At 38.3% G+C, this 57,110-nt stretch carries 58 protein-coding genes, 2 tRNA genes, 3 rRNA genes and 1 other RNA gene (2 of these 64 cut by a window edge); 39 read left to right on the top strand and 25 right to left on the bottom strand.

From position 1 onward, the window contains the following. The 7 genes from G5B98_RS05265 to G5B98_RS09640 all read left to right on the top strand — a co-directional run. Positions 1-763: the 3' portion of a DUF945 family protein gene (locus tag G5B98_RS05265; protein WP_196086250.1), read on the top strand. Its footprint begins 578 nt before the window's first position; 763 of the gene's 1,341 nt are visible here — the last part of the coding sequence; its start codon lies off the left edge, out of view; the stop codon is at positions 761-763. A gap of 264 nt (positions 764-1,027) precedes the next feature. Further along, positions 1,028-2,538 (top strand): 16S ribosomal RNA (locus G5B98_RS05260). A 94-nt stretch (positions 2,539-2,632) separates the two neighbouring features. Then, a tRNA-Ile gene (locus tag G5B98_RS05255) sits at positions 2,633-2,709 on the top strand. 12 nt (positions 2,710-2,721) lie between these two features. Then, a tRNA-Ala gene (locus G5B98_RS05250) sits at positions 2,722-2,797 on the top strand. 326 nt (positions 2,798-3,123) lie between these two features. Further along, positions 3,124-6,027: ribosomal RNA gene (locus tag G5B98_RS05245) — 23S ribosomal RNA — on the top strand. A gap of 133 nt (positions 6,028-6,160) precedes the next feature. Continuing rightward, positions 6,161-6,279 (top strand): 5S ribosomal RNA (gene rrf / locus G5B98_RS05240). Together the 16S, 23S and 5S rRNA genes with 2 tRNA genes alongside form the textbook arrangement of a ribosomal RNA operon. A 220-nt stretch (positions 6,280-6,499) precedes the next feature. After that, a complete protein-coding gene (locus G5B98_RS09640) occupies positions 6,500-6,943 on the top strand; it encodes a ComEA family DNA-binding protein (RefSeq protein WP_084110099.1) in 444 nt (147 codons plus the stop codon). A 146-nt stretch (positions 6,944-7,089) separates the two neighbouring features. On the opposite strand, the gene G5B98_RS05230 is transcribed toward G5B98_RS09640, so the two are convergent. From G5B98_RS05230 to G5B98_RS05220, 3 genes are all read right to left on the bottom strand, one after another. After that, complete coding sequence (locus G5B98_RS05230) at positions 7,090-7,506, bottom strand: Rrf2 family transcriptional regulator (RefSeq protein ID WP_196086249.1); 417 nt, start codon at positions 7,504-7,506, stop codon at positions 7,090-7,092. A 115-nt stretch (positions 7,507-7,621) separates the two neighbouring features. Beyond that, complete coding sequence (locus tag G5B98_RS05225; RefSeq protein ID WP_346265384.1) at positions 7,622-8,128, bottom strand: NAD(P)-dependent oxidoreductase; 507 nt, start codon at positions 8,126-8,128, stop codon at positions 7,622-7,624. 36 nt (positions 8,129-8,164) lie between these two features. Further along, positions 8,165-8,539 (bottom strand): cupin domain-containing protein, encoded by a 375-nt coding sequence (locus G5B98_RS05220; RefSeq protein WP_103572310.1) that lies wholly within the window; start codon positions 8,537-8,539, stop codon positions 8,165-8,167. Between the two features lie 161 nt (positions 8,540-8,700). Between G5B98_RS05220 and G5B98_RS05215 the strand changes: the two genes are divergently transcribed. The 7 genes from G5B98_RS05215 (at position 8,701) to G5B98_RS05185 (ending at position 14,679) form a co-directional block, all read left to right on the top strand. After that, a complete protein-coding gene (locus G5B98_RS05215; RefSeq protein ID WP_196086248.1) occupies positions 8,701-9,585 on the top strand; it encodes an ABC transporter six-transmembrane domain-containing protein in 885 nt (294 codons plus the stop codon). Continuing rightward, entirely contained in the window at positions 9,563-10,483 is a 921-nt protein-coding gene (locus G5B98_RS05210; protein ID WP_196086247.1) for a cation diffusion facilitator family transporter, read from the top strand. The genes G5B98_RS05215 and G5B98_RS05210 overlap by 23 nt, the downstream gene beginning before the upstream one ends. 118 nt (positions 10,484-10,601) lie before the next feature. Next, positions 10,602-12,392, top strand: coding sequence for a translation elongation factor 4 (lepA, locus tag G5B98_RS05205; protein WP_084041104.1), 1,791 nt, complete (start codon positions 10,602-10,604; stop codon positions 12,390-12,392). 202 nt (positions 12,393-12,594) lie between these two features. Continuing rightward, on the top strand, positions 12,595-12,825 hold the full coding sequence (locus G5B98_RS05200; protein WP_151227830.1) for a 2-hydroxymuconate tautomerase family protein: 231 nt from the start codon (positions 12,595-12,597) through the stop codon (positions 12,823-12,825). Further along, the gene (locus tag G5B98_RS05195) at positions 12,819-13,541 is read left to right on the top strand and encodes a hypothetical protein (protein WP_107697641.1); all 723 of its coding nucleotides are present in this window, start codon (positions 12,819-12,821) and stop codon (positions 13,539-13,541) included. Before G5B98_RS05200 ends, G5B98_RS05195 begins: the two co-directional genes overlap by 7 nt. Before the next feature lie 11 nt (positions 13,542-13,552). Further along, the gene (locus G5B98_RS05190) at positions 13,553-14,110 is read left to right on the top strand and encodes a YajG family lipoprotein (RefSeq protein WP_085657242.1); all 558 of its coding nucleotides are present in this window, start codon (positions 13,553-13,555) and stop codon (positions 14,108-14,110) included. Then, the gene (locus tag G5B98_RS05185; RefSeq protein ID WP_196086246.1) at positions 14,110-14,679 is read left to right on the top strand and encodes a ComF family protein; all 570 of its coding nucleotides are present in this window, start codon (positions 14,110-14,112) and stop codon (positions 14,677-14,679) included. Before G5B98_RS05190 ends, G5B98_RS05185 begins: the two co-directional genes overlap by 1 nt. 96 nt (positions 14,680-14,775) lie before the next feature. On the opposite strand, the gene G5B98_RS05180 is transcribed toward G5B98_RS05185, so the two are convergent. The 11 genes from G5B98_RS05180 to murJ all read right to left on the bottom strand — a co-directional run bounded on the left by G5B98_RS05180 (position 14,776) and on the right by murJ (position 26,630). After that, positions 14,776-15,414, bottom strand: coding sequence for a YggS family pyridoxal phosphate-dependent enzyme (locus G5B98_RS05180; protein WP_196086245.1), 639 nt, complete (start codon positions 15,412-15,414; stop codon positions 14,776-14,778). Then, positions 15,411-16,520: an RIP metalloprotease RseP gene (gene rseP / locus G5B98_RS05175; RefSeq protein ID WP_196086244.1), complete on the bottom strand. Its 1,110-nt coding sequence runs from the start codon at positions 16,518-16,520 to the stop codon at positions 15,411-15,413. The genes G5B98_RS05180 and rseP overlap by 4 nt, the downstream gene beginning before the upstream one ends. A 69-nt stretch (positions 16,521-16,589) precedes the next feature. Further along, the gene (locus G5B98_RS05170; RefSeq protein ID WP_196086243.1) at positions 16,590-17,486 is read right to left on the bottom strand and encodes a hypothetical protein; all 897 of its coding nucleotides are present in this window, start codon (positions 17,484-17,486) and stop codon (positions 16,590-16,592) included. 2 nt (positions 17,487-17,488) lie between these two features. Further along, positions 17,489-18,034: a CDP-diacylglycerol--glycerol-3-phosphate 3-phosphatidyltransferase gene (gene pgsA / locus G5B98_RS05165; protein ID WP_196086242.1), complete on the bottom strand. Its 546-nt coding sequence runs from the start codon at positions 18,032-18,034 to the stop codon at positions 17,489-17,491. Between the two features lie 33 nt (positions 18,035-18,067). Continuing rightward, entirely contained in the window at positions 18,068-18,856 is a 789-nt protein-coding gene (locus G5B98_RS05160; protein ID WP_196086241.1) for an enoyl-ACP reductase, read from the bottom strand. Then, positions 18,856-19,725, bottom strand: a complete 870-nt coding sequence (gene dapA, locus G5B98_RS05155) for a 4-hydroxy-tetrahydrodipicolinate synthase (RefSeq protein WP_035167707.1) — start codon at positions 19,723-19,725, stop codon at positions 18,856-18,858. Before dapA ends, G5B98_RS05160 begins: the two co-directional genes overlap by 1 nt. 26 nt (positions 19,726-19,751) lie before the next feature. Continuing rightward, positions 19,752-20,993: a M16 family metallopeptidase gene (locus G5B98_RS05150; RefSeq protein ID WP_196086240.1), complete on the bottom strand. Its 1,242-nt coding sequence runs from the start codon at positions 20,991-20,993 to the stop codon at positions 19,752-19,754. An 11-nt stretch (positions 20,994-21,004) separates the two neighbouring features. Beyond that, the gene (locus G5B98_RS05145) at positions 21,005-22,078 is read right to left on the bottom strand and encodes a quinone-dependent dihydroorotate dehydrogenase (protein ID WP_196087352.1); all 1,074 of its coding nucleotides are present in this window, start codon (positions 22,076-22,078) and stop codon (positions 21,005-21,007) included. Positions 22,079-22,131: 53 nt separating this feature from the next. Further along, positions 22,132-23,856, bottom strand: coding sequence for an ABC transporter ATP-binding protein (locus G5B98_RS05140; protein WP_196086239.1), 1,725 nt, complete (start codon positions 23,854-23,856; stop codon positions 22,132-22,134). After that, positions 23,849-25,243 (bottom strand): cysteine--tRNA ligase, encoded by a 1,395-nt coding sequence (gene cysS / locus G5B98_RS05135; RefSeq protein WP_196086238.1) that lies wholly within the window; start codon positions 25,241-25,243, stop codon positions 23,849-23,851. Before cysS ends, G5B98_RS05140 begins: the two co-directional genes overlap by 8 nt. Next, positions 25,230-26,630, bottom strand: a complete 1,401-nt coding sequence (gene murJ, locus G5B98_RS05130) for a murein biosynthesis integral membrane protein MurJ (RefSeq protein ID WP_196086237.1) — start codon at positions 26,628-26,630, stop codon at positions 25,230-25,232. The genes cysS and murJ overlap by 14 nt, the downstream gene beginning before the upstream one ends. Before the next feature lie 123 nt (positions 26,631-26,753). On the opposite strand from murJ, the gene G5B98_RS05125 reads away from it, so the two are divergent. From G5B98_RS05125 to G5B98_RS05095, 7 genes are all read left to right on the top strand, one after another. Further along, positions 26,754-28,667, top strand: a complete 1,914-nt coding sequence (locus tag G5B98_RS05125) for a flagellar assembly protein A (RefSeq protein ID WP_196086236.1) — start codon at positions 26,754-26,756, stop codon at positions 28,665-28,667. A 17-nt stretch (positions 28,668-28,684) separates the two neighbouring features. Then, positions 28,685-29,239 (top strand): Holliday junction branch migration protein RuvA, encoded by a 555-nt coding sequence (gene ruvA / locus G5B98_RS05120; protein WP_196086235.1) that lies wholly within the window; start codon positions 28,685-28,687, stop codon positions 29,237-29,239. An 11-nt stretch (positions 29,240-29,250) separates the two neighbouring features. Then, positions 29,251-30,291, top strand: coding sequence for a D-alanine--D-alanine ligase (locus G5B98_RS05115; RefSeq protein WP_196086234.1), 1,041 nt, complete (start codon positions 29,251-29,253; stop codon positions 30,289-30,291). A gap of 64 nt (positions 30,292-30,355) precedes the next feature. Then, entirely contained in the window at positions 30,356-30,586 is a 231-nt protein-coding gene (locus G5B98_RS05110) for a type II toxin-antitoxin system Phd/YefM family antitoxin (protein WP_021091404.1), read from the top strand. Then, positions 30,576-31,361 (top strand): alpha/beta fold hydrolase, encoded by a 786-nt coding sequence (locus tag G5B98_RS05105; protein ID WP_196086233.1) that lies wholly within the window; start codon positions 30,576-30,578, stop codon positions 31,359-31,361. Before G5B98_RS05110 ends, G5B98_RS05105 begins: the two co-directional genes overlap by 11 nt. Next, positions 31,358-32,782 carry a Mur ligase family protein gene (locus tag G5B98_RS05100; RefSeq protein WP_196086232.1) on the top strand — a complete coding sequence of 475 codons (1,425 nt, stop codon included), beginning with the start codon at positions 31,358-31,360 and terminating at the stop codon, positions 32,780-32,782. Before G5B98_RS05105 ends, G5B98_RS05100 begins: the two co-directional genes overlap by 4 nt. Next, positions 32,779-33,219 carry a hypothetical protein gene (locus G5B98_RS05095; protein WP_087577125.1) on the top strand — a complete coding sequence of 147 codons (441 nt, stop codon included), beginning with the start codon at positions 32,779-32,781 and terminating at the stop codon, positions 33,217-33,219. Before G5B98_RS05100 ends, G5B98_RS05095 begins: the two co-directional genes overlap by 4 nt. Before the next feature lie 11 nt (positions 33,220-33,230). On the opposite strand, the gene G5B98_RS05090 is transcribed toward G5B98_RS05095, so the two are convergent. Next, on the bottom strand, positions 33,231-34,244 hold the full coding sequence (locus G5B98_RS05090; protein WP_196086231.1) for a hypothetical protein: 1,014 nt from the start codon (positions 34,242-34,244) through the stop codon (positions 33,231-33,233). A gap of 61 nt (positions 34,245-34,305) precedes the next feature. Between G5B98_RS05090 and G5B98_RS05085 the strand changes: the two genes are divergently transcribed. The 4 genes from G5B98_RS05085 to rnpB all read left to right on the top strand — a co-directional run bounded on the left by G5B98_RS05085 (position 34,306) and on the right by rnpB (position 37,784). Beyond that, the gene (locus G5B98_RS05085) at positions 34,306-35,127 is read left to right on the top strand and encodes a thiamine-phosphate kinase (RefSeq protein WP_103640510.1); all 822 of its coding nucleotides are present in this window, start codon (positions 34,306-34,308) and stop codon (positions 35,125-35,127) included. Next, on the top strand, positions 35,105-36,229 hold the full coding sequence (gene truD / locus G5B98_RS05080) for a tRNA pseudouridine(13) synthase TruD (protein WP_196086230.1): 1,125 nt from the start codon (positions 35,105-35,107) through the stop codon (positions 36,227-36,229). The genes G5B98_RS05085 and truD overlap by 23 nt, the downstream gene beginning before the upstream one ends. 457 nt (positions 36,230-36,686) lie before the next feature. Continuing rightward, positions 36,687-37,304: a Type 1 glutamine amidotransferase-like domain-containing protein gene (locus G5B98_RS05075; protein ID WP_196086229.1), complete on the top strand. Its 618-nt coding sequence runs from the start codon at positions 36,687-36,689 to the stop codon at positions 37,302-37,304. A gap of 154 nt (positions 37,305-37,458) precedes the next feature. Next, positions 37,459-37,784: RNase P RNA component class A (gene rnpB / locus G5B98_RS05070), an RNA gene on the top strand. Between the two features lie 14 nt (positions 37,785-37,798). Here rnpB and G5B98_RS05065 read toward each other — a convergent pair. From G5B98_RS05065 to G5B98_RS05050, 4 genes are read right to left on the bottom strand one after another with little or no spacing between them, the layout of a single operon-like run. Continuing rightward, positions 37,799-38,026 (bottom strand): hypothetical protein, encoded by a 228-nt coding sequence (locus G5B98_RS05065; RefSeq protein WP_107687264.1) that lies wholly within the window; start codon positions 38,024-38,026, stop codon positions 37,799-37,801. Next, a complete protein-coding gene (fliS, locus tag G5B98_RS05060; protein ID WP_196086228.1) occupies positions 38,019-38,390 on the bottom strand; it encodes a flagellar export chaperone FliS in 372 nt (123 codons plus the stop codon). Before fliS ends, G5B98_RS05065 begins: the two co-directional genes overlap by 8 nt. A 9-nt stretch (positions 38,391-38,399) precedes the next feature. Further along, entirely contained in the window at positions 38,400-40,160 is a 1,761-nt protein-coding gene (gene fliD, locus G5B98_RS05055) for a flagellar filament capping protein FliD (RefSeq protein ID WP_196086227.1), read from the bottom strand. 2 nt (positions 40,161-40,162) lie between these two features. Further along, the gene (locus G5B98_RS05050; RefSeq protein ID WP_196086226.1) at positions 40,163-40,558 is read right to left on the bottom strand and encodes a FlaG family protein; all 396 of its coding nucleotides are present in this window, start codon (positions 40,556-40,558) and stop codon (positions 40,163-40,165) included. A 120-nt stretch (positions 40,559-40,678) separates the two neighbouring features. Here G5B98_RS05050 and G5B98_RS05045 point away from each other — a divergent pair, with 120 nt between their 5' ends. The 14 genes from G5B98_RS05045 (at position 40,679) to G5B98_RS04980 (ending at position 52,156) form a co-directional block, all read left to right on the top strand. Further along, complete coding sequence (locus tag G5B98_RS05045) at positions 40,679-41,023, top strand: hypothetical protein (RefSeq protein ID WP_054196708.1); 345 nt, start codon at positions 40,679-40,681, stop codon at positions 41,021-41,023. After that, positions 41,020-41,586 carry a 16S rRNA (guanine(966)-N(2))-methyltransferase RsmD gene (gene rsmD / locus G5B98_RS05040; protein ID WP_054196707.1) on the top strand — a complete coding sequence of 189 codons (567 nt, stop codon included), beginning with the start codon at positions 41,020-41,022 and terminating at the stop codon, positions 41,584-41,586. Before G5B98_RS05045 ends, rsmD begins: the two co-directional genes overlap by 4 nt. A gap of 65 nt (positions 41,587-41,651) precedes the next feature. Next, positions 41,652-42,704, top strand: a complete 1,053-nt coding sequence (locus G5B98_RS05035; RefSeq protein ID WP_103600857.1) for a flagellar basal body P-ring protein FlgI — start codon at positions 41,652-41,654, stop codon at positions 42,702-42,704. After that, complete coding sequence (locus tag G5B98_RS05030) at positions 42,704-43,003, top strand: rod-binding protein (RefSeq protein WP_021091392.1); 300 nt, start codon at positions 42,704-42,706, stop codon at positions 43,001-43,003. The genes G5B98_RS05035 and G5B98_RS05030 overlap by 1 nt, the downstream gene beginning before the upstream one ends. A 58-nt stretch (positions 43,004-43,061) precedes the next feature. Continuing rightward, positions 43,062-43,265 (top strand): flagellar biosynthesis anti-sigma factor FlgM, encoded by a 204-nt coding sequence (locus G5B98_RS05025; protein WP_188116655.1) that lies wholly within the window; start codon positions 43,062-43,064, stop codon positions 43,263-43,265. Positions 43,266-43,278: 13 nt separating this feature from the next. Then, positions 43,279-43,710 carry a flagellar export chaperone FlgN gene (gene flgN, locus G5B98_RS05020; protein ID WP_072594306.1) on the top strand — a complete coding sequence of 144 codons (432 nt, stop codon included), beginning with the start codon at positions 43,279-43,281 and terminating at the stop codon, positions 43,708-43,710. Positions 43,711-43,713: 3 nt separating this feature from the next. Next, complete coding sequence (flgK, locus tag G5B98_RS05015) at positions 43,714-45,585, top strand: flagellar hook-associated protein FlgK (RefSeq protein WP_087580149.1); 1,872 nt, start codon at positions 43,714-43,716, stop codon at positions 45,583-45,585. Further along, positions 45,582-46,349: a TIGR02757 family protein gene (locus G5B98_RS05010; protein ID WP_196086225.1), complete on the top strand. Its 768-nt coding sequence runs from the start codon at positions 45,582-45,584 to the stop codon at positions 46,347-46,349. Before flgK ends, G5B98_RS05010 begins: the two co-directional genes overlap by 4 nt. A 66-nt stretch (positions 46,350-46,415) precedes the next feature. Next, a complete protein-coding gene (locus G5B98_RS05005) occupies positions 46,416-46,952 on the top strand; it encodes a superoxide dismutase family protein (protein ID WP_196086224.1) in 537 nt (178 codons plus the stop codon). A gap of 154 nt (positions 46,953-47,106) precedes the next feature. Next, on the top strand, positions 47,107-47,868 hold the full coding sequence (locus G5B98_RS05000; RefSeq protein WP_084041069.1) for a TSUP family transporter: 762 nt from the start codon (positions 47,107-47,109) through the stop codon (positions 47,866-47,868). A 65-nt stretch (positions 47,869-47,933) separates the two neighbouring features. Continuing rightward, a complete protein-coding gene (locus G5B98_RS04995; RefSeq protein ID WP_054196701.1) occupies positions 47,934-48,617 on the top strand; it encodes a F0F1 ATP synthase subunit A in 684 nt (227 codons plus the stop codon). A 163-nt stretch (positions 48,618-48,780) separates the two neighbouring features. Further along, positions 48,781-50,202: an Asp-tRNA(Asn)/Glu-tRNA(Gln) amidotransferase subunit GatB gene (gene gatB / locus G5B98_RS04990; protein WP_196086223.1), complete on the top strand. Its 1,422-nt coding sequence runs from the start codon at positions 48,781-48,783 to the stop codon at positions 50,200-50,202. Positions 50,203-50,213: 11 nt separating this feature from the next. After that, entirely contained in the window at positions 50,214-51,104 is an 891-nt protein-coding gene (locus G5B98_RS04985; RefSeq protein WP_103559697.1) for an NAD(P)H-dependent glycerol-3-phosphate dehydrogenase, read from the top strand. Continuing rightward, the gene (locus tag G5B98_RS04980; protein ID WP_196086222.1) at positions 51,101-52,156 is read left to right on the top strand and encodes a glycoside hydrolase family 3 protein; all 1,056 of its coding nucleotides are present in this window, start codon (positions 51,101-51,103) and stop codon (positions 52,154-52,156) included. The genes G5B98_RS04985 and G5B98_RS04980 overlap by 4 nt, the downstream gene beginning before the upstream one ends. Before the next feature lie 80 nt (positions 52,157-52,236). Here the strand turns inward: G5B98_RS04980 and G5B98_RS04975 are convergent, their stop codons facing one another. The 6 genes in view from G5B98_RS04975 to rarD (G5B98_RS04950) are tightly spaced (at most 46 nt apart) and all read right to left on the bottom strand, a layout consistent with a single transcriptional unit that may run on beyond the window. Continuing rightward, a complete protein-coding gene (locus tag G5B98_RS04975; RefSeq protein WP_196086221.1) occupies positions 52,237-53,430 on the bottom strand; it encodes an McrC family protein in 1,194 nt (397 codons plus the stop codon). A gap of 16 nt (positions 53,431-53,446) precedes the next feature. After that, complete coding sequence (locus G5B98_RS04970; RefSeq protein ID WP_430746674.1) at positions 53,447-54,181, bottom strand: McrB family protein; 735 nt, start codon at positions 54,179-54,181, stop codon at positions 53,447-53,449. Next, positions 54,178-55,143: a hypothetical protein gene (locus G5B98_RS09635; protein ID WP_196086220.1), complete on the bottom strand. Its 966-nt coding sequence runs from the start codon at positions 55,141-55,143 to the stop codon at positions 54,178-54,180. The genes G5B98_RS04970 and G5B98_RS09635 overlap by 4 nt, the downstream gene beginning before the upstream one ends. 46 nt (positions 55,144-55,189) lie before the next feature. Continuing rightward, on the bottom strand, positions 55,190-55,642 hold the full coding sequence (locus G5B98_RS04960) for a hypothetical protein (protein ID WP_196086219.1): 453 nt from the start codon (positions 55,640-55,642) through the stop codon (positions 55,190-55,192). Next, the gene (rarD, locus tag G5B98_RS04955; RefSeq protein ID WP_196086218.1) at positions 55,635-56,522 is read right to left on the bottom strand and encodes an EamA family transporter RarD; all 888 of its coding nucleotides are present in this window, start codon (positions 56,520-56,522) and stop codon (positions 55,635-55,637) included. The genes G5B98_RS04960 and rarD (G5B98_RS04955) overlap by 8 nt, the downstream gene beginning before the upstream one ends. Beyond that, a protein-coding gene (gene rarD / locus G5B98_RS04950) for an EamA family transporter RarD (RefSeq protein ID WP_196086217.1) crosses the window boundary here: on the bottom strand, positions 56,510-57,110 show its 3' portion. It continues 284 nt past the right edge of the window; 601 of the gene's 885 nt are visible here — the last part of the coding sequence; the start codon falls outside the window, past its right edge — the gene reads right to left on this strand; the stop codon is at positions 56,510-56,512. The genes rarD (G5B98_RS04955) and rarD (G5B98_RS04950) overlap by 13 nt, the downstream gene beginning before the upstream one ends.

Genomic DNA, 57,110 nt, shown 5'->3' with positions numbered 1-57,110 from the left:
ATACAACAAAGTTGATCTAAATATCGAAGGATTTTATATTGACTCAAGTTATAAAGAGTCAGTTAAGATTTCAAAAATTTTAGAAAGCCAGCTTGTACCTTATTTGGCAAAAGTTAAATTTAAAAGGGTGTCTTTCGCTTCTAATGATATAAGTAATATTTTGATAGATGATTTTAAGTATGACTCAAAATTTGAAATCTCAAATGATCTTGGAAGATCAGACGATGTTATAAAAATAGGTATAGTAGCAGTTGATAAAGTAAAATATACAGATTTTGTCTTTGATAGCAAAATCGCAAATATTAATGTACCTGCATTAAATAATGTATTAGAAAAGCTTAATAATTTAAATAATGAAGAAAATTATAATGTTTTAGCTGGATTAAATTTTGATGAGACAATAGATCAAATCTTAGAAAAGAATCCAAGTATAAAAATAGATACATTAAGCTTTAAAAAAGGAGATAAGACTTTAAAGCTAAATTTGGATGCAGCAGTAAATGGCTTTAAAAAGGGAACAAATCAGTCAGAAATTTTTGATAAATTATCCCTTAGCGGAAAAATAAGTGTCGATGAAAGTCTGGCGAATTTTTTTGATACATTAGTGCCAGAAGTAGCTTTTGTTGAGCCTACTTTGATATCTGCTGGATATTTTAAAGAAGAGGACAAAAAAGTAATAAGCGAATTTAAATATGATCCAAACAAAAAAGATATTATATTTAATGGAAAAGTTGGACTTCAAAATTTCTTTATGGGTTTTTAAAAAAAATAGCCTGATTTTTATCTGTATTTAAGCATCACTCCTATATACTTCACTTTCTGTTTTGCAAAACGCAGAGCAGAAAGTTCTTTTAACTTACAATTGTTAAACTATTAGTCAATCTTTGAAATCTAAACAAGTGATCGATTGAGCCAGTCTATTATTTTATAATTATAATAGATTAGACAAACTAATAAATAAAACTAAAAGTTTTTTTGATTAAAAACTTCATAATAAAATCCTATCAAATAAATTTTGCTAGGTAATAATATGGAGAGTTTGATCCTGGCTCAGAGTGAACGCTGGCGGCGTGCCTAATACATGCAAGTCGAACGGACAAGTAAGAGCTTGCTCTTATGAGTTAGTGGCGCACGGGTGAGTAATGTATAGCTAATCTGCCCTACACTAGAGGACAACAGTTGGAAACGGCTGCTAATACTCTATACTCCTGTCTTACATAAGTTAGATAGGGAAAGTTTTTCGGTGTAGGATGAGGCTATATTGTATCAGCTAGTTGGTGAGGTAATGGCTCACCAAGGCTATGACGCATAACTGGTCTGAGAGGATGATCAGTCACACTGGAACTGAGACACGGTCCAGACTCCTACGGGAGGCAGCAGTAGGGAATATTGCTCAATGGGGGAAACCCTGAAGCAGCAACGCCGCGTGGAGGATGACACTTTTCGGAGCGTAAACTCCTTTTGTTAGGGAAGAACAATGACGGTACCTAACGAATAAGCACCGGCTAACTCCGTGCCAGCAGCCGCGGTAATACGGAGGGTGCAAGCGTTACTCGGAATCACTGGGCGTAAAGGACGCGTAGGCGGATTATCAAGTCTCTTGTGAAATCCTATGGCTTAACCATAGAACTGCTTGGGAAACTGGTAATCTAGAGTGAGGGAGAGGCAGATGGAATTGGTGGTGTAGGGGTAAAATCCGTAGAGATCACCAGGAATACCCATTGCGAAGGCGATCTGCTGGAACTCAACTGACGCTAATGCGTGAAAGCGTGGGGAGCAAACAGGATTAGATACCCTGGTAGTCCACGCCCTAAACGATGTATACTAGTTGTTGCTAAGCTAGTCTTGGCAGTAATGCACCTAACGGATTAAGTATACCGCCTGGGGAGTACGGTCGCAAGATTAAAACTCAAAGGAATAGACGGGGACCCGCACAAGCGGTGGAGCATGTGGTTTAATTCGAAGATACGCGAAGAACCTTACCCGGACTTGATATCTAACAAATCATCTAGAGATAGAAGAGTGTCTGCTTGCAGAAATGTTAAGACAGGTGCTGCACGGCTGTCGTCAGCTCGTGTCGTGAGATGTTGGGTTAAGTCCCGCAACGAGCGCAACCCACGTCATTAGTTGCTAACAGTTCGGCTGAGCACTCTAATGAGACTGCCTTCGTAAGGAGGAGGAAGGTGTGGACGACGTCAAGTCATCATGGCCCTTATGTCCGGGGCGACACACGTGCTACAATGGCATATACAATGAGAAGCAATATCGCGAGATGGAGCAAATCTATAAAATATGTCCCAGTTCGGATTGGAGTCTGCAACTCGACTCCATGAAGCCGGAATCGCTAGTAATCGTAGATCAGCCATGCTACGGTGAATACGTTCCCGGGTCTTGTACTCACCGCCCGTCACACCATGGGAGTTGATTTCACTCGAAGCCGGAATACTAAATTAGTTACCGTCCACAGTGGAATCAGCGACTGGGGTGAAGTCGTAACAAGGTAACCGTAGGAGAACCTGCGGTTGGATCACCTCCTTTCTAGAGTACATATAGATATTCTCTCACAAGATATCTATAAGAAAGATATTCTCAATCATCCTTGTTTAGTTTTGAAAGATTGATAGACCTATAGGGGCCTATAGCTCAGCTGGTTAGAGTGCACCCCTGATAAGGGTGAGGTCACAAGTTCAAGTCTTGTTAGGCCCACCAGAGAATTTAATTGGGGAATTAGCTCAGCTGGGAGAGCGCCTGCTTTGCACGCAGGAGGTCAGCGGTTCGATCCCGCTATTCTCCACCATAAAATAGTTTAACTATATTAAGTCTAATTAGAGAGCTTAAAAATTAAACTTTCTAATTAGACTTTTGTCTAAATGTTCTTTTAATTAATATTGTTAATAGTCACAAGCAAGTTTTAAAAACAATTTTACAGGACTTGTTAAAGATTTAAATTTCTATTCTCTTTGCATTTAATGCAAAAGTTTGACATCACAATCTATTTAGGATTTAAAACTTATCTAAATAGTAGTCAATGCTTTCCGTCTTGAGAGCTAGAATTTAAATACAGTAACATAAAGTTATCTTTAACAAGGAAGTGATGCGAATTAGAATAATCTAATATAGAAAAGGTAAGCTACAAAGAGCAAGTGGTGGATGCCTTGGCTAGTAGAGGCGATGAAAGACGTGCCAGGCTGCGATAAGTCTCGGGGAGCCGTCAAGGGGCTTTGATCCGGGAATTTCTGAATGGGGCAACCCAGTTAAGCGCGAGCTTAACTACCTAATATGGAGCGAACGAGGGGAATTGAAACATCTTAGTACCCTCAGGAAAAGAAATCAAAAGAGATTACGCTAGTAGCGGCGAGCGAACGCGTAAGAGGGCAAACCGTTAGTTTACTAACGGGGTTGTAGGACTGCAATATAGACTAAACTTAGCTAATAGAATAACCTGGAAAGGTTGAGCGTAGAGGGTGATACTCCCGTATATGAAAGCTTTGTTTTACTTAGCAGTATCCTGAGTAGGGCGGAACACGTGATATTCTGTCTGAAGCTGGGTAGACCACTATCCAACCCTAAATACTACTACTAGACCGATAGTGCACAAGTACCGTGAGGGAAAGGTGAAAAGAACTGAGGTGATCAGAGTGAAATAGAACCTGAAACCATTTGCTTACAATCATTCAGAGCCCTATGATTTATCAGGGTGATGGACTGCCTTTTGCATAATGAGCCTGCGAGTTGTGATGTCTGGCGAGGTTAAGGAAACCCGGAGCCGTAGCGAAAGCGAGTCTTAATAGGGCGTTTAGTCAGACGTTGCAGACCCGAAACGATGTGATCTATCCATGAGCAGGTTGAAACCGGTGTAAGAGCCGGTGGAGGACCGAACCCGCTAGCGTTGAAAAGCTATGGGATGACTTGTGGATAGGGGTGAAAGGCCAATCAAACATCGTGATAGCTGGTTCTCTCCGAAATATATTTAGGTATAGCGTCATGTAGTAACACTAGGGGGTAGAGCACTGAATGGGCTAGGGCATACACCAATGTACCAAACCCTATCAAACTCCGAATACCTAGTGTGTAATCATGGCAGTCAGGCGGCGAGTGATAAAATCCGTCGTCGAGAGGGGAACAACCCAGACTAACAGCTAAGGTCCCTAAATCTCATTTAAGTGGAAAACGATGTGGAGTTACTTAAACAACCAGGAGGTTGGCTTAGAAGCAGCCATCCTTTAAAGAAAGCGTAATAGCTCACTGGTCTAGTGATTCTGCGCGGAAAATATAACGGGGCTAAAATGAGTACCGAAGCTTTAGACTTAGTTTTACTAAGTGGTAGGAGAGCGTTGTATTTGCGTTGAAGGTATACCGGTAAGGAGTGCTGGAGTGAATACAAGTGAGCATGCAGGCATGAGTAGCGATAATTGGGGTGAGAATCCCCAACGCCGTAAACCCAAGGTTTCCTACGCGATGCTCGTCATCGTAGGGTTAGCCGGGTCCTAAGCAAAGTCCGAAAGGGGTATGCGATGGAAAATTGGTTAATATTCCAATGCCAACTATAATGTGCGATGGAAGGACGCTTAGAGTTAAGCAAGCTAGCGGATGGTAGTGCTAGTCGAAAGGTGTAGGTTAAGATCCAGGCAAATCCGGATCTTTTTAAGCCGAGACCCCACAGGCGTTTGAAGTTCTTCGGAATGGATAGCGAATTGCTGATACTGTCGAGCCAAGAAAAGTTTCTAAGTTTAGTTATAGTTGCCCGTACCGTAAACCGACACAGGTGGGTGGGATGAGTATTCTAAGGCGCGTGGAAGAACTCTCTTCAAGGAACTCTGCAAAATAGCACCGTATCTTCGGTATAAGGTGTGCCTAACTTTGTGAAGGATTTACTCCGTAAGCATTGAAGGTTACAACAAAGAGTCCCTCCCGACTGTTTACCAAAAACACAGCACTCTGCTAACTCGTAAGAGGATGTATAGGGTGTGACGCCTGCCCGGTGCTCGAAGGTTAATTGATGACGTTAGCTCTGCGAAGCGTTTGATCGAAGCCCGAGTAAACGGCGGCCGTAACTATAACGGTCCTAAGGTAGCGAAATTCCTTGTCGATTAAATATCGACCTGCATGAATGGCGTAACGAGATGGGAGCTGTCTCGAAGAGGGATCCAGTGAAATTGTAGTGGAGGTGAAAATTCCTCCTACCCGCGGCAAGACGGAAAGACCCCGTGGACCTTTACTACAGCTTGACACTGCTATTGGGATAAAAATGTGCAGGATAGGTGGGAGGCTTTGATCCATAGACGCCAGTTTATGGTGAGCCATTGTTGAGATACCACTCTTTTTTATTCTGATAGCTAACTAGCTTGAGTTATCCTCAAGTAGGACAATGTCTGGTGGGTAGTTTGACTGGGGCGGTCGCCTCCCAAAATGTAACGGAGGCTTACAAAGGTTGGCTCAGAACGGTTGGAAATCGTTCGTAGAGTATAAAGGCATAAGCCAGCTTAACTGCGAGACATACACGTCAAGCAGAGACGAAAGTCGGTCTTAGTGATCCGGTGGTTCTGTGTGGAAGGGCCATCGCTCAAAGGATAAAAGGTACCCCGGGGATAACAGGCTGATCTCCCCCAAGAGCTCACATCGACGGGGAGGTTTGGCACCTCGATGTCGGCTCATCGCATCCTGGGGCTGGAGCAGGTCCCAAGGGTATGGCTGTTCGCCATTTAAAGCGGTACGCGAGCTGGGTTCAGAACGTCGTGAGACAGTTCGGTCCCTATCTGCCGTGGGCGCAAGAAGATTGAGGAGAGTTGACCCTAGTACGAGAGGACCGGGTCGAACCAACCACTGGTGTACGAGTTGTTCTGCCAAGGGCACCGCTCGGTAGCTATGTTGGGATGTGATAACTGCTGAAAGCATCTAAGCAGGAAGCCAACTCCAAGATGAATCTTCTTTTAAGAGCTCATATAGACTATGTGTTTGATAGGCTGGGTGTGTAATGGATGAAAGTCCTTTAGCTGACCAGTACTAATAGCTCGTCTGCTTATCTTTTAATAAGCATCACTTCCTTGTTAAGGATAAAAACTTAATAAGATATGTTTTTATAAGACTTTGTTTATGACTTTTAACTTTATCAAGTAGTGTTAAATAAGAGATTTATCTGATATATTTTTTATTTAACACTGCCCGTGACTATACAGACGAGGAAACGCCTTGCTCCATCTCGAACCAAGAAGCTAAGCTCGTCCTGGCTGATGATACTCTCCCTTACTGGGATGTTGGAAAAGTAGGTCGTTGCGGGCTTTGTTAATTTTTAATCTTCTTTATCTAAACAATCTTCTTTTAATATTTTTTTAATTTATAACAAAATATCAAATCTAAAATTTATTTATATTTTTAAATAATTAGACTTTTTATCTCTATGTTTATAAATATCTTTTAGTTTATGCTTTTATACAAGTGTTGACTAAAAACACCAAATATGATAGACTCCAAACCCAAATTTACCCAAAAAGGACAAAAAATGAAAAAGATTATATTCTCACTATTAGCAGCAGCTTCTACATTACTAGCAGCCATAAATTTAAACACCGCCACAAAAGAAGAGTTAATGAGTTTAGATGGTATAGGTTCTTCAAAGGCAGATGCAATAATAGAGTATAGAAAAGCGAATAAATTTAACTCAATAGAAGATATAAAAAATGTAAATGGTATAGGCGATAAGACATTTGAAAATTTAAAATCAGATATATCAGTATCAGGCACTACAAAGATAGATGACACAAAATCTAAAATAAAATCTAAAAAAGATGAGATAAAAGAAAAAGCAAGTAAAAAGAGTGATGAAGTAAAAGAGAAAAAAGATAGTGCTAAAGATAGTGCAAAAGAAGTCAAAGATAAGAAAGAAAAGCTAAAAGATAAAGCAGAGAAAAAGAGTAAAGCTAAAAAAGAGAAGAGCAAAGAGTAATAAATCTAGAAATTTATAAAAATTCTTACATAAAGTATATAAAAATAGTTAGGAGCGCATAGCGTTCCTAATAAAAAATAGATTGGTTTTTATATATTTGCCTACTTTTTAAATTCTATAACTTAGTTTGTCAACTTTTTAAATTTTTATAGATTAATAAGTTCATCCAATAGATCTTGTAAAGTAATGTTTCTTAAACTATCCTCTAAAGCTTCTTGTGCTTTTAGGAAGTGACCAGTTAAGAGTCCCTCGATCTTGCTACCAAGTGGGCAGGCTTTAGGTGAGTCAGAGTGGATCTTGAAAAGTTTTTCTTTATCATTTACTGCGTTAAAAATTTGAAGGAGGGTTAGATCTTTTGGCTCTTTCGCAAGACTCACACCACCAACTCCGGCTGCGACATTTACGAGCCCTGCAGCCTTTAGAGTGCAAAGCAGGCGCCTAACTATGACTGGATTTGTATTTATACTACCTGCTATAAATTCGCTCGTAACTTTCTCGTCTTTGAAAAAACAAGCTGCTAAAACTACATGGATCGCGGTTGAAAACTTAATCCCTATTTGCATGATCGTCCTTGAAATTTTTTCTGATTATACTTTAAATTTTTACTAAAAGAAGTTTATTTTTTAGTTTAGATTTGACAAGCTAGCTTTTTGTACCAGCTATGTCAAATCTATAATTTCATGCTCGCTCGCCAACTGCTGTGAAGCGTTTTTGTATAAAATTTTTGTTTTTTAGCTCGTCTATGATCGCAAGCACAAGGTCTGCATAACTTATATAGCTCTCATTTTTTGAGTTTAAGATGAGGTTATCTCCACCAAGCACGTATTTACCAGTACGAGCACCATTTGCGTCGTAGTCGCCTGCTGGGCTTACGTATGTCCAAAGCAAATCGCTCCTACCTTTTAGCTCAAAATAAGACTCCGTAGTCGCTTTTGCCACGCCCATATATGCAGCCGGAAAGTCTGGCGTATCCATCACCATTGTGCCCTTGTCATCAACAAATAACGTACCAGCGCCGCCAACTACGATAAGCCTTGTGCTAGCGCCTTCTAGTAAATTTATAAGGTGAGCGGCCACTTTTTTGTGAAGTGGGAAGGTTTCTTCACTCCATGCTGCAAATGCACTGATAACAGCATCAAAGCCTGCTAGATCAGCCTTTGTAAGCTCGAAAATATCTTTGTAAATAACCTTTACACTCGTATTTTTATACTCTTTATTTCTTTAGAGCCAGCTTGGTTTTACGTCATCAACTATCACGCCGTCGCTCATTGTGTATTGCTCTAGGCTACCGCGTTTTGTCTGGATGCAGATCATTTTGATGCCGTTTTTGCCAGCTTTAAAGCACCTTTTGCCATCTGGATCTATGCGCACCGCGTCGCCTTTGCTTACTTTTATTACTTCGCCATCGATGAAGAGCTCGCCATCGCCATCAGTGATGATGTAAAGCTCCTCGTTTTGCTTGTGCGCATGGACAAATGGCACGCTCACATTTGCTGGAAGCTCGTTTATAGATACTTCACAGCCAGTTAAATTTAAAGCCTCTTTTAGCTCGACTCTTGGCGCATTTGCGATCTTTGCAACCTGATAATTTTTCATTTTGTTCTCCTTATTTTTTGTTGTAATCTTTTTTATTATAACTGATGAGCGAAGTATAATACTTTTTTGTTGTAATGTCAAGAGTTACAACAAAAATTTATCAAAATTTGCAAATTTAGGCTAAAATTTACGAAAGATTTATGATAACTTGGAGTTAAAATTTGCAAAATAACGTCTTTAAGACGCTAAAGAGCATAGCGACCGAGCACAACAAAAAGCTCATTTTGACCTTTGCTTTGGTGCTAGCAGAGAACGGACTTTTTCTGGCATACCCAATATTTGCGGGCTTTGCGATCAACGCAATCATGCAAGGAAACACGTCAAATGCCATCGTTTATGCATTTTTTGTGCTCATAGCGTGGCTTGTAGGAGCCGTTAGACGCCGCGTGGATACGCAAGTTTTTGCAAATATCTACGCAAAGCTTGCTGTAAACGTCATCATGAATGAAAAACAAAATGCCAAAGATGATTCCGCTATCATCGCCAGAGTAGCGCTCTCGCGAGAGTTTGTAAATTTCTTTGAGACGCATTTTCCTATGTTTTTTACATCGGTTATTTCGATCATTGGCTCAGCGTTTATGCTCATCTTTGTCGAGCCAAAGGTCGCTGTGGCGTGCTTTGCCGTGATGATCTTTTTTCTTATATTTTTGCCAAGATATATCAAGAAAAATGACGACCTTTATCTTCGCTTAAATGACCGCCTAGAAAAAGAGGCAAAGGTGATAGGTGTTTTTAACAAAAGCACGCTAAATAGGCACTACGATGTCGTTTCTAAATTTCGTATAGCGATCTCAAATAGGGAGGCAATGAGCTATTTTATCATCGGTATTAGCGCTTCGCTGCTCTTTTTGGTGGCGATAATAGTGCTAAGCTCGCAGCAGACAAATGCCGGCCACATCTACTCTGTGATGACCTATATATGGAATTTCGTCATCAGTCTTGACGACTCGCCAAAGCTCATCGAGGAATTTTCAAATTTAAAAGATATAGGTAAGAGGATCGACGCCCAAAAGAAGGACAAAGATGCACAACAAGAGCGTTCTTAGAAATTCATTTTTTCTAATTTTCACGTTTATGATAGTTGAGGCCGTTTTTGGCTTCGTTTCAAACTCGCTTGCACTCATTAGCGACGCATTTCACATGCTCTCAGATGCTGCGGCTCTCTTTTTGTCGCTGGTTGCTTTTAAGATCGCAGAAAAAAGGGCAAATTTGCAAAAGACCTTTGGCTACAAAAGGGTCGAGATCATTGCCGCTTTCATAAATGCGCTGGCCCTTATTGCACTCGCCGTCTTTGTCGTAGTCGAAGCTATCATCAGACTTTTTAGCGAGCCGGAGATCAAAGCTGAGACGATGCTTGTTGTTAGTATTTTGGGGCTTATGGTAAATTTAGTCGTGGCTGTTTATATGCATAAAAGCGCTGATACAAAAGAAAATTTAAATATGAAAGGTGCTTATTTGCACGTGCTTGGCGACACGCTTGGCTCAGTTGGCGCCATCGTCGCGGCGCTTCTTGTGATGAAATTTAACTTCACGCAGGCCGATAGCATCGCAAGCATCTTTGTTTCGCTACTCATCATAAAAAGTGGCGCTAGCTTGCTAAAAGATAGCTTTAATATCCTGATCGAAGCCGTGCCGCTTAAGCTTGATACGGATGAAATTTTAGGCGTTATAAAGGGCGTAGATGGCGTTAAAATCGTGCATGACCTGCATATATGGGCGATAAATGCTGGCACAAACGCGCTCATAGCCCACGTGGTGGTGGATGATGCTTTAAGCGTGGCTGAAATTTCAAAGATGATAAAGCGCATCGAACACGAGCTTTCTCACGCAGGCATCGGCCATGTCACGCTTCAGTTTGAGAGCGAGAGCCTTGGGCACAAAGCTGGTCTCATCTGTGAGCTAAATGACGATGAAGGACATGAGCACTTTGGACATTGTCATTAAGATTTTTGAGAATAGAGCCAAGTTCTATTGGCGGGCTTATGATAAAAATATATTTATTGGCATTTAAATCAACTTTAGGCAAAATAAAGCCCAAAATTTAGTAAAAAGTAAAGCTTATATGAAAAACATCAGAAATTTTAGCATCATCGCTCATATCGACCACGGCAAAAGCACGCTTGCTGACCGCCTCATACAGGAGTGTGGCGCCGTCAGTGACCGTGAGATGAGCAGTCAGATCATGGATACAATGGATATCGAAAAAGAGCGTGGCATCACGATAAAAGCCCAGTCTGTGCGCCTAAACTACGCACTAAATGGCGAAAATTTTGTTCTAAATTTGATAGACACTCCGGGTCACGTCGACTTTAGCTACGAGGTGAGCCGCTCTTTGGCTAGTTGTGAGGGCGCACTGCTAGTCGTGGATGCTAGCCAGGGAGTGGAGGCACAAACCATTGCAAACGTCTATATCGCACTTGAAAATAACCTAGAGATCATCCCAGTCATCAATAAGATCGACCTACCTGCGGCTGATCCTGCTAGAGTAAAGGACGAGATCGAGCATATCATCGGTCTTGACTGCTCTGGAGCGATTGAGGTGAGCGCAAAAAGCGGCATCGGCATAAAAGAGCTGCTTGAAGCGATTATCACGAGGATCCCTGCGCCAAATGGTGATGCAAACAAGCCCACAAAGGCACTTATTTATGATAGCTGGTTTGACAACTATCTTGGCGCACTTGCTCTTGTACGTGTATACGACGGTACTATCTCAAAAAATGATGAAATTTTAGTCATGGGAACAGGCAAAAAGCACATCGTGCTCGATCTCATGTATCCAAATCCTATCGCTCCTATAAAGACAAAGAGTCTTTCTGCTGGCGAAGTAGGCATCGTTGTACTCGGACTTAAAAATGTTAGTGACGTCCAGGTGGGCGATACGATTACGCAGGCTAGAAATCCATTAAAAGAGCCAGTAGGTGGCTTTGAGAGGGCTAAGCCGTTTGTTTTTGCTGGACTTTATCCGATCGAAACTGATAAATTTGAAGATTTGCGTGACGCACTTGATAAGCTAAAGCTAAATGACAGCTCGATAAGTTACGAGCCAGAGACCTCGGTCGCGCTTGGGTTTGGCTTTAGGGTTGGCTTTTTAGGTCTTCTTCACATGGAGGTCGTCAAAGAGAGGCTGGAGCGTGAGTTTGACCTTGATCTCATCGCCACAGCGCCAACTGTGACTTATGAAGTCATCCAAACTGATGGACTAAATTTAAAAATCCAAAACCCAAGCCAGCTGCCACCAGTCAATAAAATAGACTCGATCCTTGAGCCATACGTGAAGGCTACCATCATCACACCAAGTGAGTTTTTGGGCAATATCATCACGCTTTTAAACAACCGCCGTGGCATACAAACAAAGATGGACTACATCACGACTGATCGTGTTTTGCTTGAGTATGACATACCGATGAACGAGATCGTGATGGACTTTTACGACAAGCTAAAATCAAGCACCAAAGGCTACGCGAGCTTTGATTATGAGCCTAGTGACTACCGCGTGGGCGATCTAGTAAAGCTTGATGTCAAAGTGGCTGGTGAAACGGTCGATGCACTCTCTATCATCGTGCCTGAGAGCAAGGCGCAGACAAAGGGCAGGGACTTTGTAAAAGCAATGAAAGAGATCGTGCCTCGTCAGCTCTTTGAAGTAGCGATACAAGCTAGCATCGGCAATAAAATAATCGCTCGCGAAACCGTGAAATCAATGGGTAAAAACGTCACAGCCAAGTGCTATGGTGGCGATATTACACGTAAGAGAAAGTTGCTTGAAAAGCAAAAAGAGGGTAAGAAACGCATGAAGGCGATAGGAAAGGTGAATTTGCCGCAAGAGGCGTTCTTGTCCGTCTTAAAAATAGACTAGAGGCTTATCTTTTGTGCCCTTTTGAAAGAGTTAGTGAAATTTTGGCTTGATGAACCGCATGTTCTATCTGCATCAAAATTTCACGTAACAGCTTTCAAAATCATCACAAAATATCTCGCCTTATTGCTAGGCGGTGATACGTCCGCTTTTGGTTTTTGTTTTTGATTAAATTTTAAATACTAAATTTACAAAAAGGAGCACTATGCCATTTGTGAAAATTTGCGTGACAAAAGAGGGTGATAGCCCAAGCGTGGAGCAAAAAGAGAAGATGATAAGCGGAGTTACAAAGCTAATAAGCGAAATTTTAGGTAGAAGCGCTCAAAATACCGTTGTCATTATCGATGAGATCGATATGAATAACTACGGCATCGCAGGCGAGAGTGTGAAAAATCTCCGCAAAAAACAAAAAGAGCAAAAGGAAGTAAAATGCTAAGAACGACATTACTAGCAGTTTTTGTAGCTATCTTTCTAACTGGTTGCGTGGCTAAAGCTAGCCTTTGTCTATCGTGTGAAGGAATAGATGGTGTACAAAGTGCGAGCATAAACAGCGAAGATAAGATGTATTTTGAAGAGGTTATGAGGATCCCAGCTGACTGCAGTGCTTGCAAAGGCAGGGGCGATGGTCTTTTTATAAATGGTGTTAAATACAAAAGTGATGTAGCAATAAATTGCTGCTTGGAAAAAAATATGATCGATACTAATGTTGGATTAAAAAAGGTTTATTTCCACAGGATCGTCGATGCTAGAAGTAGTGCTAGATCTATATATTACACAGGTGTTGAAGGAAATACTGCAGTTTTTAACTCAAACCCACGCCTTGAAGTACTTTTTTACATGTTTTTGCAGCGTGAGTTAAATTCTCGTGGAATCGTTGTTGTCGATACTCAAACATCACCTTATACGTACAGGCTTGATTTTAGATTTGACGAACTTAGAGGAAGCTATTCGGGAAGTTCAGAAATTTTAAATGGACATCTAAATGGGCTTCTTATTCTTTCAAATATAAATTTCAAAAAAACGTTACCTATCTCGACTAGGCACCATGTGGAGAAGTTAGAAGCGTCAGAGTCTGGTCAGTTTGACTTTTTTATCGCACTTTTAGTTAAACAAGCCGCGATAAAAGTAGCCGATGAGATCACTAAACTTTAAAAGGAAAAACGATGAATAAATTTAAATTTTTAGCTATTTTTGGACTTTTTGTTTTATTTTTAACTGGTTGTGCGCCAAGTCAAAGTGTTGTCGCATTTGATCCATATAAGGCTGCTTCAAGCCAACAAAATAGCGGCTTTGAGGCCTATATAAGCGCAGTGCATGATAACCGTAAAAACAAAAGTACTATTGCTACGATCACTGATAGCAAAGGCACAGTAAAAGAATATGTCGTGCTTCAAAACGATCTTGCTACTTATTTTAGTGATTCGCTCAAAAAAGAGCTTATGGCGCGCGGTGCAAATGTAAATGGCATGGGTGGCGTTGTAGTTGAAATTTTTATCAACGAATTTGAAGCAAATATGAGCGGATACGGCACTGATAATACAAAAGGTAATATTAAGATCACGCTTAAGATCCAAAAAGGCGATCAAAGTATCGTTAAAAATATTTCAAATAATCAAACCAAATTTGAGTTGATTCGCACAGGTGGAGCATTTAAATCATTTTTAACTGAGATCATAAATGATGCCATCAAACGCACAGCAATTGCTATTTTAAATAGCTAATGTTTTGTGCGTTTTGCAAGAGTTTTACGCTAAATACATTTTGTAAAATTTGCTCACAAATTTTAAGCGAGCAAAGCCCGATAGTAAGAGAACTAGAGGGCTTTAAAATTTATAGCTTTTACGGCTACTCTGAAATAAAAGAACTCATCCACTCCAAGCACCAAATGCACGGATATTTTATATATAAAAACTTAGCTAAATTTGCATTTAATAAATTTGCTAAAAGCTTTAGCTTACCGGAGAAAGTCTATGCTCTGCCGATAGATGATAGAGTGCATCACGGCTATTCGCACACGGCTATTTTGGCAAATGCGCTAAGGGCTAAAAATCTAAAGCCCATATTTCACGCACTGCATGCAACCAGCAAGATCAGCTATAGTGGTAAGGATTTGCAATTTAGACAAAATAACCCAAGAAATTTTAAAATCCTAAAAAAGATCACTGCGCCAGTTATTTTAGTAGATGACATCGTAACCACTGGCACAACGATACTTGAGGCTAAAAACACTCTAGAAAAAGCTGGCGTAAAAGTACTTTTTGCTCTAGTTTTGGCTGACGCTAAACATTAAATTTTAATTTTTTCTCAAGTTTCTTTGGGCAGAAATTTACATAGTTCCAGCAGTGATCTATTTCGTTAGCAGTAAGAGCATGCAAAAGCAATAAATTTATAGATAAAGCATAGTGCCAAGGCGAATCATATTTGAGCCACATTTTATAGCTAGCTCGTAATCACTACTCATGCCCATCGAGCAGATAGTTGCACCTTTTGGCTTTAGGCTATCAAAAATTTCATAAGTTAGCTCAAAGCTCTTTTGGATCTCTTTTGGCTCATCCACATGCGCTCCGATACTCATCACGCCTTTTAGATTGATATTTTTGCACTCGCTTTGGATACGCTCATAAATTTCTGCCGCATTTGCTACGCTTACGCCTTGCTTTGTATCTTCATCAGCCGAGTTTATTTGAAGCAATGTATCGAGCTTGTAGCTGAGTCTTTTATCGACCTCTACGGCTCTTTCAAAGCTATCGCAGCTTTGCCAAAGTGTGGGCTTTAGACTTATCATTTGATTTATTTTGTTATTTTGCAATCGGCCGATCATATGCCATTTTATATCAGCAAAATTTTGCAGTTCTAGCTCTTTTTTGGCTAGCTCTTGGACTCTATTTTCGCCAAAATTTCTTTGCCCTTGCGCATAAAGCTCTCTTACTTCAGTGCATGTCACATTTTTGCTAACAGCGATGAGCGTCACGTCTTTGCTTAAATTTTCGATCTTTTCAAGTAGTTCTTTTAAAACTATCATCATAAACCTCCACTTAATCTCATAATGTCATTAAATGTCGCGAGCACCATGATGCCAAGCAGTAGCGCCCAGCCACAGTAGGTAAGAGCAACAAGCACTCGCTCATTTATTTCGCGTCTAAAAGTTAGTTCATAAATGTTAAATAAGATGTGCCCGCCATCAAGCGCTGGGATAGGAAATAAATTTAAAACACCTAAATTTACAGAGATTAACGCTACGATGGTTAAAAGCACACTAAGGCTGATCTTAGCGGCCTTTGATGTGACATCGGCGATCTGCACGATGCCCCCGACCTCTTTTAGCGGCACAGCTCCGCTTACTAGTTTGGTAAAGCTTTTAAAGATTAGTTTTGATGCTTCGATCGTCTCACTAAAGGCAAAATTTATGCCTGCAAGACCAGTGTGGTAAATTTTTATCACTTCGCCATTTGGAGAGATCCCGATCAATGGGCGCTGTACCTTTTCATTAAATATATTTATCGTCTCGCCTATCTTTGGCGTTAAATTTATAGTCATTTGTGAGCCGTTACGATCTATCAAAATGGTGCTTGGCTCAAGCTTTACATTTTTACTGATCTCATCCCACTCGTTTATCTTTACGCCATTTATTGCTAAAATTTTATCATTTTTAGCTAGCCCAGCACTTGCAGCTGCCGAGCCTTCAGCTATGTGGCCTATACTTGGCGCAAGTCTTTCAACTCCGATAGATCCAAGCAAAATGTATATGAAAAACGCCAAGATAAAGTTGAAAAATGGCCCAGCAAAGAGGATGTAAATTCGCTTTATCGGACTTAGCACGTTGTAGCTGTCAGCGTCGTAGTTTTTTGCCTTTGGGTCGGTGTCGTCTTGCCCTTTTAGCTGCACGTATCCGCCAAGTGGGATCGCGCTTAGGCAGTAGTCGGTGCCGCCAACGTTTTTGGTGTAAATTTTCTCGCCAAAGCCAATACTAAAGGTATTTACCTTTACGCCAAGCGTTCTTGCTGCCAAAAAGTGGCCAAGCTCGTGAAAAAATATGAGAAAACTAATGGCTAAAATGGTCACTAAAAAATAAAACGAATACGCATAAAGCCCAAGGCCAAGCAGGACTAGTGTGAAGAAAATGCCTTTCAAAGCTTACCTTTTTTTGAAAAAATTGATGAGATTTTAGCCAAAATTTATAAATTTACTCTCAAACGGCATTTAGCTAAAAATTTCTTTTAGCCAAGATGTGACTTTACCTTTATTTAGACCTTTGCTTGCGCTTATATTGGTCATGTCTTTGTTGTCTACGTCAAAATTTATATGAAAATAGGACTTCATTTGGGCGATAAATGGCTTTAGATTTAAAATATCAGGGCGGAGCAAAGCATTACTTGGTAACTCTTGCAAAAAGCTCATGCCGTCATCGTTAAAATTTATTCTAGCCCTTGGCACAGCGTCGTTTCTAAGCTCTATCTCAAATGTATGGTCATTTATAAAAGGGGCAAAAAAGCGAATTTCTAAGTGAAATTTACCGGCTAGCTCATCATCACTTAGTCCTTGGTTGCTAAACCAGTAGCCAAAATTTACAGCATTTAGCGAGATGTCAAAATCATAAGGATCAGCAGGGCTCACGCCTATACGGCGCAAAAGCTCATATATGGGTAGTTTTGCTTGCAAGCCATTATAATAGTCATAAAGCTTGGCAAGTAGCGGATGTGTGCGGCCAGCTTTCTCTTGCAAGCGTAAAATTTCAAAGATATATCTATGAGCAAACGAGCGGTGTGATACCGAGCGAGCAGCTTGTATGTTTAGATAGTCTAAAATTTCTGGGCTTTTTGAAAAGCTCATCGCACTCCAAACGCCACGCAAAGTCTCTACGTCGTTATCAAACGTATCAAATTTATCTGCATGAGTTTTGTCGTATTCTAAAGCGCAGCTTAATAAAAATTCATTTAGCTCAGGACTGATCACAGCGCCAATCTTTTCTAAATTTTTAGCATCGTGATAAAAATTTGTGTTGATGATTTTTTGATTTAGCTTTTTAGCTTGTTTTTGCAGAGCTGGCTCTAAATTTGCAGTGCGTTCTAAAATAATCTCTTTTAATTCGTAGCTCAAATTTAACTCTTTTTCATCGCCTTTACATAGGCAAAAATATACTCAAATCCAGAATAAAGTGTAAGCGCAACAGCTATCCATAGCAAAAGCTCGCCACCAGGCCAGCTCATTAGTAAAAATCCAACCGCAAACATCTGCGAGACGGTTTTTACTTTGCCAGCCATCGAAGCTGCGACCTCTACGCCGTCACTTGCCATAACGACACGAAAGCCAGTTATAAAAAATTCCCTCACCAAGATGAGATAAACAGCCCAAGTACTCGCTCTGCCAAGCATCATGAGACCTAAAAATGCAGCAAGAATTAGCATCTTATCAGCTAGCGGGTCAAGGATAGCGCCAAGCTTGGTCTTTTGATCCCAGCTTCTTGCGATGTAGCCGTCAAAAAAGTCAGTCACCGAGGCGATCACAAAAATAAGAGCTGCAAAGTAATTTATCCAGCTTATGTGAATTTGCGTAAAAATTCCTGGCGCATTTACGAGCATAAAAAACATAAGCGGAGCCAGTAGTATCCTAAAAAATGCCAATGCGTTTGGTAAATTTAAACTCACAAATATGCCTTTATGCTTAAAATTTCAATTTTCTTATTTAAAAGTTGTGCCGCCATCTATTATAAATGTATGTCCTGTCACCCAGCTAGCCTTAGATGAACACAAAAATAGACATGCTCCGGCTAGGTCAGTCGGCTGTCCCATGCGGTTTAGCGGGCTAAGCTTTGCTGTCATATCGCGTACTTCTTCGTAGTTGGTAAAGGCTCTTAGCGCGTCTGTCTCGATAGGACCACCACTTACGACGTTTACGCGGATGTTTTTCTCACCAAGCTCTGTAGCAGCGTATCTTGCCATGGCTTCAACGGCTGCTTTTGCTGTGCCGTGACCTGCGTAGTTTTCGATATAGACTAAATTTCCAGTTGATGATAGGCTAATGATACTACCACCACCCACTTTTTCCATGCGTTTTGCAGCTTCTTGAGTGCCTACAACAAAGGCATTTACGGTTGCTGTAAAGATATTGTTTATGCCTCTTGGTTTTAGCTTCATAAATTTAGTGTATCCACCAGCTACTGCGCGACCTGAGATGATAGCATTTGAGATGAAAAAATCAATCCTATCAAAGTCCTCGTCTATCTTTGAAAATAGCTCTTTATAAGTCTCTGGCTCGAGGATATTTAGTGCATATGCTCCTGCTTTTATCTTATAAGTAGCCTCAAGCTCTTTTGCTTGCTCTTTTGCAAGCTCTTCGTTTGAGTTGTAGGTAAATGCTATGTTTACGCCAGCTTTTGCAAATTCTTCAACTATGGCTCTACCAATGCCTCTAGTGCCACCGCTGATAACTAGTGTTTTACCTTTAAATTCGTTTAGTGTGTCATTCATTAAAAACCCTTTATTTCGTAATTTTTTATTACTTCTTCTATCTTTTTAAAATTTTCTTTACTTGGTTTGCAAAGTGGTAAGCGATACTCTAAAGAGTCGATGAGTCCAGCTAGATACATCGCTGCTTTGATCGGTATCGGATTGCTTTCGCAAAAGAGCGTTTTATTGATCGTGTATAGATTATCGTTTATTAGTTTCGCTTTTTTGTACTCTTCGTTCATCGCAAGGTGTGTAAGCTGTGAAATTTGATCTGGCAAGAGGTTTGCAGTAACCGAGATAACGCCTTTGCCGCCATTTGATATGATAGGGTAGTTGATCGCATCTTCTCCGCTAATGACTACTAAATTCGGCTCGTGAGCTAGCAGATCTACGCATCTATCTATACTACCTGTAGCCTCCTTGATGCCGTAGATATTTTTACACTCTTTAAAAAGCCTAAAAACAGTCGCTGGCAAGATATCCACGCCAACTCTTCCTGGGACATTATAAAGAAGCACAGGGATTTCAATGCTATTTGCTATGGCTTTGTAATGCTCATAAAGTCCTTCCTGCGTTGGTTTGTTGTAATAAGGCGCAACTGAAAGGATACCATCAGCGCCATGGGCTTGAGCAAATTTAGCGATACCAATAGCCTCGTGAGTTGCGTTACTACCAGCACCAGCTAGTACTTTTACATTTGTGCCTTTACATGCATCTACGGCTATTTCGATACAAATTCTATGCTCATCATGCGTCAGTGTTGCACTCTCGCCAGTGGTTCCAACTGGTACAACGACATCTATGCCGTGTTTTATCTGTCTTTTTATTAGTTTTTCAAAACTAACTTCATCTACTTTTTGATTTTTAAATGGCGTAATGAGTGCGGTCATCGCACCTTGAAGCGAATTTTCCACGTTTATTCCTTTTTTAATATTATTGTTGTGCTGGTTTTTTCATTAAAATATCTATTTGCTATCTCTTTTAAAAGCTTGGCATCTATCTTATCGATATTTTTTTCAAGCTCGTAAAGTGGCTTTATGTCACCTCTAGCAAGGTACGAGCCATATAAATTTGCAACCTTGCTTGCACTCTCAAATGAGTAAATAAAATCAGTTTTTATCAAATTTTTAACTCTTAAAACATCATCTTTGTCGATTGGTTTATTTTTTAAATCATCTATGATCTTTAAAATTTCAGCCTCAACCACGTTTACTTCGACATCTAGGTTGCAAACTGCTAAAAATATAAATAAATTTTCATCAACGCAGCTCATATTATAAGCATAAATTTGATTTACGAGCATTAGCTCATCGATTAGACGTTGCTGTAAAATAGAGCTTTTGCCAGTGGCTAGATATTCACTGATCGCATTTAGACCTACTTGATCGGAGTGTTTAAAATTTGGGATTTTGTAAGCGATCGCTAGCATTTGTGTTTGGCTATCTTTGTAGATAATGGCTCTTCTAGCCCCATCTTGCTCAGGTTCCTTACAGTGAGTTTTTGGGATGGCTCTTTTATTTTTTATGCCACTAAAATTTTTCTTAGCTAGCTTAAATGCCTCATCCTTGCCGATGTCGCCACTTATCATCAAAATGGCATTTTTGGGCTGATAATACGTAGCGTGAAATTCTTTTATGTCGGAGATATTCCAGTTTTCGATATCTTTTATAAAGCCTATCGGTGTCCAGTGATATGGATGATAGATAAATGCGTGGTTATAGAGTCTAAAGTATAGATAACCCATAGGGTTGTTGTCTGTTCGCCACCTGCGCTCTTCATGCACCACGTCTCGCTCTGGCTGAAATTCTTTGTCTTTTAGGCATAAATTTTTCATAAGTTCGGCAAAAAGCCCAAACGTTTTGTCTAAATTTTCATTTGAAGCTTTTATAAAGTAGTGGGTATAGTCAAAGCCTGTACTTGCGTTATTTACGCCGCCAAAGCCTTTTACGATCTCATCAAACTCCCCAGCTCGTAAATTTTTGGTTGATTTGAAATTTAGATGCTCGAGCATGTGAGCGATGCCACTTTTGCCCATCACTTCGTTTCTTGATCCAACTTTGTAAAACACATCGACACTTATCACTTTTGAGCCAGGATTTACTGGTACGTGATAAATTTCAAGTCCGTTTTCTAGTTTTGTTTTATTGAATTTTATCAATCTTTTGCCTTTTATTTTTTAACATCTATGCCGACCGCTTCGCTAATAGAGGCAAAGCCATCTCTTTTTAAAAGTTCTAAAATTTCTAAATTTATATCTCTTGCGATCATTGGCCCTTTAAAGACAAAGCTTGTAAAAATTTGCACTAAATTTGCTCCCATTTTTATGCGCTCATATGCCTCTGCACCGCTATCTATGCCACCACATGCGATAAGCGTCGTCTTGCCGTAAAGCTCGTCTGCCACGGCTTTAAAGATATCTTTTGACTTTTGAGCGATAACCTTGCCGCTTAGTCCGCCAAAATCCTTTAAATTTGACGAGTGAGAGAGCGAGTAATCAATGCTTGTATTTGAGACAAGCACGCCACTAGCGCCGTTTTCTACCGCGCAGCTACAAAGCTTGATCGCATCTTCGTGGCTCATATCAGGAGCGATTTTAAAGATGATTGGCTTTTTAGTAAGTGGTAAAATGACACTAAAAAGCTCTTTTATGAAGCTCTCATCTTGCAAAGCTCTTAAATTTGGTGTATTTGGCGATGAGACGTTTATGACAAATGTGTCGCAAATTTCACTAAATTCCTTTACTAAAATTTCATAGTCTTTTATTGCGTCTTCGTTTGGTGTAACCTTGTTTTTACCGATGTTTGCCCAGATTGGCAAAGTATAAGGATAAAGTTTTTTGACTCTATTTTTAATAGTCTCACAGCCGTCGTTGTTAAAGCCCATCGCATTTTGGATGCTCTCTTCGTCTACGAGCCTAAAAAGTCTTGGTTTGTCGTTGCCAGGTTGAGGTTTTGGAGTAAATGTACCAAATTCTAAATACCCAAATCCAAGAGCTGTGAGCGCTTCAAACATTGTGGCGTTTTTATCAAAGCCCCCAGCTATACCAACTGGGTTGTGATAAGTGCTTGAGAATAAATTTTGTTTTAGCGCATTGTCATCGACCACGCACTTATTTGCTACAAAGCTTAATGATCCTGGAAAAATTTTATTTGCTCCGATCATTGCAAGTTCTGCTATTTTATGGGCAGTTTCAGGATCAAATTTAAAAAATATAGATTTTAAAGTATCGTAGTTTAAGCTCATTTTAACCTCTTTAAAATGCCTAAAAATTTGTGCAAATCTTAGCAAAAATCGCCTTAAACTAAGGCTTTGCCTTTAAGTTTTGCATAAATTTCATTTCTCTTGCTAAGCTCTTCATCACTTCCGATATCAACGACCTTTCCACCACTTAAAACCGCGATCTTATCAGCACTCTCAACCGTGCTTAGACGGTGAGCGATGACAAAGATGATCTTTTCGTTTCTTAGGTTGTTTATAGCCTTTGTGATCTCTTTTTCACTCTCGTTATCAAGCGCTGAAGTAGCTTCGTCAAAGATAAGAATTTGTGGGTTTTGATAAAGTGCTCTTGCTATTGCGATGCGTTGTCTTTGACCGCCTGAAAGGTTTGTGCCAAATTCATTTAAGATAGAGTGGATACCATCATCTAGTTTGCTTACAAACTCATAAGCATTTGCCATTTTTAGTGCATTTATCACGGCATCTTCGTTAAATTCTCTGCCGTAAGCCACGTTTTTAGCGATTGTATCGTTAAAAATATAGACACGCTGCGTTACAAGGCCGATATTTTGGCGAAGTGAGTGGATTTTGATATCTTTTAAATTTGTCTCATTTATTAAAATTTCTCCGCTATTTACGTCGTAAAATCTAATAAGCAGATTCATGAGCGAGGTTTTTCCGCCACCACTTGAGCCAACAAGAGCTATAAATTCTGACTCACGAGCCTCTAAATTTATACCTTTTAAAACCTCTTTGTCACCGTAGTTTAGGCAGACATTGTTAAATTTGATAAGTCTTATCTCTTCGTTTAGTTCTTTCTCACCATCTTTTATATCGCTTACTTTATCCATCAAGAAAAATGTTCTCTCGCTTGCGGCGATCGCGTCTTGCATTTTGTTGTATATATTTACGATGCGTTTTAGTGGAGTGTAGAGCATAAAAAGTGCAGTTAAAAATGAAAAGAAAGCACCCATATTTATATTTCCGTCGATAACGTCCTTGCCTCCTACGATAATAACGGCTGCAACACCAATAGAGCCTATCGTCTCCATAAGTGGACTTACTAATTGCTCAATTTTTACAGTTTTAAGATTTAGTTTAAAAAATTTATTATTTTCATCAATAAAACGTGAGTGCTCGTATTTTTGAGCGTTATTTGCTTTAATTATCTCGATATTTGTAAAAATTTCACTCAAGGCTGAAGTGATATCGGATGTCTTTTCTTGCGACTGCTTCGAAATTTTTTTCATCTTCTTTGCAAGGCGCGAGATCGGATAAATGGCTACTGGCATGACCACAAGTGCAAAAAACGCCAATTTAGGGCTTTGATATATGACTACACAAAGCAGGCCTATGATAGTTACAAGCTCTCTAATAAGCTCAGGTATGAAACTTGAAACAATAGATCTTATGCGCTCTATGTCGTTCGTGGTTCTGCTTATTAGCTCGCCTGTTCTAAAATCATTAAAAAATTTCATGTCCAAATTTAGTAAATTTTCGACCATCTTTTCACGAAATCTTCTAATCGTATCTTGGCCGATATATGCCGTAAAATAAGCCTGCATAAATGTACCTATATTTTTTAACACATAAATGGCAATAATCGCACATGGTAACAAATAAAGCAGTGTTTCATTTTTTTCAACGAAAATTTTATTAAGTACTGGCTCTACTAGATACGCACTGACTGCTGTTCCGCCACTTGCAAGCCCCATGCCGATGAAGGCTAGAATGAAGTGTGGAATGTAGTCTTTAAAATAAGGACCAAAGCGTTTTAGCACATCTTTTAAGCCAAAGTTATTCATTGTTTTTCTCCCAAACTGCGCCATTTGGCGTATCCATGATAGAGATATTCATGTTTTCTAGTTCGTCTCTTATCTCATCAGCTCTTGCAAAATTTCTCTCTTTTTTAGCTATCGCTCGCTCATCAAGAAGCCTTTTAATTTGCTCCTTTTGCTCGTTGCTTACACCAAATTGAAAATACTCCACATAGTTTGTGATAGCAATGCCCAAAATTTCACTTATGAGCTCTAAATTTGCCACCACTTCAGCCTTATAGGCTTTATCTTTTGGATTTGTATCAAGCCTTTCGTTTGCTATTTTTACAAACTCATCAACACTTGCAAGTGCTTTTGAAGAGTTTAGATCATCACTTAGTGCCTCAAGTAGCTCATTTTTAAAGCTCTCGTTTATGGCGCCAGCTTGCACGCCATCAACCCTTTTTTTAAGGCGATAAATTTTATCTAGCCTCTTTTTTGAAGCCACTAAGTCTTCATCTGAATAATTAAAATGCGCCCTGTAATGGCTCGTAAGCAGATAAAATCTAAGCACTTCGCCATGAACGTTTTTTAGGGCGTCTTTTACAAAAAAGCTGTTATTTAGGCTCTTGCTCATCTTTTCGTTATTTACCTTTATAAAGCCGTTGTGCATCCAGTATTTGCTTAAATTTTTATGATAGGCGCATCTGCACTGACTTGCTTCATTTTCATGGTGTGGAAAGAGCAGGTCGATACCACCAGCATGTATGTCGATCTCAAATTTATCATTTTCTTTGTCACTTAGAAATTCTCTTATCATCGCCACGCACTCGGTGTGCCAGCCAGGACGACCCTTTCCAAATGGGCTCTCGTACCATTTCTCATCAAATTTCCAAAGCACGAAGTCTTTTTCATCTTTTTTCTCTCCAAAACTTGCCACGCGCGCGATTAGATCGGTGTTATTATCCTTTCCGCTAATGCTAAAATATCCACTATCCTTGCTCGTATCAAAGTAAATTCCATCACTCGTTTTATACGCCACACCTCTATCCATAAGCACCTTGATGTAGCTAATGATCGCATCCAAGCACTGCGTAGCCTTTGGCTTAAAGTCTGGATCAAGCACGTTTAAAGCGCCCATGTCGCTCTCGTAGTGCGCTATATATTTGTTTGTGATCTCCTCTAGGCTTTGACCAGTCTGCGCCATTTTATTTAAAATTTTATCGTCGATGTCGGTGTAGTTTCTTGCAAATTTGACCTTGTAACCAAGCGCTTTTAAGACCCTTCTTAAAAGATCAAAGCTAACGGCTGACTTTGCGTGTCCTAAATGTGCATCGTAATAGACCGTTGGTCCGCACAGATAGATGCTAACTTCACCTTCTCTTATCGGGCTAAACTCAACCTTTTCTCTTTTAGAAGTATCAAAAATTCGCATTAAATATATCCTTTAAAAATGTTAAACCAAAATAGAGCAAAACCGCCAAAATAGTGATAGCGGCTATAAATTTAGGCTCGATTATAGCTAAAAATCGCTTAGCACCAAAGGCTCTAACGTATAAAATAAGCTGTAAAAATCCCCCAAGCGAGCTTGCAAATGCAAGACCAGCTGCTCCAAATTTCTGCATCAAAATGACAGCTAGGATCAAATTTATCACAAGGCAGATGATGGAAATTTTGGCTGCCTCTTTTTGCTTCATGTTTGCGTAGAGCCAAAGCGAGAAAATTTTAGCCAGACCAAATGGCGTAAGCCCCACCAAATAGGCACTTAGTACCTTGGCGCACTCAATGGTATTTGCCCTTACGAAATTTCCTCTCTCAAATAAGAGCCAGATGATAAACTCACTCATCACTACGCCTGTGATCGTGGCTGCTAGCAGAGCGCAAAGAAGCAAGTAAAAGCTCTTTTTCGTCCAAACTAGAGCATTTGCCTCATCTTTTTGCTTTAAAAGCCTAGTGATCTTCGGAAAGAGTGCTTGAGAGAGCGCGATCGCAAAGATAGCAAGTGGGAGCTGAAAAATTCTATTTGCATAAAAGAGGTAGCTTATCGAGCCACTTACCAAAAAGCTAGCTAGCCAAGTATCCATAAATGCGCTTATTTGCATCGCACTTGAGCCAAGTAAGCCGTGATAAAAATTTACAAAAAAACCTTTACTGCTAGCTTTTTTGCCTTTAAAATATCCGCTTAGACCGCCCCAAAAAATTTTATTTAAGGCGTTAAATTTCATAGCAATTAGATGCACCAAAACCTGCAAAATCCCGCCTGCAACGACGCCAAAACTAAGATAAAGTGCGACTACACTCTCGCTCTTGCCACGAGCCAAGAGTAGCGATGCGATCATGGCTAAATTTAGTAGTGCGGTCGAAAACGCAGTCGTGGCAAAATGCCCTTTATACTGAAGCAGTGCACCCATGAAAGTGACGATATAAACAAGGGCTAGATAGTAGAAATTTATACGCACAAGTGGCACTGCACCCATGATATTTTGTTCACTCAGGCCGCTTGCAATGATCATTATAAAGTAGGGCGTAAATAAATTTACAAGAAGCGTTAATGCGCCTATAAAAAGTAGAAATTTGATAAAAATTTCAGCTTGAAAGATCGCTTTTTTCTTGTTGTTTGTAAAATTTGGTAAAAATGCCTGTGTAAAGGCACCCTCTCCAAAGATGCGGCGAAATAAATTTGGTATTTTAAAAGCGATAAAAAAAAGATCGCTAAATATGCCAGCTCCAAGGATAGAAGCTGTTAAAAGGTCTCTTATAAGTCCAAGAATTCTTGAAACCATAATGCCAACTGAGTTTGAAAAAAAACCTTTTATAAACATCGTTCACCTAAATTAAATTTGAAAACGCAATAGTAACAAAAGATGCTTTAAAGCTTACATAACCCAAATTTAATAAAATTTTGGCGATAATAAGAGCCAAATTTTATGTGAAATGGATCAATTTTGAGCGAGAACGTGCAAGAAAACGAGAGATTTTTACCGCCAACGCAAATTCAAACTTCAACGCCTTATATATCGCTTAAAGAATTAAGCAAGCAACACAGCGTACCGGTAGAATTTATAGATTTTAAAATTTTAGATATTTTGACTTATTATAAAAATAAAGATAATGAAGAGCCAGTTTTTGTCTCTGAAGAAAATTTAAACTTTTTTGATGATAATGCATTTTATCTTGACGAGACATTGGAGATCGAGCAGGTCTATGACGTGGAATTTTTTGATGTCAGGCTAAATGCTGTGCCAAAGCTTCCAAAGATAGAAATCGGTGTAAATTCAACAGTTACAAAAGTAGTCGCAAAGGTAAAAGCCACAAAAGATTGTGAATACGAACAGCATTACGAAGATAAGCTTTTTGAATATATCGCCAAACAGCTTATGAAAGCTCAAATTTTAATAGGCATAAGGATTGGCAAACTAAAAGACGAGCTAAAACAAATCGCCTCAGTTGTGCATGTAAAGGGCGAACTTGATAAAGACTACATACTAAACATAACACAAGGTATAAATCCAAAAAAAGCTACCGATGCAAAGATACTTTACTACTACAAAGATAAACTTGATGCGATAAAAGAGGAAGATAAGGTTGATTACGCTGATAGAGGTTTTGTTTTTGGTGTAGCACAAGATGAAGTGATAATGGAAGAGAAAAAGTCTCACGAAGGGCAAAATGGCCGTGATGCGAGAGGTAAATTATTAGCGGTAGAAAAGCCAAAAGAAGATACTGGCAAAGAGATAAGCATAAGCGAAAATATAGAGAGAGTAGAAAATGACGATAGCATAATATATATCGCTAAAAAATCAGGATATGTAGTTGAGAAAAATGGCTCATTTGACATCGAAGAGCGTATAGAGATAAATGAGGCAAATTTCAAAACAACTGGCTCTATTCAAGCAGGTACTGATACAAATGTGACTTTGGTGGTTAGGGAAACTGATACTATAAAAGATGCCATTGGCACTGGCATCATCGTGGAGGCTGACGAGATCGAGGTTAAAGGAAACGTCGGTGCAAATGCGATGGTTAAAGCAAATGAAGTAATAATCGGCGGTCAAACACACCAAAAGGCTAAAATTTATGCAAAGAATGCAAAAATTTCTATCCATATCGGTAAGGTTGAAGCTGAAAATGTCGAGATAGATAGGCTAGAAGGCGGAAATGTCGTAGCAAAAAGAGTTAAGATAAATAGCGTCGTTGGTGGCTCTATAACCGCTCAAAATATCCAAATAAATACGCTTGGCTCAAACTGCACTATCACAGCTTCACACTTAATAGACGTAAGATATTTAAGAGGTACTGACAATAAATTTATAATCGATACTAGCAAAATGCCTGAGAGTGCTGAGGCTACGCAAGAGCAATTAAATAAGATCGAATATACAAAAGCAGAGCTTGCCTCACTTCTAAAAAATATTGAAACAAAGAAAAATGTTATAAATGAAAATAAAGACTCGATTTATACCATAAAAGCAAAGGTAGAAGAGCTCTCAAAGGCTAAAGTTATACCGCCAGTTACCTTTATGAAAAAGCTAAAAGAGTATCAAGGTCTAGTCAATGAATACAACACTTTGCTAAAAATTTTTAAAGATAAAAAAGAGTTGCTAGCTACTCTAAAAGATGAGCTTGAGATCATGCAAAATGGAATATTTTCTGCAAAAGTGATAAATAGAGGCAACTGGGTTGAACTAAATGAGATTAGATTTGTTATCGTTGATCCTCCACAAAATGTCACTTATATCTCAAAGCAAAATGAAACCGCTCATGCTATTACTTTGGAGAAAATTGGCGATGGCGATGAGGCTGAGTATAAGATCAAAAAGTCAAATAAATTAGAAGACTACACAGATACAAATTTTTAAGAATAAAAGGTTAAATGATGATAAAAGCGATCGAAGGTGTTGTCAGCAGAAAAGATCCTGCATTTGTGATACTTAAGACAAATAGTGGCGTAAGCTATGGAATTTTTATCTCACTTTTTTGCTCAGCTAAGCTTAGCAAGGGCGAAAAAGTCGAGCTTGCCATAATACAGATCATAAGAGAGGACGCAAATTTACTCTATGGCTTTTTGGATGCAAACGAGCAAAAGATGTTTGAAATGCTAATAAAGCTAAATGGAATAGGAGCTAGCACGGCTATGGCAGTTTGCTCAAGTCTTAGCTCGCAAGCATTTACAAATGCCATAATAAGCGGTGATGCAGATACTTTTAAAAGCGTGCCAGGCATCGGACCAAAGACTGCTAGACGCATCATAGCTGAGCTAAGTGACGCAAAATTAATAATTGATGAGAGCGTGCCAAGCTATCAAAACGAAGCGCTTTTGGCACTTGAGGCGCTTGGCTTTAAACGTGAGAAGATAGTGAAAATTTTGCCTGAGTGCAAGAGTGAAAATACGAGTGATCTTATAAAAGAAGCATTAAAGAAATTAGGATAAGGATTAAAAAGATGAATTTAGGTGTGATATTTGGAGCAAAGAGCTATGAACATGAGATAAGCATAGTTAGTGCGATAGTTTTAAAAAATGTCCTAAAACAAGAGCTAAAATTTATATTTTGTGACGCAAATAGGGACTTTTACCTGATCGAAGAGAAAGATATGAGAGCAAATTTCTTTAGCTCTGGTAAATACAAAAATTCAAAAAAGCTCATTTTGTCTAAAGGCGGATTTTTCATACACTCTCTTTTTGGCGATAAAAAAGTAGAGTGCGACGTCATTATAAATTTGATCCATGGCATGGACGGCGAAGATGGCAAAATAGCAGCGCTTTTTGACTTTTACGGCATAAAATATATAGGTCCAAGGCTTGAAGTGAGTGCGCTTAGCTACAACAAAGAGCTTACTAAATTTCTAGCGCAGAAAGCTGGCGTAAAGGCGCTTGACTATGAGATGCTAACTCGTGAGAGCCAGCCAAAATTTCACTATCCTATTATCTTAAAGCCAGCAAGACTTGGAAGTAGCATCGGCGTAAATATAGTGCATGATGCTAGCGAGCTAGCTTATGCAAAAGACGTAGCATTTGAGTTTGATAAGGATGTGCTTGTCGAGCCTTTTATAAAGGGAGTAAAAGAGTACAACCTTGCAGGCTGTAAGATAGATGGAAAGATAAAATTTTCTATCATCGAAGAGCCAAAAAAGAAAGAATTTCTTGACTACGAGCAAAAGTATCTTAGCTTTTCAAATGAAAATAAGGTAAAAGAGGCTGAAATTTCTGAAGAGCTAAAGCAAAAGCTTAAATTTAATTTTTCAAAAATTTATGATTGTGGATTTGACGGGGCGATCATTAGATGCGACTTTTTTGTGATAGATGATGAGGTCTATCTAAATGAGATAAATCCAAATCCAGGAAGCCTTGCAAACTATCTATTTGAGGATTTTGAGAGCACTTTAAATGCTCTTGCAAACTCACTTCCAAGAGAGCGTAATATAAAGATCGATTATAGCTTCATAAACTCGATCACTTCAGTAAAAGGTCGCGGGAAAATTTAGACCATTTAGTAGATTATAAAGTAGTTTGTGATATTTTACGTAAAATTTTACACAAAGAGCGACAATGGTAACTTTTACAAAAGACGAAATTTATACAGCAACTGAAGTGGTTAGAAATTTTAGTTCAGTGCTCTCTCGTGTGGGAGCTAATGAATTAAAAAGAGCGGTCATTGTTAAAAATAATAAATTTGAAGCAGTGCTTTTAAATATGGAAGAGTATGAGCGCCTTTGCGAAGCAGTGAGCGTGCTTGAGAGTATTTATACTGCAAAAAAAAGAGAGAACGATGGCGAGTAGGGCGGTAAAATACGGCTCAGACGAGTATGAGATCAGCTACGAAGTAGTAAATCCAAAATGCAAAAAAATAGTGCTTTTCTTGCACGGCTGGGGCGCTAATAAAGAGATAATGAAAAAGGCATTTGGCTCTTATTTAAGTGATTTTTGCCACGTTTATATTGATATGCCAGGCTTTGGTAAAAGCTCAATTACTGATCCTTTAAAAACAAGCGATTATGCAAAAATTGTTGAAAATTTTTGCGCTGAGCTTGGCATAAGGCCAGATATCATCGTAGGTCATAGCTTTGGTGGCAAGGTTGCAACGCTTCTAAAGCCGCCATATCTTGTGCTTTTAAGCTCAGCTGGCATAGTTGTCAAAAAGCCATTTATCGTGCGCGCAAAGATCGCTATTTTTAAAATTTTTAAGCTTTTTGGATTTGGAAAATTTTATAAACTCTTTGCCACAAAAGATGTAAGTGGTATGAGTAGAGTGATGTATGAGACCCTAAAAAACGTAGTTGATGAGGATTTTACGAAGCATTTTGCCGATTTTGGGGGCAGGGCTTTTATATTTTGGGGAGAAAATGACAAGGCAACGCCTATAATAAGCGGAGAGAGTATACATAAGCTCATAAAAAATAGTTCATTTTTTCCGCTTAATGGTGATCATTTTTTCTTTTTACTTCACGCTAAATTCATAAGTGACGAGATAGAAAAAGGGCTAAAATTTGAGCCAAATGAAGCAAAAAATGTTGTGCTAGATGACGATGAGAGCGGGATCGAGGAGATAAGATGAATATATTTTTAAGCATAAGCACAGTTTTATTTATCTTTGCGCTCGCTTTTTATGTGATTACTTGCTTTCAGTGGTTTTCATATAGGCCTGAGCGCGTACTCTTTCACTTCACAAAGCCTGCTTGGCACGCCTTTTTCTTTATTGTGCCGTTGGTGCTTTTTTACACGACTGGTAAGTGGTTTTTCATCTATTTTTACTTTGCGCTTTTGCCAGCTCTTTATCTTTGGCACAAAAAACTTGATAAAAAGCTAGTCTTTACCGCCAGGGTCAAGCACTTCTTTGTGATCCTTGCTTGCGCTATTATCCTAAACTACGCTCTAAATTTTATCATTCACAAGGTATTTTTAGCTCCGATGCCACTTTTTGTCTTGGTTGTTAGCCTATTTTTTAGTGAAATTTTAGAAAAGATAAAATTTCAAGGATTTAAAAACAAGGCGCTTAAAAAACTTGGCGCAAACAAAGATCTAAAAATCATCTTGATCACAGCAAGCTACGGCAAAACTAGTATCAAAAATTTCTTATTTGAAATTTTAAAAGATAACTTTGTCTGCTACAAAACACCTCGCAGCGTAAATACAATGGCTGGTATCATCAAAGATATCAATGAAAACTTAAGTGAGCAAACGCAAATTTATATCGTAGAAGCAGGCGCTAGGCTAAAGGGCGACATTTTAGAGATCACTAAATTTCTAAACCCACAAATCGTCATCGTAGGTGAGATAGGTGCGCAACACATTGAGTATTTTAAAACGCTTGATAATATCCGCTCTACCAAGCTTGAAGCACTTCAAAGCGCTCGTTTGCAAATGGCATTTTTACATAGCTCGACAAAAAAAGAGCCAAGCCAAAATTTAGAAATTTACGATGAGAGCCTAAAAGATATAAACGCAAATTTAGATGGAATTTTATTTATGCTTGATGGCAAGAGTTACGCTTCGCCGCTGCTTGGCAAATTTAACGCTACAAATTTAGCAGTTTGTATAAAGGTGGCAAAATACCTAAAAATGAGCGATGAAGCGGTAGATAAAGCGCTATCTAGGATGAAAAACGTCGAGCACCGCCTAAGCAAGATCGAGGCTGGTAGCAAGCTGATAATTGATGATAGCTTTAATGGAAATTTTTCAGGCATGAGCTCAAGCTACGAGCTAGTAAGCACCTATGCTGGCAGAAAAGTGCTACTAACACCAGGCATCGTCGAGAGCGATGCGGAGCAAAATGCAAATTTAGCCAAGGTGATAAATGAAATTTTTGACCTTGTTATCATCACAAGCTCACTAAACGCCGAAGTCTTACTAAAGCACATCATAAAGCCAAAGATCATCATCTTAAAGGATAAAAATAAAATGCAAGAAATTCTAGCTCAAAATACGCATGCTGGCGATCTCATACTATTTTCAAATGATGCACCGAGCTTTATATGAAAAAGATAGTTTTTTTAATCCTAGCTTTAAATTTAGCATTTAGCTTTGACATCGATGATTATGACAGAGGTATTGAGGCGCTAAATGCCGGAGATTACGCAACTGCGTATGAAATTTTCTATGATGGCTGTGAGCAAAAAGATGTGCTTTCATGCGAGGCTTTGGGCGATATGTTTGTAAATGAAGAGATAAATGAGCAAATGGATAGTGATCTAAAAAAGCACTCAAATATCGAGCTTGGTGTGAGTTATTATATGAAAAGCTGCGACCTTGGCTACCAAAATGCTTGTGATGATGTGATGAGCTTAAGGGATGATTTAAACATAAGCCTTCCAGCTGGTGTTTATGAAAATGCCAAAGCAAGGTACGATGAGATAAGACAAGAAGACGAAAAAGAAGAAGCCTTAAGCGAGCAAAATGTGACTTTGCAAAAATAAATTCTCTAGTTTTAGACTAGATTTACTTTTAGCGTATGCTCTTTTAGGCTTGCTGGAATTTTGCCATTTTCAAGCTCTATCAGTTCGCTAACTCTTAAAATATAAAAATCCTGCAAACTTCTGTTTGCAAATTTTTCAAGCTTTTTTGAAAGCGTGTCAAACATATAAAACTCAGCATCATTGCTAGCTAGTAAAAAATCAGCCCCGCTATCAAACGCATTAAAGATGGTCTTACTAGCAAATGCAAATGCAAGCTTTTCGTTTACTTTTAAAAGCTCAAATCCACAAGGAAATTTATTGTTTAGATTTATAAAATTTGCTCTAAATTTATCTAAATTTACAGGGATTTTATCGCTTACGGCTATTTTAAACTCTTTAAATTTATCCAAGCTCTTTATCTTTTCAAGCTCATTTTTTGAGGTTTCATTCTCTTTTATCTCTAAAATTTCTTTAAAAAACCTAATCGCTTCGGTATAAATTTCGCTTCCGCCAAAGATAAAATCATCAATCTTGCAAGCTATTAAAATACCATTTTCATTGTTGATAAGTCTTATGATCTCATCATTTTTTTCTTTTTTATAAAGATGATGAGCCAGTGTGATAGCAGCTGCACCTATAAAATTTGGCTCGTATTTTCTCACAAAATCAGCATAAAAATATGGCTTTAAGCTTGCATAAAATTCTTTGTCTGCTTGATCGCAAAATTTATCAAATGGCTTAAATTTCTCCCAAAAGTCATCATCGTTTATCTCAAGATCTAAAACCGCTCTTTTTTCATCAAGTGGCGAAATCACAAGCTCGTCTGCAAATTTTTCATATAAATTTACTAATGGTTCAGCAGTGTTCACTACGACATCATTTACTTTCACAAAGCCAGTTATTGGCTGAAAATAGGGATCAATTTTTTTAACATGCAAAAATAGCTCGTCAAGGTTTGCGTAATCTAAAATTTCTAAAAAATATGGTTTAAAATACGACAAAATATCCTTTTTTGCATTAAATCTAAAAATTTCTATTTTTTGCATTTGGCTCCTTTTTTGGCTTATTTTATCCTAAAATTAAAAGGAGTTTCATTATAATGGCCCGATGGATAAAGAAAATTTCACGATTGAATGCTTTGGTAACGCTTATATTGGCGATGATGCGGCTGTGCTTGGCAAGCAGGTCTTTAGCAAGGATATTTTTGCTGAAAATTCGCACTTTAAGCATGGCTGGCTAAGCCTTGAAGAGATCGGCTATAAGGCGATGATCGTAAATTTTTCAGATACGATCGTGATGAATGCTAGGCCAAAATTTGCGCTTCTTGGACTTAGCTTGCCAAAGAATTTTTCGCCGCAGCAAATCAAAGAGCTAAGTGGCGGCATAAATAGAGCTTGCGAGGAGTTTGGAGTAAGGATAATCGGTGGCGACACGATAAGTAGCAAAATTTTAAATATAAGCGTTAGTGTAATTGGCGAGCTAAATGGCAAAGCTGTGCTTAGGAAAAATGCAAAATACGGAGATCTGGTGGCTTTTACTGGCGAGCTTGGAGGTAGCAAAAAGGGGCTAAATTCGCTTCTAAGGCTAGCTCAAATTTCAAAAAACTCGCGATTTAAAAAGCCTATTTTAAGAGATAAATTTTTCTACAAAGCAGCTCATCTTGTAAACTCTGCCATGGACATCTCAGATGGGCTAAATACCGATCTTGCTAAGCTTTTAAAGGCTAGCAAAAAGGGTGCTAAATTTACAAAAAAGCTAAGTAAATTTGAGCTTAGTAGCGGCGAAGAGTATGAAATTTTATTTACTTTTAGTCCTAAAAATTTAAACGCCATCAAAAGGATCGCCGCAAAAACACGGACAAAGATTAGCATCTTTGCAAAAATTTCAAATAAAAGGTTAAAACAAAATGCAAGAAACCACCACTTTTAAGCCACTTTATGCACTCACTCATGCACCTATTGAGGCCTATTTTTCTAAAAATTCAGATGATTTTGTTGTGCGCGAGATACCACTTTATGAGTTTAGCGGTGACGGTGAGCACTTGATCGTTGAAATTTCTAAAAAAGATATGACGACACAAGAGGCCTTACATGTCTTAAGCGAGGTTACAGGGGCTAAGATGCGCGATTTTGGCTATGCTGGGCTAAAGGACAAGCAGGGCATGACGACGCAGTTTATCTCTATGCCACGCAAATTTGAGAGCAATCTAGCAAACTTTAGCCACGAAAAGATAAAAATTTTAAGCCTAAATGTGCATAAAAATAAGCTTCGCATCGGACATCTAAAGGGAAATAGCTTTTTTATCCGTCTAAAAAAGGTACTACCAAGTAATGCCAAAAAGCTAGAGCAAGCATTTATTAGTATCGATAAAATGGGCTATGCAAACTACTTTGGCTATCAACGTTTTGGTAAATTTGGCGACAATGCCGAAACTGGCCTGGAGCTACTTAAAAACGGGACAATAAACGGCAAAAAGAGCAAAAATGTAAAGCTAAACGACTTTTTGATCTCGGCATATCAGAGCGATCTTTTTAACCGCTGGCTTAGCAAACGCGTGGAGATTTCGAAATTTGCGCAGGATTTTAGCCTAGGCGAGCTAGCTCAAATTTACCCGTATCTTGATAACGCGATTTTGAAAAATTTAAAATCACAAAAGAGATTTTTTAAGCTGATGGAGGGCGAAGTTTTGGGCCACTATCCGCACGGCAAGTGCTTTTTGTGCGAGGATTTGGACGCGGAGGGCGCGCGCTTTGACGCTAGAGATATCACTAGCTGCGGGCTGATCGTGGGCGCAAAGGCGTATGAGGCGCAGGGCGCGGTGAGAATGGTAGAGGATCAAGTTTTCGCGCAGGCAAATGAATATAAAGCTAAAATGACGGGATCTAGGCGCTTTGCGTGGTGTTATTTGGAGGATGCAAGCTATAAATACAACGAGGAAAAAGCACACTTTACGATAAATTTCACACTGCAAAAAGGCAGCTACGCGACTGTTGTGCTAGAAGAAATCTTGCATAAAAACATCTTTGAGTAGGGCAGCGGCTCGTCTTACGAGTACTTTTAAATGATTTTTGCGTCTATGCCGGTAACTGCAAGTAGAGTATAAATTTCGCTCCGTGATAGGCTGTATACCTTATCTTGGGACGAATTTTACTTCTTTTGTTTAGCTACGAGCATAGTGGCACATAAAACATTTAAAACCATCTCGCAAAACTTCGCCTTAACTTTCAAGTTTAAATTTCACAAATCAAAATTCACCTCGCCTGACGCTCTTTAAAAGCTGTGAGCCAAGCGGTACAAAAATACTTTACTTTATTGTTTTAAATTTAAATTTGTGGCTAAATTTATCAAAATTTTACACCAAGATCCTTATCCTAAAATCGCTAAATTTTACCCGTAAAGCAAGATACGCTGGCGACGCGAAACACAAGTGTTTCTAGGCTCATTTAGATATAATGCGTTTGCAAATTTATATTTTAAAGGGATTAAAAATGGCGAATATTTTTCTTTGCTCATATTTTGCTGAGGTTGCGAGCAAGATTAATGAAGTGGTAAAATTTCAAGGCAAAGATATTGTTTTTATCGATACGGCAGCAAAATTTGAAGAGGTAAATTTTTATGTAGATGAAGCGGTAGAAATTTTAGAAAATTTTGGCGCAAAGCTAAGACGCCTTGATGTCTCTTGCTTCCAGAGTTCTGCCGTGCCGGTGTCTAGTCAAGACAAGCCATTTTGCTACGATAAAATTTTAGCCACTATTAATGAGTGTGACATTATTTATATAAGCGGTGGAAATACGTTTTATCTGCTTAATGAGCTGAGAAAATCGCGCGCTGCCCAAGCTATAAAAAATGCGGTCAAAGCAGGTAAAATTTATATCGGTGAGTCGGCGGGAGCGATCGTGGCCGCACCAGATACTAGATATGCTACGCTAATGGATGAAAATAGCCAAAATATGAGCGATTTTACGGGGTTAAATTTGGTTGATGTTTACGTCGTACCGCACTTTGGCTGCGAGCCTTTTGCAGAGGCCACGCACGAGATAATGGAGAAATTTGGGAACTTGTATGATTTACGACCTATAAATAACGCTGAATTTATCGCGCTTTGAGATAAAATTTTATACGTTCTTTGATAAAAACATACGCTAAATATTTACTCAAAGCACTCTATTTGCTTGCAAATCTACCTTTTAAATAAAAAATAACATAAAGTTTAAAGTTTTAAAAACTAGAAATTTAAGCCAAAGCCGCTATAATTTCGCTCTGGCACGGTAAGCGATCGCTTTTGTTTTTACAAAAGAGGAAAGTCCGAGCTGCGATAAGACAAGGTTCCATCTAACGGATGGCTAGGGAAACCTAAGGGATAGTGTAACAGAAAGTAGACTTCCGCTTCGGCGGTAAAGGTGAAACGGCGGAGTAAGAGCCCACCGGCACGCTTGGTAACTTGCGTGGCCATATAAACCCAACCTGCAGCAAGAAGGGATGGTTTTGGTCTTATATTAAAACCCTTCGCTAGAGCTTGTTTGTAAAAGCAAGTGTAGATAAATGATCGCTCAAGACAGAACTCGGCTTAACGCCGTGCCTTTAAATTTATAAAAATTGATTAGTTTGTTACGTATTTTTGAGCTTTTTGTAGCTTTATAAGCTCATTTTGGATGTGCGAAGACTTGTTTTTTAAAAGCTCTATTGCGCCGCCAATTAGTGCTTGTGCTTCTTGTGCCAAAGCTAGGCTTGTAAACATATCTTCACTAAAATTTTCTGACAAAGCAGCTATCTTGCCTGTATCTTCGTTTATCAATGCCAATTTAAATTCATTGATCCAGCTATTCACCTGAAGTTACCTCTCTCCATGCTTCAGATAGTTGCTTTACGACATTGGTTACTTCGTTTAAAGCAGCGACATCGTTTTGTATATTTGCCATAGCAAGAAGCTGCATTTGTCTTGTATAAAGGCCGCTAAGATAGTGAGCTACGTCGCCTTGAGAATAATCAAGCGAATTTAAAAGCTCAACAAAAATAGCGTTTGTTCTATTTATATAATAAACTTTTTTCTCTATATCTCCAGTTTCTATCGCCTTTTTTGTACGAAATATAAATTTTAAAATCCCGTCATAAAGCATTTCTATTAATTTAGTTGGGGACTCAATGCCCCCAAAACTAGACTGTGCGTATGCACTATATGCACTTTGATTCATCTTTCTCTCTTATTTTCTGCTATTTATCTCTGCATCGATCATTGATTTTAGTGTTGAGAACTGATTTTCTAAACTTGCTATGATAGCGTTATACTTGATAAAACGCTCTTGCATTGTTGTGTATTTCTCATCTAAAAGCTTTTGTGTGCTCTCTTTGTTTTTTGTGATCGACTCATTTTCATCTTTTAATTGATTTTGCATAGCAACCATCGTACCACTTTTGCCAACGACACCATCAAGCATTTTAGCTAGCTTTGTAAATAGCCCATCTGTCTTTTTGGTTACTGGATTTATGGTAGCTTCATTCATACCTAGAGCTGTTAAGGCTGAATTTTTACCTTTTACCTCGATATTTTCGCCATCGCTTCTTTTTAAGACGATTCTTTTGCCACTTTTATCAAGACTAGCTGTAACTCCAGTTATGCCAGCGTCATTTATAGCTTGTTGAAGTTTTAGTGCGTTCTCTTCGGCTGTGGCTGTGGCAGTAGTTGAGAATGTAACTGACTTGCCGTTTATCGTAAGATCGCCGGCTTTTATGTCTAGTGCTCCAGCGCTAACAGTCGATGCCCCCATATAACTTATTGGCTCGATCTTGCTTGATCCCATGAAAAATTTCTGAATCTCTTCAGGATCTTTGCTAAGAGCTGCATTTAGCTTATTTAGATCAAGCTGAAGCTGTCCGTCTTTATCAGGCACTATGCCATATTTGCTTAATGCTTTGCCTTCGCTATCTTGTCCATTTACAAGACGACCAATGTTTGATCTTAAGCTTGAAATTTCGCTAACACCTTGGAAAGTGCCAGCTCCTTTTTCCTCGTCATATTTTGTAGCTATGCCAAGGTTCATGGTCATTAGGTTGTAGTCTTTGATAAATTCTTCAACCGCTTTTATTACCTCTTTTGTATCCTGAGAGACGCTTACGTTTGTTTTACCAGTTTCATTTAATGTAATAGAAATTCCCGGCCTTAAGTCGTTGAAGGTATTTTTGCTTCTTTTTACATTTACTCCATTATATGTAAATTCTGCATCTTGTGCTTTTAGAATTCTATTTTTTTCAAAATTTGATGTCATCTTTGGTGTGCCATCAGGATTTGTTAGTAGAGTGCCATTTGCATCTTTGTCCTGAAACTGCGTACTATCCCAGCCAAGCTTATCTAAAACACCAGCTGTATCATTTGAGAATTTAATAGTCTGTGTTGCGCCAGTGTTGCCTGATTGAAGCATGATTTGATTTGGCTTATCTCCGCCAACATTTAAAATTCTAGCTTGCAATTTACCACGACTAATATCATTTATCTTGTCTACAATATCCTGATACGTGGTTGATCTAGTTACGCTAATAGAAAATTTTTGTCCATCGATCTCAACATCAAAAGAGCCGTTGCTTGTCGCACCTACTAAGTTTGAAGCGTTTTTGAAATTTGAGCTTTGAAATGTATCTTTTTGAGCAAGTTTTTGCACATCTATACTAAAATTTTGAACGCTAACGCCATTTGCTGCTGAGGCTGTTACGCTTTTGCCAGCATTGTTTGTAGTTCTTTTTAGATAAAGTGCCTCTCCGCCAAGTGTTTTGCCACTTACGTTTACGTTGCTAACTAGAGTTTTTAGCGCTGCAAGGTCTTTTTGCTTTAGGTCATTTCTTTCTAGCCTTTTTGTTAAAGGCTTGATCTGTCCTGCTTCATCTGCTTCTTTTAATTTCTTGATAAGATCATCATTTAGTCCGCTATTTTTTGTGCCGATGCCTAAATTTGTTACGTTACCTACTGCCATTTTTAACTCTCCTTGTCAAAAAGTATTCCGATACTTTCTTTGAAATACTCGCTTATTCTTATAGCTTCTTTGCTTGGAAGTTGTGTTATCTCTTCTCCAGTTTTAGCATCTTTTACTTGCACGACCATTAAATTTAGCTTCTCATTGTAAGCAAATCTTACATTAGTATCAAGCTGCTGCATTTGATAGTTTAGTCTGTCAGTGACCTCTCTTGTTCTTTTGGCAAGCTCTTCGTTGCTAAGTCCGTCTAGCTCGTTAATGTCTTTTGTTTCATTGTTTTTATTAGCACTTAATTTAACATCAGAATGCTCGATAGGTCTGCTGTCTATTTGACGCTGAGCAGATGTGCTCATGCTCGTATCTAGCACCTGATTTGCTGCTACCTTAAAGATTTCCATAGTTTTACTCCTTAAAACTTACGTTAGCTTCTACATCGGTAAAATTTTAAAATCCTTTAGTGTTTATATAAATTTTTGATTATTTAGGCTAAAATCGAGCAAAAATTTATAGGAAGAGATATGAAAATTTCATTTGAGTGCGAGTGTATTTTACTTCAAAAGACACTGCTGCTTTTTTGTGGAAATTTGGCTGCTCATCATAAGGATTGTGATTTTGTAGTGAGTGACCGCGAGATTGCGACAAAAAAACCGCTATTTATAATAGGTAAAAATGCTCATCTTTCTCATCCTTTTACCAAGACAACACTTCTTGATACGCTTGAAGAATTTTACTCAGCTATGCAAATTTCAAAAGCAAATGAGCTAAATGAAGCTAAAAATGAAAAGGGCTTAGAGGAGAAAATTTCACTTTTGATAGATAAATTTAAAGCCGATCTTCTTGAAATTCTAAGGGTAAATCAGTGAAGCTTTACACTAAAATCTCAAGTGGTAAATTTAAAGGTAAAAGGCTTGAGCTGCCAAGCCTAAGCACGACTAGAAGTACAAAAAGCATCGTGAAAGAGTCCTTCTTTAACGTCATTAGAGATGAAATTTACTCGCTTACATTTATAGAGGGCTTTGGTGGAAGTGGCGTGATGGCAAGCGAGGCCGTTAGCAACGGAGCACGTGAGGCTATCGCTATTGAAAAAGATAGAGCCGCTTTTAAGATCACACAAAACAATCTTGCTAGCCTAGAGTGCTCAAATTTAAAAGCAATAAATGGCGATACCTTTTCTGTTTTACCCGATATTGTAAATTCTCAAAGTGGCAAGGTCTTGCTCTATCTTGATCCCCCATTTGACATAAGAGCTGGCTTTGATGGCATCTACGAAAAGCTTGTAAATTTAATCTCACAGCTAAAAAAAGAGAAAATTTATATGATAGTTTTTGAACACAACAGCGACTTTAAATTTTGCGATGAAATTTCTACATATAAACTTGTAAAATTTAAAAAATTTGGAGCTACTTCGCTCTCTTACTTCCAATAATTTATAAAAATTTGGAACATCTTTTGCTTTAAAAACCTAAAAATAGCTAATTTTTAGGAAAAAATATGAAAAAATTTTTATCTTTTGTAGCAGCTTCTGTGATAGCTACTTCAGCTTTTGCTACGCAGATAAAAGAGCTTGCAAGCATAGTTGGCGTAAGAGATAACCAGCTAATAGGCTACGGCCTAGTTGTCGGACTAAACGGCACAGGTGATGGCTCAACGTCAAAATTTACGATACAGTCTCTATCAAACATGCTTCAAGGTGTAAACGTAAAGATAAACCCAGATGATATCAAGTCAAAAAATGCAGCTGCTGTTATGGTAACAGCTAAGCTTCCTGCATTTGCTAGGCATGGCGACAAGCTTGACGTCGTGATCTCATCTATTGGCGATGCAAAAAGTTTGCAAGGTGGTACTCTTCTCATGACGCCACTAAAAGGCGTTGATGGTGATATTTACGCTTTGGCTCAGGGTGCTTTAAGCATCGGCGGAAAAAGCATGGGTAGATCAGGTGGCAACCACCCAACCGTTGGCTCTATCCTAAATGGAGCTTTGGTTGAACGAGAAGTGACTTATGACATTTATAATCAAGATAGCATAAGACTAAGCCTAAAAGATACAAATTTTAAAACTGCTCTTGATATCCAAAACGCTATAAATGCAAATATCTCTGATGATGCTGCAAAGGCGATCGATCCAAGAACAGTTATCGTTAAAAAACCAGATGATGTTAGCATTATCGAGCTTGCAAGCTCTGTGCTTGATCTTGATGTGGAGTATAAGCCAGATGAAAAGATAGTGGTTGATGAAAGAACTGGCACGATAGTAAGTGGCATAAATGCTGTGGTTAGCCCAGTTGTTTTAACGCATGGTGCAATCACAATAAAAATAGAGCCAAATAGCTACGATGAGGCAGCGCAAAACGATGTAAATATAGGAAGCGATACGTCGGTCGCACCTAGTCAAAATTTACTTAAAATTTCAGGCGAAAAAACAACCGTTGCAAATGTAACAAGAGCTTTAAATAAGCTTGGGGCAACACCAAGTGATATCATATCAATACTTGAAAATTTAAAGCGAGTTGGTGCGATACAAGTTGATTTGGAGATAATATAATGCAAATTGACAACACATTAGCACTAAATTCATACAATGAAATTTCGGCAAATAAGATAAAAAATGCAAATGCAAAACAAGATGCACTTTTAAAAGAGCAAACTGATGCATTTGAGGCATATATGGTAAAGGCTGTGCTTGATATTGCTTTAAAAGAAGATGAGCATAACTCGCTATATCCAAAGGCTGCTGGTAGCGATATTTATAGGTCGATGTATAACGATGCGATGAGTAAAGCGTTGAGCGGAAATCTTGGTTTTTCAGAACTTTTGTACGATTTTTTAAAGAGAGACTCTTAAGTAAATTTATATTCTGCCGATGTAGTGATATAAACATTTTATTTTAAGAGGTATGAATATGATAAGGCCTTTGAACCAAAGACCAAATTTTCAGGCAAATGCGCTAAATAAAAATAGCGATGCCAAGGTCGAAACTCAGAGTAAAGAAGTAAGAACAAACGAAAACACAAAGCTAAAAGAGATAGCTGATGCCATAGCAAATGGCACTTATCAGGTTGATATCTCAAAAACGGCTAGGGCTGTGGCTGATGCGTTGCTGTAATTAAGGAATTTAAATGATAAAAAAGCTTTTGGACGAGGCTATAGGCGAGCTTGATGAGCTTATAAATTTAACTATACAAGATATCGCAAATATAAAAGAGGCTAAGCACTCAAGCGTTGATGAGAGTGTAAAGAAAAAAAATGCCTTAGTTCGTGCATTTGAAGATACAAAAAGAGCACTAGATAAAGAGCTTTTAAAGGTATCAAAAGAGAGCGGTACGACTACACTTGCTAGTGTTTTAGACGATGAAGTGAAGTCAAAGCTTGTACTTATGCGTTCAAAGCTTGAAAATTTACATAAAGTTAATAAAGAATATGCAAGACATGTTGTTGCTGTTAAAGAATTTTTTGACTCACTTAATGAAAAAATTTTTGGAACTAAAACAAGTGAATACGGCCAAGATGGAAATAGCATAGATAATAATTTTTATAAATCAAGGGTTTAAAAAATGGCTAATATTTTTATGTCATTAGGCACGGGTGTTTCAGGACTAAATGCGGCCCAGCTTCAAATAAGTACAACCGGAAATAATATCGCAAACGCTGATAGCAACTACTATACAAGGCAGCGTGTTGTCCAATCCGCATCTCCAGCGATGAATACAGTACCTGGCGGAGTTGGTACAGGCACGCAAGTAGATACTATAACAAGGCTTCATGATGAGTTTGCCTACTCAAGACTAAAATACTCATCGTCAAATTTAGAAAATACAGCCTATAAACAAAGAATTTTGCAAGAAGCTACAAAATATTTTCCTGATCTAAAAGATAATGGAATGGTGAAAGATATTCAGGAGTATTTTTCCGCATGGAATAACTTTGCTTCAAACCCTAATGCAGGTGCTCAGAAAGTCAATTTGATAAATAAAGCAAGTGTATTGACTGCAAGTATTAACCGCTCGTCAAAGATGCTTTATGATATGCATGAAAAGATTGATGAAACGATAAAAATAAATATAAAAGAGATAAATTCGCTAGGCAGGCAAATAGCAAACATTAATAAGCAAATCCAAAGAATAGAATCAGGTGCGGACGCTGGTATAAAAATAAATGCAAATGATCTTCGTGATAAACGTGATGAGCTTGAGCTTGCTATGTCAAAGCTGGTAAATACAGCAGTTTATAAAAGCGATCTAAAGAGCAATTCTAGGGTAGATACAGGAATAACAGATCAAGGAAAATACTACAATCTAAACATTGGTGGCGTAAGTATCGTTGATGGTGTAAATTTTCATGAAATTTCTATGAGTTCAACCGAAAGTGGAAGATATACAAAAATTTATTATGAAAGAGAAGATGGCAGAAGAATCCCAATGGAGGAAAAGATTACAGGTGGTAAAATTGGAGCTGCACTTGATCTTAGGGGCCGAAACTACGAGCCAGATAATGATAAATTTAGTGATGGAACGATCCAAAAATACATTGATAATCTAAATACATTTAGTAAAACCTTAATAACAAGTACAAATAATATCTATGCCGAATCCGCAGTTGAAATTTCTAACTCAGATCCGATAAGTTATTTAGAAGGCGATAAGACATTGATGAATCATGATAATAGTATAAGAAACGGAAGTTTTGAAGCTATTGTTTATGATAACAAAGGCAATGTCGTGGCCAGAAAAACTATAAATGTAAATGGTACGACGACGATGAATGATACAAGATATGGCAACTCTATCGTCAAAGACTTTAACTCAAACTCAGATGACAATAAAGATAATAATATGCTAAATGACGTTGATGACTTTTTTGAGGCGTCATATTTTTATGATAAAAATACTAAAAAAGGCACATTTTCTCTCATTCCAAAACAAGCTCAAGGGCTTTATAGCATATCGATAGTCGATCACGGCACAAATTTTCCAGGCGCTGTTGGCATAAATAGATTTTTTTCAGGTACTGACTCAAATAGTATCGGCATAAATCAAAATTTTACCCAAGACCATACAAAGCTTCGTGCCTACTCAAAGCCAGTTATCGGAAATAATGAAGTTGCTAATAAAATGATCCAGCTTCAGTATCAAAAGCAGACCTTTTACTCAAGTGGTATAGCGCTTGATAGAGATGAGACGATCGAGGGATATTACCGCTATCTTACGACTGACATGGCGAGTGATACAGAGGCGAATAATACGATTCACGATACAAATACATCTTTGCAAAAGACAGCTGAAGAGGAATTTCAATCAACAAGTGGCGTAGACACCAATGAAGAGCTTACAAATTTGATCCGCTTTCAAGCAAGTTACGGCGCAGCGGCAAAGATCATCACGACAGTTGATCAAATGCTTGACACGCTTCTTTCATTAAAACAATGAGTGAGCTAAAGAGCCTTTTAGACTCGCACGTACTTAGTAAAAATACAAATTTGGGGCTATTTGAAGCCCCAGATCCACTTCAGGTAGCCACTAAATTTAAAGAGCCAAACGTAGCGCTCATTTGTGCATTATTTGCTTATGGTAACGCAAAAATGATAGTGAAATTTCTAAATTTACTTGATTTTGGTTTGCTTGATGAGAGTGAGCAAAATATCAAGAAAAATTTATCAAATTTCAAATACCGCTTTCAAAATGAAAATGATGTAAGAGAAATTTTTATTACTCTCTCACGCCTTAAAAAAGAGGGCGAGATAGAGGAAATTTTACGCCAAGGTCTTGCAAAAAATGGCGAAATGATAGATGGCGTAAATGAGCTTATTAAATTTATTTACGGGCTAAATTCTTACCGCTCTGACGGATATGAGTTTTTCTTTGGTAAGAGTTTTGACAAAGAGCCACAAAGCCCATATAAACGTTACAATATGTATCTTCGCTGGATGGTAAGGGATAGCGACATTGACCTTGGACTGTTTAAAAATTTACCAAAAGATAGGCTTTTGATGCCACTTGACGTGCATACGCATAGAGTTTCTTTAAATTTAGGACTTATAAACAGAAAGAGCTACGATTTCAAAGCAGTCATGGATCTTACAAAAAAACTTAGAGAATTTGATGAGTTTGATCCGATAAAATACGACTTTGCGCTTTATAGAATAGGGCAGAGTAAAGAGTTAGAAACTATCATAAAAAATCTTAATCAATAAAAATTATTGCTAAATTTTTAAATTTAGGGTAGACTTGCCATACAATTTTATCCATAAGGAGCTTGTATGAAAAAAATCGTTTTACTAAGTGCAGTTTTAGGAACTTTGCTTTTTGCTCACGAAGGCCATCACTTTGATCCAAAGGCTGGAGAGCATCTAGTTATACCTGTTAATGAGCTAAGCGAGAAGGGCGATAAGAGTGTCGGCGAAGTAGTAGTTGTTAAGACAAACTACGGCGTTGCATTTTTTCCAAATTTAAAAGGACTTACTGCAGGGCTACACGGCTTTCACATCCATGAAAATGCTGACTGTGGTGCGACTGAAAAAGGTCTTGGCATGAAAGCAGGTGGCCACTGGGATCCAGCTGGCACAAAAATGCACTCTTTTGCATGGGATGATAAGGGTCACAAAGGCGATTTGCCAGCACTTTACGTAGATGCTGAGGGCAATGCAAACTACCCAGTGCTAGCCCCAAAGATAAAAAGTCTTGACGAGCTAAAAGGTCACTCACTAATGGTTCATGTTGGTGGTGATAATCACAGCGACAACCCAAAAGCACTTGGCGGTGGCGGCGCTAGAATGCTTTGTGGCGTTATTAAGTAACCACTTTAATAAACGAGTCTTTGAGTTAGGTCCAAAGGCTCGTTAAAATTTATAAATTTTAAAAATCTCTCATTTCAAATATAAAAATTTTACAAAAAGATAAGTACAAATAAATTACAATCTGCTTTTATTTCAATTATCAAAAGAGCAAAAAATGGAATTTGATCTACTTAGCTATGTCGTTTTTTTTGTAGCTGCATTTTTAGGCGGTTTTATCGATTCTATCGCTGGTGGAGGTGGGCTTATAACGCTTCCAGCTATTATGGCGATGGGTGTGCCACCACACCTTGCACTTGGTACAAATAAGCTTCAAGGTGTCTTTGGTAGCTTTACAGCGACTCTAAATTTCACAAAACGGGGATTGATTAATTATAAAGAGTGTTTTGTAGGTATCGTTTTTACTTTCATTGGAGCTATCATCGGAGCGGTGGTTATCCTATTTTTAAATACAAATTTTTTAAAGATAATTATCCCATTTTTGCTGATTGCTATTTTTATCTACACGCTTTTTATGCCAAAAGTCGGCGAAAATGATAGAGCTGCAAAGATGAATGAGAAGCTATTTTATGTAGTTTTTGGGCTGATACTTGGCTTTTATGATGGTTTTTTTGGCCCAGGAACAGGCTCTTTTTGGACATTTGCTATAGTGGCATTGATTGGGCTAAATTTAAAAAAGGCTGTCGCTCATACGAAACTCTTAAATTTTACTAGCAATATCGTTGCTCTTGGCATTTTTATAGCCGGCGGACAGATGCTTTGGGCTGTTGGACTTTTGATGGCAGTTGGTCAAATTTTAGGCGCATATTTTGGATCAAATCTTGTCATTAAAAAAGAGGTAAAATTTATTAGAACAATGTTTCTAGTGGTCGTTGCAGTGACTATTTGTAAATTGATTTTCGATTATTTCAGAGTTTAAAATTAAAAATGTTTTAACAATAATTTTGTTACAATCACGCAAAATTCTAAATCCAAGGTAAATTAATGAAAGATTTGTTTCTATTTTCAAATTTCCTAAATAGCTCCCACGCCTTTATCTATGCGTTTCACTTTCTACTTGTAGCTTTGATTGTTATCATAGTTGCTTATATAGCAAGGAGTAAGATGCAGCTTGTACCAAGAGGTCTTCAAAATATAGTTGAAGCTTATTTAGAGGGCGTTATATCGATGGGAAGAGATACTTTAGGTAGTGAAAAACTAGCTAGGAAATATCTTCCACTTGTTGCAACTATCGGTTTTATCGTATTTTTTTCAAATGTTGTAGGTATTATTCCTGGATTTGAGTCGCCAACATCAAGTCTAAATTTAACCCTAGTTTTGGCTTTAGTTGTATTTGTTTATTACAACTTTGAGGGCATTAGAGAAAATGGATTTTTTAAATACTTTGGACACTTTATGGGGCCGAATAAATTTCTAGCTCCTATTATGTTTCCAGTTGAAGTCATCTCGCATCTTTCACGTGTAGTTTCGCTATCATTTCGTCTTTTTGGTAATATCAAGGGAGATGATCTATTTTTGCTAGCGATGCTTACACTTGCACCTTGGTTTGCTCCACTTCCAGCTTTCGCACTTCTAACGCTTATGGCTGTTTTGCAAACATTTATCTTTATGATGCTAACTTACGTTTATTTAGCTGGTGCTGTTGCTATTAGTGAGCACGAGCATTAAAATTTAAAGCCATATTTTTTATATGGCTTTTTCTTTTTAAACTCTTTAAATTCCTAAATCACATTCTTTATTTTTCCAGTCAAAACGCTCATTTTTAGATATTTTAAAAGAAAGTATCGCTAAAATACGCCTTAAAAATTTGCATAAATTTAAAGGTAAAAATATGTTTGAAGTCGTTATCGGTTTAGAAGTTCACACTCAGCTTAATACAAAAACTAAAATTTTCTGCTCTTGTTCAACTAGCTTTGGCGACGAGGCAAATACTCACGTTTGTCCGACCTGCTTAGCTTTGCCTGGAGCGCTACCTGTGCTAAACAAAGAGGCAGTCAAAAAAGCGATCAGCTTTGGCACAGCGATAAATGCTAAGATAAATAAAAAATCAGTCTTTAATAGAAAAAACTACTTCTATCCGGATCTTCCAAAGGCATATCAAATCTCCCAGTTTGAGATCCCTATCGTAGAAGGTGGCGAGCTAATAATCGACGTAAATGGCACTAAAAAACGCATCGGTGTAACAAGAGCACACCTTGAAGAGGACGCTGGAAAGAATATCCACGAAGAAACCGAGAGTCTGGTTGATCTAAATAGAGCTGGCACGCCACTTCTTGAGATAGTTAGTGAGCCAGATCTTAGAAGCAGTGATGAGGCGGTGGCTTATCTTAAAAAACTACACTCAATCCTTCGCTTTTTAAACATCAGCGACGCAAATATGCAGGAAGGTAGCTTCCGCTGCGACGCAAATGTCTCTATCCGTCCAAAAGGCGATACCAAGCTTTATACAAGGGTTGAGATAAAAAACCTAAACTCATTTAAATTTATCCAAAAGGCGATTGACTACGAAGTAGAGCGCCAAAGTGCAGCTTGGGAAGACGGCAAATACGATCAAGAAGTCTATCAAGAGACAAGACTGTTTGACACGACAAATTTAGTGACAAGATCTATGCGTGGCAAAGAGGATAGCGCGGAGTATAGGTATTTTCCTGACCCTGATTTGCTGCCTGTTGAAGTGTCAGAGCAGATGTATGAAGAGGCGATAAAAATTCCAGAGCTTGCCGAGCAAAAGGTTGCAAGATATGTTAGTGAGCTAGGCGTAAAAGAGAGTGATGCTCTAAATTTAACTCAAAGTGTTGAGATGGCTAGATATTTTGAAGAGCTGATCTCCGCTGGAATTCAGCCAAAGCTTGCTACTACTTGGCTTATAGTAGAGCTTCTTGGTCGTTTAAATAACGGTGTAACGATCGAGACTAGCCCAGTTAATAGTACCAAAATGATAAATTTACTAAAACGCATAGAAGATGGCACGATAAGCGGCAAGGCTGCAAAAGAGGTTCTAGACTACCTAATGGAAAATGATGCGGACGTTGATAGTGTCATCGAAAAACTTGGCTTAAAGCAAGTGAGCGACGACTCAGCGATCATTGCGATCATAGATCAAATTTTAGCTGCAAATGCCGACAAAGTCGAAGAGTATAAAAACGGCAAGGATAAGATGTTCGGCTTCTTTGTGGGTCAGGTGATGAAAGAGGGTAAGGGTGCCTTTAACCCAGGCAAGGTCAATGAGCTTTTAAAGGCCAAAATAGGCTAAAAAGGGCTAAAATGAGCATAGCAGTCATCGGAGCTGGCAAGTGGGGCAGTGCGCTGTTTCACGCATTTAGTGAAAATAATGAGTGTGTCATCAGCTCAAGAACGCCAAGAGAGATGCCAAATTTTGTAAGCTTGGATGAAGCTTTGGAGTGCGAATACTTAGTCTGCACGATCCCAACGCAAGCTACAAATTTATGGCTAAAACAAAACTACAAAAACAAAGGTCAAAAGATCCTAGTCGCCAGCAAGGGCATAGACACGGCAAATCTTAAATTTCTAAATGAAATTTATGAAGACTTTGTGGATAGAGAAAATTTGGCCTTTCTCTCAGGACCGACCTTTGCAAAAGAGATCATGCAGAAGCTTCCTTGTGCCCTGGTGGTAAATTCTAAAAATGAAAATTTAGCTTTAAAATTTGCCTCATTTTTCCCAAACTACATGAAAGCATACACCTCTGATGACGTGATCGGCGCTGAGGTGTGCGGAGCCTATAAAAACGTGATCGCCATAGCTGGTGGCATCTGCGACGGACTTGGTCTTGGCAACAACGCAAGAGCAAGTCTCATTTCGAGGGGGCTTGTCGAGATGGCTAGATTTGGCAAATTTTTTGGCGCAAAAGATGAGACATTTATGGGGCTAAGCGGCGCAGGAGATCTATTTCTAACTGCCTCATCGATACTTTCACGCAACTACCGCGTAGGTCTTGGCATCGCAAGGCACGAGAGATTAGAGAAAATTTTAAATGAGCTTGGCGAGGTGGCAGAGGGCGTCGATACTGCAAGGGCTATTAGCAAGATCGCCAAAGAAAAGGGCATATATGTTCCGATCGCTAGCGAGGTTGAAAATATGCTAAATGGCAAAGACGTTTTTGAGAGCGTAAAATCGCTTTTGGGAAGAAGATGAGAGCTTTTAAATTTATACTTTTTGTAGCTATTTTTGCTCTGGTGCTAAATGGTGCAGAGGTAAGCCTAAGAGCTAAGGTTTCGCAGATGATAATGGTTGGCTTTAATGGAGCTAGCACAAAGGACGCTGCGTTTCGTGCGATGCTAAGCGACGCTGGATATGAGAGGTTTGGCGGTGTGATGCTGCTTGGCAGAAACGTCACTAACAAAGTCCAGCTAAAAGCAAGCATAAAAGCTATCAAAGAAAAAAGCCCTAAAATTTTCATCGCCATCGACGAAGAGGGCGGCAATGTTAGCCGCATGAAGGATAAGAGCTTTGATGGCCCATATCCTAGCGCATACGAGGTCGCAAGTACGCTTGATATCAAAAGTGCATACGATCTCTACTTAAAAATGGCTATAAATTTAAAAGAGTGCGGCATAAATTTAAATTTCGCCCCAGTGGTAGATCTGCACGACGAAAACTCGCCGATAATTGCTGCAAAGCAAAGGGCGTTTAGCGAGTATGCGAGCAAAGTGGTGATCTACGCTGATGCTTTTATGGATGCATTTAAAGAGCAGGGCATCTTAACGACACTTAAGCATTTTCCGGGACACGGCAGCTCAAAAGAGGACTCACATAAAAATAAGAGCGAAGTCACGCTAAGTAAAGATGCACTACTGCCATACAAAGATGCCATAAGCACAGGTAGAGCGCAGATCATCATGGTCGGACATCTTTTTGTAAAAGGCATCGACGAGGACAATCCAGCCACGCTTTCTAAAAAAATAATAACCGATCTCTTACGAAATGAACTTAAATTTAATGGCGTAGTCATAAGCGATGATATGCTGATGAAAGGCATTGGCGACGAAGCTTTGGCTCAAAAAGTGGTGAAATTTATAAACGCTGGTGGCGACATCTTGCTCTTTAGCGAGTTTAAGATAAATAACCAAAGAACAGCCGATCTGGTCACTCAGATCATAATCGATGCTGTCAATGAGAAAAAGATCAGCAAAGAGCGAATCGACGTTTCATACAAGAGGATAATGGCTCTAAAAGTGAAACTTTAATGGTTGCTCTGATGGGTTGCAATCCACTTATAAAGAAGTAGAAAATTAGAGTGGAATTTTAAGAGACTTTAAAAAGTACTTTAGACTAGTAAATTTCTAGCAATCTCGTCTTTTTCTAAATCAAAGTATAAAACATTAAGCCACATGTTGCTTTCATATTTAAATTTCATAGCTTTTTGGTCAATGCCACTTATTCTTGGGTATACGAGATAAAGCCTGCCGCATTCGTATTTCTTACCGTAAGCATAGAGTTGATATAAGTCAGCTTGCGAGATATCATCTCTTGACTTTACGATCTTCCACTTTATGTCAGCTATGAATTTGCTTTCTAAAAACATATCAGGCTTTAGTCTAAAGCTCTTTGGTTTTTCTACGAGGTGTTTTTCTGAGTGTTGCAATATAATATCCGGAAGCTTTTTCTTTATAAAATTTCCAACATAGCTTTCAAAGAGTGCTTTCATGTCAAACAGCAAAGCAAAAGCCACATCGTTACCTCTATACGGACTAAACGACTTGTTTTGTAAAAATATCTTGCTCCATAAAAGCGCTTGTTCATAGTATTTTGTTTGGCGATTTAGTTTTAAGCGGCTAAAGTCCGCGTTTATATCTGAGCTAGATGAAATTTCGTCAAAGATAAATAAATATTCCCTAATAAGTCGTTGATTTTTGCTTGATTTTGAGCACCTGTATAAAAACTCGAGCGTGCTTTTTATAAGACGATTTTCGGCTCTATCTATGGAAAATTCCTGATAGCAAACGTAAAATCTCTCTTTATGGACGATATTTTTACGTATTTGCTCCGAGATTTTTAGTTTTCCTTTTAAAAATTTTAGATTATCTTCCAGTTCCACATAGTCGCTTTTTATGCCTATTTTTATGAGTTTTGATACTTCATCTAAGAACATCGATATAAAAATTTCAAGAAGCGGTAAATTTAGGCTTTTTAAATTCGCTATGTTTATATTTTTAAATGGATGGTTTTTTAAAGTTTTTAACATTCTCAGTAAAATTCTTTTAGAATTTTCTACCGCTTCTTTATTGCTGCCATTGTCGTTATCATGGATTTTTGGAAGTATCTCAAGGCTATCGCCACTTTTTGTCTGGATGATACCGACGCAGTTTTGAGCTTGTAAAAAATCGCCCTTTTTGTCTCTGCCGGGCCTTAGAAACTCTACTGCGGCAAAATTTTCTCTAGTAAAGGCATCTACGGCGTTAAATAGGTCTTGGTTATCTTCCGGGCGAAATTTTTCAAACTCTATTAAGTATTTGGTCATTGCTTTGCGTTTTGTTTCATTCGTAAATTTTTACATAGCTTTGCGGGTTGTTGAAAATTTCTTGGTCGTTTATCTCGTATAAGACTTTATCGTCTATATCGTCGATTTTTACTCCAAATAGTTTTTCTTTTGCCATATTTTTCTTGACTTTAATAAACTGCAAATCCTCATCTTTTTGATTATCGCCCAGAACTAGTCTTATTTTATCCCAGTCGTCATAAAAATACTCTTGTAGTAGCGGTAAAATTTTGTTTTTAAAGACATTTGCAAGCGTTTCCATGTCTGACACATTTATAAAATAAGCATGCCCTATCGCATGATCTCTGTCGTAAAGATACTCTATACGTTCGTTTATCGTTTTTAGCATTTGCCCAATATCTATACCGGCAACTTCTTTTAGATTATTGTATTCTGGCATCATCTCCACAAACTCAAACCTTCTTCTAAGCGCCGTATCCATAAGGGCTATGCTGCGATCCGCCGTATTCATCGTGCCGACTATATATAAATTTGACGGCACTCCAAATTTCTCTTTTGAGTATGGCAGCTCGACCATTATCTCGTCATCTGCCCCTAGCCTTTTTGACGGCTCTATAAGAGTTATGAGCTCACCAAAAATTTTAGATATATTCCCGCGGTTGATCTCGTCTATTATGATTGTATATTTTGGTGTTTTTCCATTTAAAAACTCTTGTTGTTCCTCTTTTGACAAAGTGCAAAATTTATCGAGTCCATCCTTGTATCCAGTCAAGCGTAAAGCGTCCTCGCAACACTGATAAAAAAACCTTTTTCTATCCCATAAAATATCTCTTTACTTTCACTCTTATTATCAAATACAGGCTTTATACCCTCGACAAATTCTTCATATCCATAGCTTTGATGAAATGTGATAAATTTTATTTGTCCATTTTCTACATACTCTTTAAATTTAGATCTATCATCAGAAGCATTGCCTTCTATGATTTCTAGTGCTTTACGAACAACGCTATATGTCTTTCCAGTTCCTGGAGGGCCGTATAAAATTTGATTAAGTGGATAGGTTGGTTTTTTATAGTCATTTGTCATTTCATATCCTTTGTTGTTACTATTGTTTAGTACATCGTGTGTTGATTTATTTTCCTTTGCATATTGGTTCCATAATAGAGACGAATATTCATAAAAGTCCATATAGTTCGGCTTATTTTTTAGTAGTTCTTTTTGAATTTCTGATATGTTTTTTGATTTTATATTATTTTTTTGAGCCAAATACTTGAAAGCCTTTTTTGAAACAATGTGTAAAAGTGTTTTGTCTGGCGCATATAAAAAGGCTATTTTCCATTTTATGGCATTGCCAAGATCAATATCATCTATTTTTTCAAATTCTTTATTTTGTGCATTCTCTATAATTTGTAAAATAAGATTTTTTATTTTTTCAAATGCTTGTTTTCTGGTCTCTCCATATTTTTCATACCATCCATACTCTGTATCGCCAGTTTGCCCACTTTTTAGTTCCTTTTCGACATCGTTTTGTGCTCTTTTGAAAATTCCAAACTTATAAGCAGATCCGCCCCATATACTTATAAGACTTTCCGTTTTACTTTCAAGCCAAAAGGTAAAAGTATCCTTGCTTTTTACACCTGTGTATTGTTCTAAGGTCATATTTTCTACAGCTTGAAAAGGCCATCTTTGTTGAAAATCATCCCTTAATTTCAAGCGTTCTTGCCATGAAACCATTTTTGCTCCTTGCTTATTTCCTTAAAATTAGTATCCTAATTTTATCTCACAGCCCATCAAATTCTTTTTTTAGTTCGTCTCTTAGCTCTTCAGCTCTATCTTCGCCGTTTTTGAAATTTGCCCTTACAAAGCCATCTAGCTCGTCCAAGATCGCAAAGAGCTCACTCTCCCAGCTTAAATTTTCTTGCTTTGATAAAGTTTCTAATTTTTCTCTTATTTGCTCTAAGGCATCTAATGCTTTATCTTTTTCAGACTCACTATTTAGCGCATCTTCAAATAAAATATCTTGCCTTAAGGCGTTTATTTTTTTAAATATTACGTTGCAAAATTTTGGATATTTTTCAGCATTGTTTAAATTTTCTAAAACCTCCTGTGCGGCTTTTTGATAAGCTGGCACCGCTCCCTCTTCGTCGAGCTTTCTGGTTAGTTTTTGTATCTGAAAATATAAAATAAGCGCCGCAAAAAACGCAAGTAGCAAATAAATCGTCACATTATTCATTTTTACTCCTTTTTCTAAATTTATCTATGCTAATTATCGCAAGTGCCAGCCAGATCATACAAAACGAGATGACCTTGTAGCCGTCTAAATTTTCGCCGTAAATGAAGACCGCACAAAGGATCGCGATGGTTGGTGAGATGTATTGCAAGTAGCCGATCGTTGTTAAATTTATCCTTGTTGCAGCTGCATTAAAAGCGACAAGCGGCACGATGGTTACGATGCTTGAAGCGATCATTAAAAGTGAGTCCTCATTTAGTCCAAAATGGCTTTTACCTAAAAATGCTATGTAAAGGACGTAGGCAAGTGCAAATGGGAACATAAAAAATGTCTCTATAAAAAGCCCGTTAAATGCGCTAATCTTTGCCATCTTTCTAACTGCTGCGTAAAATCCAAATGAAAGTGGCAAGATAATGGAAACTAATGGCAATCCGCCTTGGGCATAAATTTGTACGCTAATGGCTAAAACGACTATACAAATAGCTAAAATTCCGCTTTTATTTAGCCTTTCTTTAAAGATGATAACACCAAGGAGCATGCTTATTAGTGGATTTATAAAATATCCTAAGCTTGTGTCTAAAATTTTTCCATTGCTAACAGCATAGACATAAACGCCCCAGTTTGTGGTGATAAATATGCCACTCAAAAATAGGATTTTTAGCGAACGAATATCTTTAAGTAAAGTAAAAATTTCACCCATTTTGCCACTAAAATAAAGCACTCCAGCCATTAAGAAAAATGACCAAATGACCCTGTGGGCTAAAATTTCATAAGCATCGACATCTTTGCTAAAGAGGTTAAAATAAACTGCTAAAAATCCCCACATAAAAAACGCACTAAGTGCGAAAGCAACGCCTTTTTGGGCTTCGTTTAGTTTTTGCATTTTTTATCGCTTTTTATGGAATTTATGCTATCAATCATCAAGAGCGTAACCGAAATAGCAAGGCATATCATCAAAAAGTAAGAGCTTTTCTCCAGCCTTTCGCCGATAGCAAAAGAGACAAAAAGCATCATTATCGGCTCAAAGTATGTAAGCAAGCCAAGGACATTTATTGGTACAAGCGTGCTTGAGAGTATCTGAGCGATCAGTGCTGTGCCACTTATTATGCCAAGTGTGATGAGCAAATAGTAAATTTTTGGATTTTCCCTTGTTACATAGTCCATATCAGCTGAAAGTGCGAAATAAAATGATAGAAAAAACATAAAAATTATCTCAATGACAAAGCTTGAGAAATTTGCGAGATTGTAGTGCTTTCTAATCACGAAATATATCGGATAAAGGCAAAAAACGGCTGCACTTTCCCAAGAAATTCCACCACTTATAATAGCTGTGCTAAAAACACCAAGAGCTGCAAAAAAAATAGAAGCAAGCTTTGTTTTTGAAAGATACTCTTTAAAGAAAATTCTCCCAAAGATTGCCATAACTATTGGCATGATGAGGTAGCCGATTGAGACCTTTAGTGCTGAGCCA

Origin of the sequence: Campylobacter concisus (genome assembly GCF_015679985.1) — a bacterium.
In the GTDB taxonomy this organism is placed as follows: domain Bacteria; phylum Campylobacterota; class Campylobacteria; order Campylobacterales; family Campylobacteraceae; genus Campylobacter_A; species Campylobacter_A concisus_AC.
The sequence above is the reverse complement of the archived record's forward strand: the minus strand, read 5'-3'. Positions and strand labels throughout refer to the sequence as shown.

What these genes read in the sequence shown, in the direction of transcription:
- G5B98_RS09640 (WP_084110099.1), top strand. Translation starts at nt 6,500, where the DNA reads ATGAAAAAGATTATATTCTCACTATTAGCAGCAGCTTCTACATTACTA.
- G5B98_RS05230 (WP_196086249.1), bottom strand. Translation starts at nt 7,506, where the DNA reads ATGCAAATAGGGATTAAGTTTTCAACCGCGATCCATGTAGTTTTAGCA.
- G5B98_RS05220 (WP_103572310.1), bottom strand. Translation starts at nt 8,539, where the DNA reads ATGAAAAATTATCAGGTTGCAAAGATCGCAAATGCGCCAAGAGTCGAG.
- G5B98_RS05210 (WP_196086247.1), top strand. Translation starts at nt 9,563, where the DNA reads ATGCACAACAAGAGCGTTCTTAGAAATTCATTTTTTCTAATTTTCACG.
- lepA (WP_084041104.1), top strand. Translation starts at nt 10,602, where the DNA reads ATGAAAAACATCAGAAATTTTAGCATCATCGCTCATATCGACCACGGC.
- G5B98_RS05200 (WP_151227830.1), top strand. Translation starts at nt 12,595, where the DNA reads ATGCCATTTGTGAAAATTTGCGTGACAAAAGAGGGTGATAGCCCAAGC.
- G5B98_RS05195 (WP_107697641.1), top strand. Translation starts at nt 12,819, where the DNA reads ATGCTAAGAACGACATTACTAGCAGTTTTTGTAGCTATCTTTCTAACT.
- G5B98_RS05190 (WP_085657242.1), top strand. Translation starts at nt 13,553, where the DNA reads ATGAATAAATTTAAATTTTTAGCTATTTTTGGACTTTTTGTTTTATTT.
- G5B98_RS05185 (WP_196086246.1), top strand. Translation starts at nt 14,110, where the DNA reads ATGTTTTGTGCGTTTTGCAAGAGTTTTACGCTAAATACATTTTGTAAA.
- G5B98_RS05180 (WP_196086245.1), bottom strand. Translation starts at nt 15,414, where the DNA reads ATGATGATAGTTTTAAAAGAACTACTTGAAAAGATCGAAAATTTAAGC.
- G5B98_RS05160 (WP_196086241.1), bottom strand. Translation starts at nt 18,856, where the DNA reads ATGAATGACACACTAAACGAATTTAAAGGTAAAACACTAGTTATCAGC.
- dapA (WP_035167707.1), bottom strand. Translation starts at nt 19,725, where the DNA reads ATGACCGCACTCATTACGCCATTTAAAAATCAAAAAGTAGATGAAGTT.
- G5B98_RS05145 (WP_196087352.1), bottom strand. Translation starts at nt 22,078, where the DNA reads ATGAGCTTAAACTACGATACTTTAAAATCTATATTTTTTAAATTTGAT.
- G5B98_RS05140 (WP_196086239.1), bottom strand. Translation starts at nt 23,856, where the DNA reads ATGAATAACTTTGGCTTAAAAGATGTGCTAAAACGCTTTGGTCCTTAT.
- cysS (WP_196086238.1), bottom strand. Translation starts at nt 25,243, where the DNA reads ATGCGAATTTTTGATACTTCTAAAAGAGAAAAGGTTGAGTTTAGCCCG.
- murJ (WP_196086237.1), bottom strand. Translation starts at nt 26,630, where the DNA reads ATGTTTATAAAAGGTTTTTTTTCAAACTCAGTTGGCATTATGGTTTCA.
- ruvA (WP_196086235.1), top strand. Translation starts at nt 28,685, where the DNA reads ATGATAAAAGCGATCGAAGGTGTTGTCAGCAGAAAAGATCCTGCATTT.
- G5B98_RS05115 (WP_196086234.1), top strand. Translation starts at nt 29,251, where the DNA reads ATGAATTTAGGTGTGATATTTGGAGCAAAGAGCTATGAACATGAGATA.
- G5B98_RS05110 (WP_021091404.1), top strand. Translation starts at nt 30,356, where the DNA reads ATGGTAACTTTTACAAAAGACGAAATTTATACAGCAACTGAAGTGGTT.
- G5B98_RS05105 (WP_196086233.1), top strand. Translation starts at nt 30,576, where the DNA reads ATGGCGAGTAGGGCGGTAAAATACGGCTCAGACGAGTATGAGATCAGC.
- G5B98_RS05100 (WP_196086232.1), top strand. Translation starts at nt 31,358, where the DNA reads ATGAATATATTTTTAAGCATAAGCACAGTTTTATTTATCTTTGCGCTC.
- G5B98_RS05095 (WP_087577125.1), top strand. Translation starts at nt 32,779, where the DNA reads ATGAAAAAGATAGTTTTTTTAATCCTAGCTTTAAATTTAGCATTTAGC.
- G5B98_RS05090 (WP_196086231.1), bottom strand. Translation starts at nt 34,244, where the DNA reads ATGCAAAAAATAGAAATTTTTAGATTTAATGCAAAAAAGGATATTTTG.
- G5B98_RS05085 (WP_103640510.1), top strand. Translation starts at nt 34,306, where the DNA reads ATGGATAAAGAAAATTTCACGATTGAATGCTTTGGTAACGCTTATATT.
- truD (WP_196086230.1), top strand. Translation starts at nt 35,105, where the DNA reads ATGCAAGAAACCACCACTTTTAAGCCACTTTATGCACTCACTCATGCA.
- G5B98_RS05075 (WP_196086229.1), top strand. Translation starts at nt 36,687, where the DNA reads ATGGCGAATATTTTTCTTTGCTCATATTTTGCTGAGGTTGCGAGCAAG.
- fliS (WP_196086228.1), bottom strand. Translation starts at nt 38,390, where the DNA reads ATGAATCAAAGTGCATATAGTGCATACGCACAGTCTAGTTTTGGGGGC.
- fliD (WP_196086227.1), bottom strand. Translation starts at nt 40,160, where the DNA reads ATGGCAGTAGGTAACGTAACAAATTTAGGCATCGGCACAAAAAATAGC.
- G5B98_RS05050 (WP_196086226.1), bottom strand. Translation starts at nt 40,558, where the DNA reads ATGGAAATCTTTAAGGTAGCAGCAAATCAGGTGCTAGATACGAGCATG.
- G5B98_RS05045 (WP_054196708.1), top strand. Translation starts at nt 40,679, where the DNA reads ATGAAAATTTCATTTGAGTGCGAGTGTATTTTACTTCAAAAGACACTG.
- G5B98_RS05035 (WP_103600857.1), top strand. Translation starts at nt 41,652, where the DNA reads ATGAAAAAATTTTTATCTTTTGTAGCAGCTTCTGTGATAGCTACTTCA.
- G5B98_RS05030 (WP_021091392.1), top strand. Translation starts at nt 42,704, where the DNA reads ATGCAAATTGACAACACATTAGCACTAAATTCATACAATGAAATTTCG.
- G5B98_RS05025 (WP_188116655.1), top strand. Translation starts at nt 43,062, where the DNA reads ATGATAAGGCCTTTGAACCAAAGACCAAATTTTCAGGCAAATGCGCTA.
- flgN (WP_072594306.1), top strand. Translation starts at nt 43,279, where the DNA reads ATGATAAAAAAGCTTTTGGACGAGGCTATAGGCGAGCTTGATGAGCTT.
- flgK (WP_087580149.1), top strand. Translation starts at nt 43,714, where the DNA reads ATGGCTAATATTTTTATGTCATTAGGCACGGGTGTTTCAGGACTAAAT.
- G5B98_RS05010 (WP_196086225.1), top strand. Translation starts at nt 45,582, where the DNA reads ATGAGTGAGCTAAAGAGCCTTTTAGACTCGCACGTACTTAGTAAAAAT.
- G5B98_RS05005 (WP_196086224.1), top strand. Translation starts at nt 46,416, where the DNA reads ATGAAAAAAATCGTTTTACTAAGTGCAGTTTTAGGAACTTTGCTTTTT.
- G5B98_RS05000 (WP_084041069.1), top strand. Translation starts at nt 47,107, where the DNA reads ATGGAATTTGATCTACTTAGCTATGTCGTTTTTTTTGTAGCTGCATTT.
- G5B98_RS04995 (WP_054196701.1), top strand. Translation starts at nt 47,934, where the DNA reads ATGAAAGATTTGTTTCTATTTTCAAATTTCCTAAATAGCTCCCACGCC.
- gatB (WP_196086223.1), top strand. Translation starts at nt 48,781, where the DNA reads ATGTTTGAAGTCGTTATCGGTTTAGAAGTTCACACTCAGCTTAATACA.
- G5B98_RS04985 (WP_103559697.1), top strand. Translation starts at nt 50,214, where the DNA reads ATGAGCATAGCAGTCATCGGAGCTGGCAAGTGGGGCAGTGCGCTGTTT.
- G5B98_RS04980 (WP_196086222.1), top strand. Translation starts at nt 51,101, where the DNA reads ATGAGAGCTTTTAAATTTATACTTTTTGTAGCTATTTTTGCTCTGGTG.
- G5B98_RS04975 (WP_196086221.1), bottom strand. Translation starts at nt 53,430, where the DNA reads ATGACCAAATACTTAATAGAGTTTGAAAAATTTCGCCCGGAAGATAAC.
- G5B98_RS09635 (WP_196086220.1), bottom strand. Translation starts at nt 55,143, where the DNA reads ATGGTTTCATGGCAAGAACGCTTGAAATTAAGGGATGATTTTCAACAA.
- G5B98_RS04960 (WP_196086219.1), bottom strand. Translation starts at nt 55,642, where the DNA reads ATGAATAATGTGACGATTTATTTGCTACTTGCGTTTTTTGCGGCGCTT.
- rarD (WP_196086218.1), bottom strand. Translation starts at nt 56,522, where the DNA reads ATGCAAAAACTAAACGAAGCCCAAAAAGGCGTTGCTTTCGCACTTAGT.